This is a genomic window from Arthrobacter sp. MAHUQ-56 (assembly GCF_019710585.1).
In the GTDB taxonomy this organism is placed as follows: domain Bacteria; phylum Actinomycetota; class Actinomycetes; order Actinomycetales; family Micrococcaceae; genus Arthrobacter.
The window spans coordinates 1,045,705-1,103,375 of record NZ_JAIFZQ010000020.1 but is presented as its reverse complement, the minus strand read 5'-3'; the positions used below and the strand labels follow the sequence as shown (position 1 = coordinate 1,103,375).

Sequence of the window (57,671 nt, the reverse complement as noted above, 5' to 3'; positions counted from 1 at the left end):
GAGCATGGCTTTGACGTGCTCGGGGGTCCTGGTTCCCAGCACCTTGACCCGTTCCCGGAGGGCGTCCACGAGCTGCATGGTGGGCTCGGTGCCCAGGTCGGCGAGGAGCAGGGTTTCCTCCACCTCGTCCCAGACGCTCTCGTCGATCTTGTCGCTGGACAACAGGGCCAGCAGCCCCTTGCCCATGATGTTGTTGGAGCGGACCAGCCGCTCGCGAAGGCGCGTAAGCCGCCCGGCGACGGGCAGCGGGGTTTCAACGGGGATGACTTCCAGCCCGGCGGCGTTGTCCGGAACGGTTGTGGTGTCCAGCCCTTCGAGGTCGACGCCGGACGGGGCCGGGCGCTCGATGGTTCCTTCGCGGTCCAGAACTGCCGTGCTTCCGCCGGAGCGGATTTCGGGGTCGTTGGCGTCGCGGGTGCCGGGGTACCGGTTGATGTTCCTCCGCGTCTTGAGCAGGACCGGAATCAGCCCGCCAATAACCACCAGGGCAGCAAGGATGGACAGGATTATGGGAAGGATGTCATTCACTCCCCTAGCTTCTCACAAAGAATCCGCCCGGCTCCGGCGGGGTGAAGGCGCCGGCATCCGTTGTGCTGCCCCGCGCTAGACCCCGGCGCCGAGGCGCTGGCTGATGACGGTGGAAACGCCGTCGCCGCGCATGGTGACGCCGTAGAGTGCGTCGGCCACTTCCATGGTCCGTTTCTGGTGGGTGATGACGATGAGCTGGCTGGATTCCCGGAGTTCTTCGAAGATGGTGATCAGGCGGCCCAGGTTGGTGTCGTCCAGGGCGGCCTCCACTTCGTCCATCACATAGAAGGGTGAGGGCCGCGCCTTGAAGATGGCCACCAGCAGGGCCACGGCGGTCAGGGACCGTTCACCGCCGGACAGCAGGGACAACCTCTTGATCTTCTTGCCGGCGGGCCGGGCCTCCACTTCGATGCCGGTGGTGAGCATGTCGCCGGGGTCGGTGAGGACCAGTCGTCCTTCGCCGCCGGGGAAAAGGCGTTCGAAGACCCGGACAAACTGGGCCTGGGTGTCTTCGAATGCTTCGGTGAACACGCGCTGCACCCTGTCATCAACCTCTTTGATGATGTCCAGCAGGTCCCGCCGGCTGGCCTTCAGGTCCTCCAGCTGCGTGCTGAGGAACTGGTGGCGTTCTTCGAGCGCGGCGAACTCCTCAAGCGCCAGGGGGTTCACCTTGCCCAGGCTCGCCAGGTCGCGTTCGGCCTTGCGCAGCCGTTTCTCCTGTTCCTCCCGGACGAAGGGCTTGCCTTCCCGGATCTCGTGGCCGGCATCATCGACCGGGGCACGGAGCGCCGCCCACTTATCGCCGGACTCCTCCGCCGGCACGGGCACCGGAACGTGCGGCCCGAATTCGCTGACCAGCGCTTCAGGGCCAATGCCCAGTTCATCCACGGAACGGGTTTCCACCGCTTCGATCCGCGCCCGCTGCTGGGCGCGGGCCAGTTCGTCGCGGTGCACGTTGTCGGTGAGGTCGGCCAGTTCGCGGGCCAGGGCATCGTTGGCCTGCCGGACGTCGCGCAGGGCGCGGTCGCGGAGTTCGCGGTTCTCCTCGGCCTGGTCCCGTTCGTGCCGGGCAAGGTCCACCGATATGTCGACGTAACGGAGGGCACGGTCGACGGCGGCGGAAACGGCCGCGGCCCGCCGCGCCTGGATGCGCCGGCGCCGGGCGCGTTCGGCTGCCTCCTCCCGGGCACGGCGTTCGGTGGCAGCGGCGCGCTCAAGGGACACCACCCTGTTTCGGGTGGCCGCGAGCTGTTCTTCGGCGCTGCGCAGGGAAAGTCGCGCTTCCACCTCTGCAGCCCGTGCGGTGGAGGCGGCACGGGCCAGGGCGTCGCGCTGGTCGGTGGAGGGTTCCTGCTCCACGGGGACCTCCTGGGCGGCAGCCAACCGTGCGGTGATGGCTGCCAGCGCTTCCTCCTCGGCCGCGACGTTTTCCTCGGCCCGGGCCAGGGACGCGGCGAGCCGGTCGCTCTCCCCGACGGCGCTGCGCAGGACGGAGTTCAGATGGCCCAGCCGTTCCGCCACGGCGGCCAGTCGTGCATCCGATTCATGCAGCTTGTCCAGCGCGGTGTCCGCCGCCTCCTGCGCCGCGGCGCGCCGTGCCTCGGCAGCTGCCAGGGCGAACCGGTTGCGTTCCAGGCCGGCGGTGACGGCGGACAATGACCGCCCGGCGTCGTCCACTGCTGCCTGGACCTCCAGGAGGGACGGTGCCGTGGCCGATCCGCCCGTCACGGTGACGGCAGTGAAGACGTCACCGTCGCGGGTGACTGCCGTCAGGCCGGGCCTGGCTGCCACGAGTGCGGCCGCTGTCTCCACGTCGTCGACGACGGCGGTCGCGGCCAGCAATTGCCTGACCGGCGGGAGGTGGCTGGCCGGACCCTCCAGCAGGTCCGCTGCCCACCTCGCCCCATTCGGGAGGGGCCCGCTGCCGGCGTCCCCTTGGTGATCCGCGGCGGCGGACGCAAGGAGCAGCGACGCCCGCCCGGCGTCGTCGTCCTTCAACAGCTGCAGCACCTCCGCCGCGGTGGCCCGGTCCCGCACCAGGACGGCCTCGGACACTTCCCCGAGGGCTGCGGCAATAGCAGTCTCGAAACCTCCTTCGACGGTCAGGGCGGCGGCGAGGCTCCCGTCCACCCCGGCGAGCCCTGCCTCGAGTGCGTGCCGGGCGCCGTCCTTGCGGTCGAGGCCGAGCTTCAGCGCCTCCAGGCGTGCTGCCAGCGCATCGCGCTTCCGGATCCCCTCGTTCACCGCGGCCTTGAGGTTGGCGATTTCCTCCAGTACGGCGTCCAGGACTTCGCTGGCGGCCTCGTACTCGGCGTCGAGGGACTCCTCCCCCTCTTCAACGCCTGCCACCTGGTTTTCCAGTGCGGTGAACTCTGCCTGGGCACGGGCGCGGCGCTCCGTTCCGGCAGCGAGCGATTCCCTCAGCCTCCCCAGTTCGGCCTGCGCGGACTCCACCCGCGACCTGGCTGCGGCGACCTGCCCGGCCAGACGCGCAAGCCCTTCCCTGCGGTCCGCCAGCGCCCGCAGTTCAGCCGTGAGCCGCCGGTCCTCCGCCAGGGACGCCTGCTCAGCGTCAGCCTTCGCAGCAGTAGCTGCTTCCAGGGCGCTCCGCCTGCCGGCGATGTCCTGTTCCAGTTCTGCGAGCTCCTGCCGGACCCTGGCTGCCTGCCGTTCCAGTTGTTCCGGGTCGCGGCCGGAAGCCGGGGCCGCGTCGTCGGATCCCAGCAGGCGGCTGCGTTCGGTGGCCAGGGAACCGAGCGAACGCAGCCGCTCGCGGGCGGTGGACAGCCGGTACCAGGTATCCCTGGCGGCATTCAGCCGGGGGGTTGCCTCGGCGGCGAGTTGTTCCAGGGCGGCCTGTTGCCTGCGGCCGGCCTCGAGTTCCTGCTCGACGGCGGTCCGGCGGGACTTCAGCGCTGCCTCGTCCGCCACGTCTTTCTCCAGCGCCAGCTGCAGCTGGACGAGGTCGTCGGCGAGCAGGCGGGCGCGGGCGTCGCGGACGTCGAACTGGACGCGCTGGGCGCGCCGGGCCACCTCTGCCTGCTTGCCCAGGGGCGTGAGCTGACGGCGGATCTCGCCGGTGAGGTCGGTGAGGCGCTGGAGGTTGGCCTGCATGGCCTCCAGCTTGCGGACAGTGCGTTCCTTGCGCCGGCGGTGCTTGAGGATCCCCGCCGCCTCCTCAATGAAGCCGCGCCGGTCCTCGGGGGTGGCGTGCAGGACCCGGTCCAGCTGGCCCTGGCCGACGATGACGTGCATCTCCCGACCGAGCCCCGAATCGCTGAGCAGTTCCTGGATGTCCAGCAGCCGGCAGGCGGCGCCGTTGATCGCATACTCCGAGCCGCCGGTACGGAACAGTGTCCGGGAGATGGTGACTTCGCTGTACTCGATGGGCAGTGCACCGTCGGTGTTGTCGATGGTCAGCGAAACGTGGGCGCGCCCCAGGGGCGGGCGGCCGGACGTGCCCGCGAAGATGACGTCCTCCATCTTGCCGCCGCGAAGGGTTTTCGCGCCCTGCTCCCCCATGACCCAGGCCAGGGCGTCCACGACGTTCGACTTGCCGGACCCGTTCGGGCCCACGACGGCGGTGACGCCGGGTTCGAACTCGAACGTGGTGGCGGACGCAAAGGACTTAAACCCCCGGACGGTGAGGCTTTTGAGGTGCAAGGCTTTTCGGATCTCCTGAGTGGCTGAAGCGGCTGCTCGGCTCCCCTCAATCTACTGCCTGGCCGCGGAAGTTCGCGGGATATCGCGGGGGAAGGGCGCAGCGGCGGGGCTACCAGCGCCCGTTGCGGGGACGCGGCTGGCAGACGTGGCAGGTGTGCGAGGAGCGGTTCATGAACTGCTCGCGGCGGATGGTCGCGTGGATTCCCGCTGCGGCACACCGCTTGCACGGTTCGCCTTCGCGGCCGTAGGCATTGAGGGACCGGTCGAAGTATCCGGACGCACCGTTGACGTTCACGTACAGGGAGTCGAAGCTGGTGCCGCCGGCTGCCAGGGCGTCGAGCATTACCTCGCGTGCACTGTCGATGACACGCTGGGCCTCGGCACGGCGGAGCGTGTCCGTGGGGCGGGCGAAATGGAGCCGGGCCCGCCACAGCGCTTCGTCGGCGTAGATGTTTCCGATGCCGGAGACGAGGCCCTGGTCCAGCAAGGCCCGCTTCAGCCCGGTCTTCCGCTTCCTCAGGCGCCGGTAGAAGAGTTCGAACGAGAAAGCGGGATCCAGGGGATCGCGCGCAATGTGCGCCGCTTCCCCGGCAATCAGCGGAAGGGGGGATTCGGCGAGCCCGCCCGGCCCGGCGTCGTCCGTGGGAACCAGCGAGGTGACGAACAGCCCGCCGAAAATGCGCTGGTCCACGAACCTCAACTGCCCGGGCATGCCCTCCTGGGGACTGAGGCGGAACCTGACCTTGAGGTGCTTCTCGTCCGGCACACCGGAATCCTGCATCAGCAGCTGGCCGCTCATGCCCAGGTGGGCCATGAGTGCCACATGCGGCTGCGCCACGCGGGTGGCGCCTTCGCCGGCGGCGTCAACACCGTCCAGCAGCGGCAGCCAGAGGAACTTGCCGCGCCGCACGACGTCGGCCACCACGGCGCCTTCGAGGTTGCCGGCGAAATCGTCGGCGCCAAGGGCGTGGCGCCGGATGGAGCGCGGGTCGAGGACCTCGACGGCTTCGATGGTCCTGCCCCGCACCCAGCTCACCAGGCCGCGGCGCACCACTTCCACCTCGGGCAGTTCCGGCATGGCGGTGCTACTTCGCGGCTACGGAGCCTGCGGCTTTGCCGGTGCCGTCCAGGCTTTCCGCCCCAGTGAGCACGCGCCAGCCGTCAGCTGCCGCTTCCTGCTCGGCTTCCTTTTTCGAGTGCCCGGTGCCCTTGCCGTAGGCGGTTCCACCAATGCTCAGCACGGCAGTGAACGTCCTGGCGTGGTCCGGACCGGCACCGTCCACTGCGTAATGGATGGTGCCCAGCTGGCGGCTGGCCGCGAGCTCCTGGATGCTGGTCTTCCAGTCGGTGCCGGCACCCAGGACAGCCGCATCCTTGAGCAACGGGCCGACCAGGCGCATGACCAGCTGGCGTGCCGTCTCGATGTCATTGGAGACATAGGTGGCCCCGATCAGGGCCTCCATGGTGTCCGCGAGGATGGACGCCTTATTCTTCCCCTGGGTGAGCTTTTCGCCCTGCCCCAGGTAGATGTACTCGCCGATGCCCAGGCTGCGTCCGATGTTGGCCAGCGCCCGGGTGCTGACGACCGCCGAGCGGCGTTTGGCGAGGTCACCTTCGGGCAGCTCCGGGTTGTCCCGGTAGAGGGCATCGGTCACGGAGAAGCCCAGGATGGAGTCGCCCAGGAATTCCAGGCGCTCGTTGGTGGGTATGCCGCCGTTTTCATATGCGTACGAGCGGTGGGTGAGCGCAAGACGAAGCGTCCCGGCGTCAATATTGACACCGAGACGCTTCAGAAGCTCTTCAGTTGAAGACATCCTTCCAGCCTGTCGGCCGATTAGACGTCAGCGACCTTGCGGCCCTTGTACTCAAGGAACAGCGCGGTGCCAGCAGAGTCGGTGACGACCTTTGCCTGGTGCGGCAGGCTGTAGGTGACCTGGCCGTTTTCAACGGTCTTCACCAGGTGGGGGGCGGTCGCCTTCCACTGCGAGCGGCGGGCGCGGGTATTCGAGCGAGACATTTTCCGCTTGGGAACAGCCACGGCTAACTCATTTCTCTCTAGACAAACACGTACAAATCAATTTTGCCGGTCAGGCTTAGCCATATCAGCTAGGGCAGCCCAGCGAGGATCCAGGACCTCGTGGTGGTGCCCCGGCTCGTCTTCCAGGCGAACTCCGCATTCGGAGCAAAGGCCCTGGCAGTCTTCCCGGCACACCGGCTGGAACGGCAGATTGGTGACAACCGCGTCCCGCAACACCGGTTCAAGATCGATTACATCGTGCTCGACTCGACGTTGCTCTTCATCATCTTCTCCGTCCGAAAGCTCAGCGCCCTCGTAGAAGAAAAGTTCTTGCACATTGACCTCAAGGTCATACGCAAGGGGATCCAGGCATCGGCCGCATTCGCCGGTTACACCGACGACAACGGTTCCAGATACCAGAATTCCTTCGTGTACGGCCTCAAGCCTCAGGTCGAGCTCGACATCCGAGCCTTCCTGAACACCAATGAGCGCCACACCAAGATCACCCGGTGCGGGTACATGTTCCTTCAGCGTCCGCATGCTTCCCGGGCTGCGCCCGAGGTCCTTGACGTCGAACGCCAGGGGCGAACCAGCATCTCTTTTAATGAGAACTCCTGTTGAACATATGACCGACGTACCATCTTAGCCCGAAGAGCCATAACGACTCAAACTGGCCGGCGGCGGCGCCGAAGTACCGGACAAGCTTACCGTCTTGGCTGCTGGTCGGCCGAAGACTCGCCGGTCAGCATCCGGCGGTGCACGGACCTCGGCACGTAATCGGTGATGTTCCCGCCCAGGGATGCCACCTCCTTGATCAACGTGGAGGACAGGTGCACGTAGCTTGCCTCGGCCGGAAGGAATACCGTCTCCACTCCGCTCAGCTGCCGGTTCATGGTGGCCATGGGGTGCTCGTAGTCGAAGTCCGACGACGACCGGAGCCCCTTGACGATGGCGGACACGCCGCGCTGGCGGCAATACTCGGCCAAAAGCCCCTCGCCCACCGGTTCCACGACGATGCCCTTGAGGGAGGCGAGGGTCTCACGTGCCATCTCGAGCCGCTCGTCGAGGGTGAACATGTACTTCTTCGCGAAGTTCGTGGAAATGGCCACGATGACCTCGTCGAAGAGCCCGGCGGCACGTGCGATGACTTCGAGATGGCCGTTGTGGATGGGGTCGAAGGATCCGGGGCAAACAGCGCGTCTCATGCTCCGAACCTACCCCATGGCAAGGCCGGGATACCATGACTGGATGCATCCTGCACGGGAACTTTCCACGCCCCTGGCACCTGCCCCTTGGCAGCGCACCGCACTTGGTGCCAACCTCCTTTCACCCGATGGCAGCCTTGGCGTGACCATCTTCGAGGAGATGACAACCCTGGCCCTGCAGACCGGCGCCATCAACCTCGGCCAGGGCTTTCCGGACGAGGACGGCCCGGCCGATATCCGGGAAGCCGCCCGAGCGGCCATCGCTGCCGGAGCCAACCAGTACGCGCCGGGGAAGGGGATCCCCGAACTCCGGGAAGCCGTTTCCGCACACCAGGAACGCTTCTACGGGCTGTCAGTGGATCCTGCCTCGGAGGTCATCATCACCACGGGCGCCACGGAAGGCATCGCGGCCGCCCTCCTGGCGTACGCCCGGCCGGGCGACGAGGTGCTGACGTTCGAGCCGTTCTACGACTCGTACGGGGCAATCATTGGACTGTCCGGCGCCACCCACGTGACGGTGCCGCTGGCGGCCCCGGACTTCATGCCCGACCTGGACGCCCTGGAGGCCGCCTTCAACGAGCGGACGCGGGTGGTGCTGCTGAACAACCCGCACAACCCCACGGGGGCGGTGTTCCCCCGGAACGTCCTGCAGCGCGTCGTGGACCTTGCGGCCCGGCACGGCAGCATCATCATCACCGATGAGGTGTACGAGCACCTCACGTTCGGCGTCGCCCACACGCCGGTGGCTTCGCTGCCGGGAGCTGGGGAACGCACCATCACCATTTCCTCGGCAGGAAAGACCTTTTCCCTGACAGGTTGGAAGGTGGGTTGGCTCAGCGGGCCCGCGGAACTCGTTTCCGCGGTGCGCACCGTGAAGCAGTTCCTCACCTACAGCTCGGGCACCCCCTTCCAGTTGGCAATCGCCCAGGGCCTGGCCCTGCCGGACACTTTCTATGACGGCGTTGCCACAGCCTTGGAGCAGAAGCGCGACATCCTCAGCCAAGGGCTGCGCGCCGCCGGTTTCGACGTCTTCACCCCGCAGGGCACCTACTTCGTCAACGTCGACACCGCCCCGCTCGGCATCACCGACGCGCTGGACCTCGCCAGGCGGCTGCCGGCGCTGGTGGGCGTGGCCGCCATCCCGGTCCCCGTGTTCTGCCATGAGGAAGGTGCCCAGCGCACCCGAAGCCTGCTCCGGTTCGCCTTCTGCAAAAAGAATGCCGTCCTGGAGGAAGCCGCGGAGCGGCTTGCCACGCTGCGTGGCAAGCTCTGATGTCTTCGCGGTTCCTGCGGACCACCGGCCAGCATGCCACCATCGAACCGGACGCTTTCACCGAAGGCAGCTTCGTCCTGAGCATCGGCGGCGCTGAACAGTCGCACGTCAACCTCGAGCGGCCCGCCGAGATCTTCTACGAGTACCTGCGCAGGATCGGGCACCTGGTGGATCTTGCCGCTCCGGAAGGTGCGCCGGTCCGGGCGCTGCACCTGGGAGCGGGCGCCCTGACGCTGGCCCGGTACATCCAGGCCACCCGCCCAGGCTCGGTCCAGTACGCGGTGGAACTCGAGCGTGAGCTGCTGGACTTTGTCCTGAAATACCTGCCCCTTCCCGAGGGCACGGACCTGACCACCATCATCGGCGACGCCAGGGATGCACTCGGCGCGCTGGACCCCGACCTCAGGTTCGACGTCGTAATCCTGGATATTTTCTCCGGACCCGAGGCACCCGCCCACATCGCCTCCAGCGGGTTCTACCGGGAGGCGAAAGCACACCTGGGTCCGGACGGACTGCTGATCGTCAACGTCGGTGACGAACCGGGGCTCACCCTGGTACGGAGCCAGGTGGTGGCGCTGCGTGAGGTCATGGGGGACGTGGCCGCCTTCGCGGAGGCCGGGATGTTCGAAGGCCGGTACCCCGGCAACATCATCCTTGCCGGAACTCCGGGAAAGTGGCCGGAGCAGTGGACCGCCGAGCTGGTTGCCCGGGGCCCACATCCGGCCAGAGTCCTGGCGGGAGTCGACCTGGACGCGATGGCAGACTGACCCGCCTTACCACTCCGTGCCGGGCTCCCGTTCGGGCTCCCCCACGCTGTCCCGCGCGCCGTCCTGTGTCATCCGCCGTCCTGTGTCACGCGCCGTCCTGGGTCAGGGGAACATCCTCGGCGTCGATGGCGTCCGGGACGAACGGCTCTGCGAACCACAGCCTGGTTTCACCGTATTTCTTCTCCGCGAACCGCGTCATCGCTTCGGGCCAGCCAGGCTCCGGGGAACGGGAGGACCGCTCCACCACGACGACTGCCCCCGGAGACAGGTGGCCGCTCAGCTTTTGCAGCACCGATGTCACGGCCGCCTCCTCCAGTGGATAGGGCGGATCCAGGAAGACGAGGTCCCACGCCGCGGCTTCGGCGGCACGTTCCAGGAAGGGCTCGACCTTGGAGCGGTGCACGGTGACCGCCTTGCGGCCCAGGACACCATTAATAAGGTCGGCATTGCGCTGGCACACGGCGCTGGCCTTGGCATCCGATTCCACCAGGTCCACGGACGCCGCACCCCTGCTGCCGCTCTCCACGCCCAGGGACCCGGAGCCGGCATAAAGGTCCAGCACCCGGGCGCCGGCGATGGCCTCGAAAGCATCAAGCCGGGAAAACAGTGCTTCCTTGACCCTGTCCGTGGTAGGCCGCGTCAACGATCCCGGGACGGCCGTCAGCGGTGTGCCGCCCGCGGCTCCCGCGATGATCCGGGTCATGCCGCCCACCGCGTCTTCCGGCCGCGAACGGCGCTTTCCTTGCTAGCCGCGTTCAAGGAACGCCTCCTTTTCGGGGTTGAGGTATTTGTCGATGGCATCAGCGAGTTCCGGATGACTGGACAGGAAGGGGTCGTCCCGGACAACGCCCTGCGCGTCTTCCCTCGCCCTGGCAATAACGTCTTCATGGTCCAGGACCCGCAGCAGCTTCAGGGTTGAGCGGCCGCCGGACTGGGAGGCGCCCAGGATGTCCCCCTCACGCCGCAGCTTCAGGTCTTCCTGCGACAGGACGAAGCCATCCGTGGTGGCGGCCACCGCCTCCAGCCGCCGCCGGCTGGGATGTCCGGGCTCGAGGGCAGTGACCAGCAGGCAGGTCCCGGGCAGGCCGCCGCGGCCCACACGGCCGCGGAGCTGGTGAAGCTGGGAGATCCCGAACCTGTCGGCGTCCAGGATGACCATGAGGGTGGCGTTGTGGACGTCCACGCCCACCTCGATCACGGTGGTGGACACGAGCAGTTTGATGCGGTTGGCGGTGAACCCGGCCATGGTGTCCGTCTTCAGGTCCGGGTCCTGGCGCCCGTGCAGCGGAGCCAGCGGCACCCCGGACATGGATGGCTCCCCCAGCAGATGCTCGACGACGGCTGTTACGGAGGCGGACTCCCGCGCGGTGTCGTCGGCGTCAAGCCCTGGCGGTTCGGCTTCACCCGGGGTGAAGTCGCCGTCGTCGTCGGTACCGATCTTGGGGCAGACCACGTACACCTGGTGGCCCGCGTCGATTTCCTCCCGGGCGCGTGCCCAGATCCGTGCCGCCCAGGCGGGGTTCTCCGCCAGGCCCACCAAATGGGTGGTGATCGGGGCCCTGCCCTGGGGCAGTTCGTCGAGGGTGGAGGTTTCCAGGTCACCGAAGACGGTCATCGCCACGGTGCGGGGAATGGGGGTGGCGGTCATGACCAGCAGGTGCGGGGGCTTGCGGGCCTTGGCCCGGAGCGCGTCGCGCTGCTCCACGCCGAAGCGGTGCTGCTCGTCCACCACAATCAGGCCAAGGTCGTAGAAGGACACGTTGTCGCTGAGCAATGCATGGGTTCCGATGATGATGCCCGCCGTGCCGGAAGCGGCGTCCAGCATGGCCTGTTTCCGTGCGGCCGTGGGCATGGAACCGGTCAGGAGCGTGACCTGGACGGACGGTCCGGCACTCCCGGCCAGCCCGCCCAGCAGCCCGTCCGCCGAAAGCCGGCCAAGGGTGCGGCGGATGGAGTCGTAGTGCTGGGCGGCGAGCACTTCGGTGGGGGCCAGGAGGGCAGCCTGTCCGCCGGCGTCGACCACCTGCAGCATGGCCCGCAGCGCCACAATGGTCTTGCCGGATCCCACTTCGCCCTGCAGCAGCCGGTTCATAGGGGTGTCGCGCGCAAGTTCGGCGGCGAGGGTCTTTCCGATGGCGGCCTGGCCGGCAGTGAGCGTGAAGGGCAGGTTGCTGTCGAAGGCGGACAGGATGCCGTCCTCTGCAGGGCGCCGGGCGGTGGCTTCCTCGGCGGCGAGCTGCGCCCTGCGCCGCGCCAGCGCTGACTGCAACACCAGGGCTTCCTGGTACCGGAAGCGGTCCCGGGCCCGCTTCCAGTCCGTGGCCGACTGGGGCGCGTGGATGAGCCGGTAGGCATCCGCCAGGGGCAGGAAAGCTTCCCGCGCCGCGACACCCGCGGGTACCGGATCAGGCAGGGAGCCGAGGTCCACGGTTTCCAGGAGGGCGGCGATGACCTGCTGGATCTTCCAGCTGGGCAGCTTGGCCGTCGCCGGGTACACGGGGATGGGCATGGCGGCGAGTTTCTCCGGATCTCCACTGCCCTGGCCGAAGGGGTCGTCGTCCAGGATGAGGAAGTCAGGGTTTGTCAGGCCCAGCTGGCCCTTGAAACTGCTGACTTTTCCTGAGAAGAGGGCGCGCCGGCCCTGCAGAAGCTCCGCCTTGGCCTTGTAGCCGTTGAAGAAGCTGATCTTGAGGGTTCCCGGCACTTTGCCGCGGAAGTCGCGGCCGCCCACCAGCCGAAGCCCCTGCTGCCCGTCGTCGTCGGAAACTATGACGTCGGTGATGGTCCCGCGGCGTGCCTGCATGCTCCGGGTGCTGCTGGAGAGCACCCTGGCAATAAGGGTGACTTCCTCATCGAGCGGGAGTTCACTGATGGGCGTCAGCTCACCCCTGGTGAGGTAGCGGCGGGGGAAATAGCTGAGGAGCCCTTCGACGGTGGTGATGCCGAGGTGCTTTTCAATGACCGCCGCGGAGCGTTTCCCGATCCGCCGCTCCAGGGCGAGGTCCAGTTCAGCGTTCATGCCCGCTGGTGTTCACTGCGTCCGCCTCAGGATCCCGCGGCAGTGCCAGTTCGCTGAAACTGATCTGCGACGGTTCGCCCAGGGACTTGATGATCTCCACCGCCGGGTCCGGGTCCGGGACATGGACGTGAACGCGCCAGCGGTAGTTTCCTTCGGCATCCGGGCCGCCGCCAACCTGGCTCATGATCACTGACTCGCCAATTTCGTCGAGCCGCTGCCGGAGCGTGGCCGCGTTCAACGGCGACAGGCTGATGGTGCACATGACTTCCACGCCGTCGTCGTCCGGCATGGAAGCGTGGATGTGGGGATCCGACACGTCGTAGCCATGCAGGCCGTCCAGGAGCTCGCTTTGCAGTTCCTGGCCCATGACCGCGGAGCGGAGGCAGTCCAGGATCAGCAGCATCCCCACGCCCCCGGCGTCCACCACATGGGCGGACTGCAGCGCGTCGAGCTGTTCCTCCGTGTGGATTACCGCCGCCAGGGCGCCCTCAACCGCGGCGTCGAGCGCCAGTCCCAACGCATGGTTGCTGTCGTCTCCGTTCTGCCCTGCGTCCACCGCGGCCGCGGCGCGGGCGGCCGCTTCCATGACCGACAGCATGGTCCCGGGTACGGGGTCGCTCAGGGCGGACCAGGCGCGGATCTGCGCCCGGTTCAGGGCTGCCGCCAGCAGGGTAGAGGTCAAGCGGGTGTGTCCGGCCAGCGGCTCGGCGGCGGCGCACAGGAAGACTGAAAAGAGTGTTCCGGAGTTCCCCCTGGCTTCCTCCATGGCCGCCTGCCCTGCGGTGGCAAGGATGGCCCCCACATCAACCGGGGCCGGCTGGTCTTCGCTGAGCACGAGGGAGCGGGCGGCGGCGCGCACCGTGAGGTAGAGGTTGGTGCCGGTATCACCGTCAGCCACCGGGAAGATGTTAATGGCATTGAGGCGGTCGCTGTGGTTGCCGAGGGCAGTTTCAGCCTTGCCCAGCCACCTCTTCATCGCCAGCCCGTTGGCGGCAACCTTAGTGTGCAAAGTGATCCCATCCCCCGGTGTCCGCGGCCCGGCCCGCAATCAGGACTCCCGGGCCTTCATCGGTTCCGAGTGCTTGTATCGAGCCTATCGCAGTGAATCCGGGAGGCAGCCGAACGCCGGCCGGGAATGTGGCCAGCAGGCCATGGTCCTCTCCGCCACCCAGCACCCACTTCGCGGCGTCCGTGGCCAGCAGCGCCGCGGCCGGCTGGAGGAGTCCGGCAAGGTGTTGCAGCACGGCGGGGTCGAGATGGACGGCGACATTGCTGGCAGCGGCTAAACGCTTGCCGTCGCGCAGCAGGCCGTCGGAGACGTCCAGCATCGCCGTGGCGCCGGCTGTACGGGCGGCCGGCCCTGCCGCCAGCGGCGGCCGGGGGCGGGACTGCAGGTCAAGGAAGACGCGTTCGGCAGGGCTGAGGCTGTCCACTGCAACGCTCGACTCCAGCAGGGCCAGGCCTGCCGCGGCGTGGCCGACCGTTCCGGCCAAAGCCAGGACGTCGCCTGGTTGCGCGCCGGAGCGCAGGACTGGCCTGCCGCCGTCGAGCGTGCCCGTGACGGCGACCGTCACGGAGATTTCGCGGCCACGGCCCAGGTCGCCGCCGGCCACTGAGCAGGCGTTGGCGCCCAGGGCGGTAATTCCCGCGGCAAGCCCGTCGGCGAGCTCCTCCACCCAGCTGACCGGCGTATCCACCGGAAGGGTGAGGCTTACCACCATGGCCGTGGCCCGTGCCCCCATGGCATTGATGTCGCTGAGGTTCTGTGCGGCCGCCTTCCAGCCGACGTCGAACCCGGTGGTCCGGTAGCCGTTCGGCCACAAAAGGCGGAAGTCCTGGTCCTGGACCTGCGTGTCGATGCTGATCACGGTCCTGCCGTCCGGGGCGGCCACGATGGCGGCGTCGTCCCCCGGCCCCAGCAGCGTGGCTGCTGCATGGGACTCCCCCATCCGCAGGCGCGGGAAGATCAGGGAAAGCAGGTCGGCTTCGGACAGGCCGGCGACAGTGGGCTGGCAGGCAATGCGGTCAGGGAGGTCTACAGGCACGCCACTACGCTACCGCGCCCCGCCGACATCGTGTCCCGGCGGGGCCAGTGGCGGCGATAGGCTGGAGGGATGCACCGTCCCCAGCCTTCCCTGTACGCCCGCGCCGCCGGGATGGCACTGATCGGGGGAATTGTTGCCCTTCCGCTGGCCGCGTGTTCCCCGGCCGTGGACGTCACGGCGGCCAGGGACGCGGCCAACCCGGCGTGTGCACCCATGATGGTGGCCCTGCCGGATGCGATCGGCGATTCGAAGCTGCGCAAGACCAACAGCCAGGCCACCGCCGCCTGGGGTGATCCCTCGCTGGTGATCCTGCGGTGCGGCGTCAACGTGCCGGGGCCGACGACGGACCGCTGCGTCACGGTCAACGGCGTCGACTGGGTGATCAAGGAGGGCGACCCGGTGTGGACCCTCACCACCTACGGCCGTGAGCCTGCCACGGAGATCCTGATGGACCCGGACAAGATCAGCTCCGCAACAGTACTGGCGGACCTGTCGGCCGCGGCAGCCAAGGTTCCGGCGGTGCGGAACTGCGTAGGCCAGGAGGAACTGAAGAACCTGCCGAAGAGCCAATAGGTTTTTACAGGCTCAATCCCCGTGGGCCCACGCCGGCAGGGTTCCCTGACCGACGCGAAGCGAGGTTAGGGCGCCGGTGGGGATCAGCGAAGGCCGGTCTTGCGGTTCAGGGCCAGGTAGATGAGCTCATCGATCAGGTCCGCGTAGTCCAGGCCGGAGGCGGCCCACATCTGCGGGTACATGCTCTTGGGAGTGAAGCCGGGCATGGTGTTGATCTCGTTGATGATCAACTCGCCCTCGGGAGTGTAAAAGAAGTCCACGCGGCTCAGGCCTTCGGCACCCACGGCGTCGAACGCGGCAGCGGCCAGTTCGCGGACCCGTGAAATGGCTTCCGCGGGGATGTCCGCCGGGCAGCTCAGCGCTGCGGCATCGTCCTCGACGTACTTGGCGTTGAAGTCATAGAACTCGTGCGTTCCGCCGGCCACGGAGATCTCACCAGGCATGGAAGTCCGTGGCGAGTCGGTACCCCGGCCTTCGAGGACGGCGCATTCGATCTCACGCCCGACGATTCCGGCCTCGATGACGAGCCGAAGGTCGTGCCGCCGGGCTTCTTCGATGGCCGCGTCCAGTTCCTCCAGTGAATCCACCTTGGAAATACCCATCGACGAACCCGCGCGCGCCGGTTTGACGAAGACGGGGAAGCCAAGCCGGTCCACCTGCTTGCGGACTGACTCCGGGTCCTTGAGCCACTGCCTGTCCGAGACCGACACATAGGGGCCAACCCTCAGGCCGGCGGCCTCGAAGACCACCTTCATGAAGTGCTTGTCCATGCCCACGGCCGAGGCCAGGACACCGGCGCCGACATAGCGGGTGTCGGACAGTTCCAGGAGGCCCTGGATGGTGCCGTCCTCACCGAACGGTCCGTGGAGCAGCGGAAAAACGACGTCGACGGCACCGAGCTCCTGCGGCACCTCATTGGGTGCCGCGACGATCAGCTGGTGCTCCCCGCCGATTTCGGCCAGGGTAACCGTCCGGGCGGAAGGCACCACTTCCGGGAGCGACGACGCCGCGAGGGACCACTGGGCGGTATCGGCGGGGGCCAGGACCCACTGTCCCGTCTTGGCGATCCCGATGGGGATCACCTCGTACTTGTCCTTGTTGATGGCGCCCAGCACTCCCGCCGCCGTCACACAGCTGACGGCGTGCTCGCTGGAGCGGCCGCCGAAAAGCACCGCTACCCGCGGCTTTCGCGTGCTCGCCGTTTCCCCCGTGGTGGATATGTCTTGGGACATGGTCAGTAATCGCCTTCAGGTTTCAATTCCCGGGACAGCAGGACCGGCCCCAGTTGGTCAACGGACAGCTTGCCTGCCAGCACCGCAACGACAGCGGCAGTGATGGGCATTTCGACGCCGAGCTTGCCGGCAAGTTCGTGGACGGCCTGGCCGGATTTGATGCCTTCGGCGGTCTGGGTCATTTTCCGGCCCACCTCGTCCAGCGTCAGCCCCTGGCCCAGGAGCCGGCCGGCGGTGTGGTTCCGGGAGAGCGGGGAGGAACAGGTGGCCACGAGGTCCCCGAGCCCAGCCAGCCCCGCCATGGTCTTCGCGTCTCCGCCCAGGGCCAGCGCCAGGCGGGACGTTTCCGCCAGCCCGCGGGTAATGACGGAAGCCTTGGTGTTGTCGCCCATCTCCTTGCCTTCGCAGATCCCCACCGCCAGCGCAATCACGTTCTTTACGATGCCGCCGATTTCGACGCCCACGACGTCGGCCGTGGTGTACGGCCGGAAATAGGGGGCCGTGCAGGTCCTCGCAATCCAGCCCGCGGTGGCCGAATCAGTGCAGGCAACCACGGAGGCGGTCGGCTCCTCGCGGGCGATCTCCATGGCGAGGTTGGGTCCGGAAACCACCGCGATGCGCTCCAGCGGCAGGTCCAGCTCCTGGGCAATGACCTCGCTCATCCGGGCGTCGGTTCCCAGTTCCAGGCCCTTCATCAGCGACACGACCACCGCGCCCGGCGCGATCATGTCCTTCCATTCGCGAAGCTGCGGACGCAGGGACTGGGCCGGAACGGCCACCACCACGAGGTCGGCCCCCGCCAGCACCTCCCGTACGTCCGTCGAAGCGGTGATGCTGCCGGGCAGGACGATGTCCTTGAGGTACTCGGAGTTGCGGTGGCCGGTATTGATCTCGTCCACGATTTCCGCGCGCCGGCCCCAGATCCTGATGGAACGGGGAGTCCCGGCGGCGGTGGCGGCATCGCCGAGGATTTTCGCGAACGTCGTACCCCAGGAACCCGCGCCCAGGACGGCGACGCTGCGGGCCGAACCCGCGAGCTTTCCTTCAGCGGTCACCGAGCATCCGTTCCGGCCTCGGGCTGCTGTCCGCGCTCCACGAAGCGGCCATGCTTGGACTGCTGCTGCTTGGCCGGATCCCAGCGCTCAGCGGGAGGCTGCTCGCCGCGGAGCCCGGCAAGGAGTTCCGTAATGGCGTCCATGATGGCGTCGGTGGCTTCCGTCAGGGTCGCCTTGTCGAGGGGACGGCCGGCGAAGGCGCTGAGGTCCACCGGGTCTCCCACCACCACCCGCGAAAGCTTGCGGGGGAAGATGTGGAACGTCTTGCCGTACCGGGGGAAGACCTCGTGCGCACCCCAGTGCGCGATGGGAACCACGGGGATGCCGCCCTCCAGGGCCAGTCTCGCCGCGCCGGTGTGTCCCTTCATGGGCCAGAGCCCGGGATCGCGGGTGAGGGTGCCCTCCGGGTAGATGATGATCGCCCCTCCCTCGGCCACGATCTCCTGGGCGACCTGCAGCGAGCGGTTCGCTCCCGCCGTCGAACGTTCCACGGGCACCTGCTTGGTGGCCCGCAGGAGCCAGCCGAGGCCGGGAACCTTGAACAGGGCCGCCTTGGCCAGGAAGTGGGGTGCGCGCTTGTTGTTGTAGAGCATGTGGCCCACCACCAGGGGGTCAATTTCCGTGCAGTGGTTGGGGGCGGCGATGAACCCTCCGGCGGGAAGTTTTTCGGTTCCCTCCCATTTCTTGCTCATCATCGCGGTCATCAGGGGCCGGACAATCCCGGCAATGAAAACGAAAGTGGCCTTGCTCTTGGCCGATTCCTTCACGGTCCCGCTCTACTTCGTAGTGGTGATGTCGAAGTCGGCGCCGAGTCCCGCGAGCTTCTCGGTGAAGCGTTCATAGCCGCGGTTAATGATGTCGATGCCGGTGACGCGCGAGGTGCCGGTGGCAGCCAGGGCGGCGATCAGGTGGCTGAACCCGCCGCGGAGGTCAGGGACGTCGATATCGGTGCCCTTGAGCTGCGTGGGTCCGGAGATCACGGCGGAGTGCAGGAAGTTGCGCTGGCCGAACCGGCAGGGCACACTGCCCAGGCACTCGCGGTGGACCTGGATGCTGGCACCCATGCGGATCAGGGCGTCGGTGAAGCCGAAGCGGTTCTCGTACACCGTCTCGTGGACGATGGACACGCCTTCAGCCTGCGTCAGCGCGACGACGAGCGGCTGCTGCCAGTCCGTCATGAAGCCGGGGTGGACGTCGGTTTCGAGGACCAGCGGGTTCAGCTTTCCGCCGCGGTGGTAGAAGCGGATGCCGTCCTCGCCGATGTCCATGCCGCCGCCCACCTTGCGGTAGGTGTTCAGGAAGGTCATCATGTCGCGCTGGGAGGCGCCTTCAACGAAGATGTCGCCGCGGGTCACCAGGGCTGCCGATGCCCAGGAGGCCGATTCGTTGCGGTCCGACAGGGCGCGGTGGTTGTAGCCGCCCAGGTCGCGGACGCCCTCGATGCGGATAGTCCGGTCGGTCTGGACGCTGATGATGGCGCCCATCTTCTGCAGCACGGCGATGAGGTCGATGATCTCCGGCTCGGTGGCGGCACCGGAGAGCTCGGTGATGCCTTCGGCCCGGGTGGCGCTGAGAAGGACCTGTTCGGTGGCACCAACGGACGGGTAGGGCAGGGAGATCTTGGCCCCGTGGAGTCCCTTGGGCGCGGAGATGTGGATGCCGCCCGGGCGCTTTTCCACCACTGCCCCGAACTGGCGCAGCACGTCGAGGTGGTAGTCGATGGGCCGGTCGCCAATCTTGCAGCCGCCAAGGTCGGGAATGAAAGCCTCGCCGATGGCGTGGATCAGGGGTCCGCAGAGCAGGATGGGGATGCGGGAGTCACCTGCGTGGGCGTCGATGGCGGTGCTGGGCGCGGTCTTGGCGGCCTTGGGATCCAGGGTGAGATCACCGTTGACGGGGTCTTTCTCAACCGTCACGCCATGCAGCTGCAGCAGGGAGGTGACGACCTCCACGTCCTTGATTTCCGGAACGTTCCGCAACACCGAGGGTTCGTTGCCGAGCAGTGCCGCCACCATTGCCTTGGGGACGAGGTTCTTTGCCCCCCGGACGCTGACGCGGCCTGTAAGCGGGACTCCGCCGCGGATTGTCAGAACACTACTCATATACCGGTTTCCTCACGATCACTAGCCCACAAATCCTTGCGAAGGCTCCAACCAAGCATAGGAGGTCGCGTTACCGAACCGAAATAAGGGGCTGCCGAAGGCGGGGCGTGGCGGCCGCCAAACAGCTCCGGCCCCGGCCCCGCGCCTGCGGGAAAGGGGCCGGAGGGAAAGCCCGGCCTAGGAAACCCGGGCCGGCAGCGTTTTCGGCTTGAAGCTGGGGCGGGTGGCTTCATACGCGGTGATGTCCGCCTCGTGCTGAAGCGTCAACCCGATGTCGTCCAGGCCTTCCAGCAGCCGCCAGCGGGTGTAGTCGTCGATCTCGAACGGCGCCACGATGTTGCCGCACACCACGGTCTTGGATTCGAGGTCCACGGTGACCTCGGTTCCCGGCGCGTTTTCGAGCTCTTTCCAGATGAGTTCGATGTCGTCCTGCGCCACCTGCGCCGCCAGCAGCCCCTGCTTGCCGGAGTTGCCGCGGAAGATGTCGGCAAAGCGGGAAGACAGCACGGCCTTGAACCCGTAGTCCTTCAGGGCCCAGACCGCGTGTTCGCGGGAGGATCCGGTGCCGAAGTCCGGGCCGGCCACCAGCACCGAACCGGCGCTGTAGGGCTCCTGGTTCAGGATGAAGGAGGGGTCCTTGCGCCAGGCGGAGAACAGGGCGTCCTCGAAGCCGGTGCGGGTGATGCGCTTGAGGTAAACGGCGGGGATGATCTGGTCGGTATCGACGTTGCTCTGGCGCAGCGGGACGCCGATGCCGGTGTGCTTGGTGAACTTTTCCATGGTCTTGTCCTAGGCTGCGTCGATGCGGATGGCGGCGGGTTCGGGGGCCGGTTCAAGGTCCGACGGCGAGCTCAGGGTGCCGCGCACGGCAGTGGCTGCCGCGACCACCGGTGACACCAGGTGGGTGCGCCCACCCTTGCCCTGGCGTCCTTCGAAGTTGCGGTTGGAGGTGGAGGCGCAGCGCTCCCCCGGTTCCAGCTGGTCCGGGTTCATGCCCAGGCACATCGAGCAGCCGGCGAAGCGCCATTCGGCGCCGAAGTCCTTGAACACGCGGTCCAGTCCTTCGGCCTCGGCTTCGAGCCGGACGCGGGCGGATCCGGGAACCACGAGCATGCGGACGTTCGGATCCTTCTCGCGGCCGCGGATGATGTCGGCAGCCGCCCGCAGGTCCTCGATCCGCGAGTTGGTGCAGGAGCCCAGGAAGACGGTGTCCACGCGGATGTCCTTCATGGGGGTGCCGGCTTCCAGTCCCATGTACTGCAGGGCGCGCTCGGCGGCAGCCTTGGCATTTTCGTCGCCGAAGTCCGCCGGGGACGGCACGGACTCGGACAGGGACACGCCCTGGCCCGGGTTGGTGCCCCAGGTGACGAACGGCTCCAGCGTGTCGGCGTCCAGGTCCACCTGGGCGTCGAAGGTGGCGTCGTCGTCGGTCTTGAGCGTGTTCCAGTACTCGACGGCGGCGTCCCAGTCCGCGCCTTCCGGCGCGTGCGGGCGGCCCTTCATGTACTCGTACGTGGTTTCGTCAGGCGCCACCATGCCGGCACGGGCACCGGCTTCGATGGACATGTTGCAGATGGTCATGCGGGCGTCCATGGACAGTGCCCGGATGGCCGAGCCGCGGTATTCCAGGACGTAGCCCTGGCCGCCGCCGGTGCCGATCTTGGCGATGACTGCCAGAATGATGTCCTTGGCGGTGACGCCCTGACGGAGGGTGCCCTCAACGTTGATGGCCATGGTCTTGAATGGCTTCAGGGACAGTGTCTGGGTGGCCATGACGTGCTCCACCTCGGACGTGCCGATTCCCATCGCCAGGGCGCCGAACGCGCCGTGCGTGGAGGTGTGCGAATCGCCGCAGACCACCGTCATGCCGGGCTGCGTGAGGCCCAGCTGCGGCCCCACCACGTGCACGATGCCCTGCTCGGCGTCGCCAAGGCTGTGCAGGCGGACGCCGAACTCCGCGCAGTTGTTGCGCAGCGTCTGGATCTGGGTGCGGCTGGTGAGATCGGCAATAGGCTTGTCGATGTCCAGCGTGGGGGTGTTGTGGTCCTCGGTGGCAATGGTCAGGTCCGGGCGGCGCAGTTTCCGGCCGGCCAGGCGGAGGCCTTCGAAGGCCTGCGGGGACGTGACTTCGTGGACCAGGTGGAGGTCGATGAACAGAAGGTCGGGCTGGGCGTTGGCACCGTCGCCGTCACCTTTGCGCACCACATGGGCGTCCCAGACTTTCTCGGCCAATGTCTTTGCCATGGCCATCTCCCTTCACTGCTGTTTGGCTGATAAGTCCAACTGAATCAGGACGGCTCCGCGCTGCGCCAGCCGAAAGATTTGCATCTCAGATATTGAGACGGCAATATCATTACATGGACAATTCTAGTGGAGTCGGTGTCATTGATAAAGCGGCCCAGGTGCTCGACGCACTCGAGGCCGGCCCCACCACCCTGGCCCAGCTCGTGGCTGCTACCGGCCTGGCCCGGCCCACCGTCCACCGCCTCGCTTTGGCGCTCGTCCACCACCGCCTTGTCAGCCGCGACATCCAGGGCCGGTTCGTCCTTGGCAGCCGCCTCGTGGAGCTCGCCTCGGCCGCCGGCGAGGACCGCCTGATCGCCTCCGCGGGTCCCGTGCTGATGCAGCTCCGCGATGCCACGGGCGAAAGCGCCCAGATCTTCCGCCGCCAGGGAGACTGGCGCGTGTGTGTCGCCTCCGCCGAACGTCCCATTGGACTGCGCGACACCATCCCCGTCGGCACGCAGCTGTCCATGAAGGCAGGCTCCGCCGCCCAGGTGCTGCTTGCCTGGGAGGACCACGACCGGCTCCTTGAGGGCCTGCAGTCAGCCCGCTTCACGCCCACCGTCCTGGCAGGCGTACGACGGCGGGGCTGGGGACAGAGCCTGGGCGAACGCGAGCCGGGGGTCGCCTCCGTCTCGGCCCCGGTGCGGGGCCCCTCCGGCAGGGTGATCGCCGCCGTCTCCATTTCCGGCCCGATTGAGCGGCTGACCCGCCAGCCGGGGCGCCTGCATGCGGAAGTAGTCTGCAATGCCGGCCGGATCCTGACCGAGGCCCTCCGCAAGAACAACGACTGAGGCAAGAACAACGCCTGACGCCCGGGGACCTGCCGCTAGGCTGTGGCCATGGGCAGCTATGCAGTGTTCCTCCGCGGCATCAACGTGGGTGGCATCAACATCAAAATGGCGGACCTTCGGGAGGCACTGAAGAACTGCGGGTTCGCGGACGCCAAGACGTTGCTGGCGAGTGGAAACGTGGTGCTCTCCAGCAGCCTGGATGCAGCTGGCGTCAAGCGGCAGTGCGAAAAGTGCCTCCGTGCGGCGTTCGGCTACGAAGCGTGGGTGGTGGTTCTGGACGCCCGGAGGGTGGCCGGGCTGGTGGCGGCCTGCCCCTACCCCGACGACGACAAGTCCACCCACAGCTACATCACCCTGTCATCGGACACGGCTGTCCTTGATGAGCTGGAAGCGGCCGGGTCAGCGCTGGAGAGCCATGACCAGCACCGCCTGGGTCCAGAGGCCCTGGCCTGGCTCGCCCCAGTCGGCGGAACCCTGGACAGTCCCTTCAGCAAAATCAGCGCCAAGGCCAAATTCAAGGCCGCCACCACCACCCGCAACCTGCGCACCATGATCAAAGTCAGGGACGCAGCCGCCGGCCTCGCGGGCGGCGGCTGACCGGCGCTGCCAACTTCGGGGCTGCCAACTGAGGGACGCCTACGCCGCCGTCTTCAGCGCCGCATTGAACGCGGACAGCCGGGCGATCTCCGCCTCCACCGGATCAACCACCATCTCCTGCGCCACGGCAGCAACGGCAGCGTTGAGCCGCCTCCGTGCCCGCGCGGCCCGGGCCCTGGCCGCAGCGGCAGCGATGAAGCGGCCCGTAATGGCGAGGAAAATCCCTAACACAACACCAAAAGCGATCATGAGGGTGGGCACGGGCCAGCCCTCCACCCGCGGCACCTCCGGTACCGGCATCTGGAAATAGCCCAGGGCGGCCAGGACGCCAAGCCAGCCCAGGCCGCCCAGCACCGTCAGCAGCGCCAGCCACTGCACCACGTTGAAGACGCCCCACCACCACGCCCTGCGGTTGACGCCGAGGTCCGCGCCGGCAATCGCCTGGTCGAGGGCATCCGGCAGCCGGTCCCTTCCTTCCCTGGCGGCACCCCTGATTGCTGCGCGCCAGGGGCCGGGAGCCCCGGCGCTGGCGGCGTCGGCGAACTCCCTGACGGCTGCGTCCGTCCGGGCCCGTTCCGGCGCTCCGGCCGGCGGCAGCGAGGTCCGGTTGAGGCCGGCGGGCGCGTTGCTGCGGAGGTTGAGCCGCCTCAAGGGGTCCGGCCGGAACCTGGAGAGCCAGCGGGTGACCGGCCAGCCCGTGCGGCGCACCGACTCGAGCCGGTATGACTGGGACACGGCCTGCACCACTGCGGGAACGTTTGCGGCCACGGCGAGTTCCTCGGCGAGCCGGGCTTTTGCCGCGGACCGCACGCCTGCGGCTTCGCCGTCCCCCGAAGCGTTGTGGAGTCCGCCAGCTGCACGGGATACGTCGGCTTCCAGCCGCCGTGACTGGGCCTGGCGCTCGAAGGCGACCTTCCGAATGGCGTCACGCACCCCGCCTACGCCTGCTCCGGTGACGGCGGACGACGCGAGCACGCGCACCTTGCCCAGGCCTTCCCCTGCGAGGATCCCGCGCAGGGAGTCGAGCACGGGCTCCACGTCGCGCTCCGGCAGCCTGTCCACCTGGTTCAGGACCACAAGGGTGACGGCGCCGTGGGAGGCGTGCGGCGCCAGGAAGCCGTTGTGGACCGCCGCGTCTGCATACTTCTGGGGATCGAGCACCCATACGAGGACATCCACCATGCCCACCATCCGCTGCACGATTTCACGGTTGGCGGCACGGGTGGAGTCGAAGTCGGGAAGGTCCAGCAGGATCAGGCCGCTTTCCTCGTCGGCAAAGCCCTTCACCGGCGCCGCGTGGTGCCGGTGCCCCACCTCCAGCCAGTCAAGCAGGGCGTCGCTGCCCGCTGTTCCCCAGACCCCTGCCAAAGGCTCGGACGTCGTCGGCCGGCGGGCCGCCGCCGTCGCGATTTCCGCCCCGCTGACGGCGTTGAAAAGGGAGGACTTGCCGCTGCCCGTCGCCCCGAAGAACCCCACCACAGTGTGGTCAGCGGACAATGAGCGGCGGGAGCTGGCCCGTTCCAGGACGCGGAGGGCCTCCTGCAGCGGTTCGTCGGGAAGGACTCCCTCGCCGAGGCTGCACGCGTCCTGGAGCGCCTGCAGCTGGCGGTCCAGGGAGGACTGCTTCCTGGCTCCACTGTGCCGGCTCATGCGGTGTCCGCCAGCCGGGCCAGGGCACGGGACTGCGCCGCGAGCGTTTCCGCTGCGGCCGGGTTCTCCTCCGGCAGGCGTTCGAGGAACTTTTGCTGTTCCTCCTGCAGCAGCCTGTGGCAGCGTCCGGCCAGGTCCGTGCGCGCTTTCTCCGCCATGCGCCGGACGGCGTCCTCGCCGAACACCGCCTCCAGCAGCCGCTGGCCCACGACGGCGGTACCGCCGGCTACCCCGATCTCCAGGCCCGTCAGGCCCGCGGTCATCGAGAAAACCACGATCATCAGCGCGGCCCCCAGGCCGTTTATGCCGAAGGACAGCCAGCGCGCCTGGGTCCGGCGCCCCTGGCCTTCCGTGCGGATCAGCTCCATCAGCCCTTCCTGCCAGGCGCGGATTTCCGCTGCCGCCCGCCCGGCGAAGCCCGCAGACGTTCCTGAGAGGTCATCCGTACCCAGCAGCTGCCGGCCCGCGGGGTCGGAGCGCCACCGCTGGTCGGTATCCTCGGCGGCATTGGCCGCCTCATCGAGGATCACCGCCTGCAACCCGGTTTCGATGGCGGCCTCAACCTTCACTGCCGGCGCCGGCTCACCCCGGAAGAAGGCACCCAGCCGGTCACGGAAGCGGCCCACGTTCTGCTCAAGCGCGCGGAAGAACTCACCGGTGCCCACAAAGTCCTGCCAGCGCGCCAGCACCTCGCCGCGCAGCAGGGCGCCGTCGCGGGTGGCGTCCAGAATGCGTCCGGCCGCGTCCTCGTAAGCGGCGACGGCGTCCGCTTCGAGGCGGGCCGCTGCGCGCTCCTGCTCCCGCGCAGCCTGCCCGAGCGTTTCGATGCGGGTGGCCAGCATGCGCACAGTTCCGTTCAGGGTACGGCGGGCCACGGCGGAGCGGCCGGCCGCATCGGCAGCCAGCCGGCCAAGCCACTCCCCCAGCTCGGTGACGGCACCCGCCGGCAGCATGCCCTGCGGATCCAGGGCCGTCTCCGGAATGATGAACAGCGGGCTCCCGCCGAGCCCTTCCCGGTCCAGGAGGGCCCGAAGGTCCTGGCTCACCTCGGCCTCCGCGCCGGGAGGCACCCCGTCCAGCACCACGGCCACGGTTATGTCCCGCCCGGCGGCATCCAGGAGCAGCGTCCACGGGACGGCGTCCGCGTAACGGTTTGCGGTGGTGACAAACACCCACAGGTCGGCGGCGGCCAGCAGCTGGCCCGCGAGCAGCCGGTTGTGGTCGGAAATGGAGTCAACGTCAGGTGCGTCCAGGAGTGCGACGCCGGCAGGCACCGCGGCGTCGGCAAGCAGGACAAGGGACGTTGCAGAGTCAGGGTCCGTCCGCGATGTTCCCCCGCCCGCGACGACAGCTCCACCGGCAAGGGCACCGCGGATGCGGCTGAACCCGGGCAGGACGCGCTGCCCTTCGAACCAGGCGGCTTCGTCTGGATGGTGCAGCAGGATGGGCTGGCGGGTAGTGGGACGGATTGCGCCCGCGCGGGTCACCGGATGCCCCACGAGGCCGTTCACCAGCGTAGATTTGCCGGCGCCCGTGGAACCTCCGACGACGGCGAGCAGCGGAGCATCCAGGCTCCGGTACCGCGGAAGGATGTAATCGTCGAGCTGCGCTGCTGCTGCGGCAACTTCGCGGCAGGCCTGCTCAGCGCCCGGCAACGCCAGCGGCAACGTGACCCCGGCCAGGCCCGCACGGATCTCCTCCAGCAGCGCCACCGCCTCTGCGGTGCGTGCTTCCAGCCGTGCGGCGCCTGCATGCTCGTTCCGGGAGGTCACACCAACATCATGCCAGTTCAGGCCCGGCCGGCGGCTGCCGCGGCGCGTCGCCCCCTCCAACCCGCCATCACGTTTCGCCGCTCCCCCGGCAACGCCACGTCATGTTGCACGGATTCGTGCAGGACGTGATGGGGCGTTGCACGGGAAAGGATAAACGGGAAATAAAAAATGGCCCCGGGCGTTTGCCCGGGACCATTTCGGTGGTGACCCCAGCGGGATTCGAACCCGCGTTACCGCCGTGAGAGGGCGGCGTACTAGGCCGCTATACGATGGGGCCGCGTACTTTTTTCAGCGTTTCCGCTGTTCAAGCTCAGTGAGTATTTCACACACTTTGCTTTGGTTTCAAATCGGCGGACCGACTGGAAACCTTCCGATTTGCGGGCTGAAACAGCCTGCAATCCAGAGCTGGGATACCAGGACTCGAACCTAGAATGACGGTACCAGAAACCGTAGTGTTGCCAATTACACCATATCCCAATGGCACTTTCGGGCCGGTTTTCAGGGCTTTTCCCTGCTCCGTGCGCCTCAGCACGAGAAATTACTTTACCCGAGACTTTCGGCTCGCACAAATCGACGTCCGCCATGCTTCCCGGATGCCGCCCTAACCAATCCGGCAAAACCCTTGCCCACCCTCCCACCCTGTGGTTACTCTCGAGTAAGTTACTCATCAGTAACAATCTCCCTCCCCAGTTTTCAGGGAACCCACGAGGAAACGGGAACGCCTTACCAACAACGGTCCACACCGCCGGGCAGCGTCGTCCGGCGGAGAGTTAGGAAGTGTCAGCGTTGACAACCCGCACAGCAACCATCGCATCAGCCAGACCCAAGGTCCGTTCGCAGTCCGTCGCCATCATCGCCCTGTCCCTGTTACTGGTTCTGTTCCTTGCCTTCTACACCTACCTCACAGGCCAGATCTCCAACGGCGCTGCGCGGCTGATGGACGGAGCCGAACAGGCCGCGGCCGGAGCCGCCCAGCTCAAGGACGGTTCGGGCCAGCTGGCCACGGGCGCAGGAGCCGCCAACAAGGGCGCGGTGCAGGTGAAGGACGGTGCGGGCAAGGTTAAGGACGGCAGTACGGAACTCAATGCCGGTGCGGCGGCCCTGGAGTCGGGCGCCGGCAGGATCTTCACTGGTGTCCGCGACCAGTTGGCGCCGGGGGTGGACAGGCTTCATGCCGGTACCACCAAGCTCCAGAACGATGTCCTGAACAAACTTGTCCCGGGCGTGTACCAGGTGGATGACGGCGCCCGAAAGCTTAAGGCCGGCGCCGTCGCGCTTTCCGCGGCACTGACCCCCACGGCATCCGGAAACGCGCCAAACAATCTGGCGGACGGCGCGGGGCAGCTGGCAGCGGGGACCAACCAGCTTGCGGCGGGAGCCGGACAATTGGATGCCGGGGCTGGCAGCCTCAACGCCGGAACTGCGGCGCTGAAGAACGGAACAGCCCAGCTGAAGGGATACCCGGGGGCGGGAAGTGATCCCACCAAGGGCGACGGGCTCGCCGCCCTCAGCCAGGGACTGGACCAACTCGAAGCGGCTGCCAACGGGCCCCAGGGCCTGGTGCCCCTTGCGGTGATAAAGGACCAGATCGCCAAACTGGCCGACGGCGGCCGGCGGGCCTATGCAGGGGCGGGCCAGCTCGACGCGGGCGCCGCAAAGCTGAACGACGGCGCCGGGCAGCTGAAGGCGGGAACGGTCAGGTTGAGCACGGGGGCCAGCCAGTTGGACGACGGCGCGGGGCGGCTGAAGGCAGGCTTCGCCACCTTGGCGGAAAAGCTCAACGCCACGGACCCCCAGAATCCCGGGGTAGTCCTGGGCACTTCGATGCTGGCCGACGGCACGGCCAAAATCAGGGTGGGAATGGACGGCGTTCCCGGTAACCCGGACAGCCCCGGCCTGATTTACGCCGCCACCAACCTGCAGGACGGCACCACCAAACTCAGCGCCGGAATCAACGGGGATGGCGACCCGGCAAAGCCCGGGCTGCTGGCTGGAACCCAAGCCCTCTCCGACGGCACAACCACGCTGAGCCGGGGAACAGGCCAGCTGCAGTCGGGCTCAACCCGGCTGGCTGACGGAACCGGACAGCTCGCCGAGGGAAATGGCAAGTTGGACGACGGTTCGGGCAAACTCGCCGAGGGTGCCGGCAAGCTGGCCGACGGCAATTCACGGATCGCGGCCGGAACCCAGGAGCTGCACACGAAGGTTGCGGCTGTGTCGCCATCGTCGTGGCTCAACGACCCTGCAACCGCGCTGTTGCTGGCGGCACTCCTGGTGGCTGCCGCCGTCGCCGCCTACCTGGTCCTCCGCAGGCGTGCCCTGCGTTTCAAGGCCGCCTGACGGCCGAGGGCAATTCGCTGGCGCGACGGCCGCGGTCCTTTCGGCCGCGGCCGTCGCATTCTGCGCCTATTGCAGCAGCTGGGGCCTATGGCAGCAGCTGGTTCAGGGAAGCCACCATGCCGCCCTCGAAACCCCCCACGACCTCGCCCGAGCGGTTAAGCCACACACCCAGCAGCCCTGCCGCCGTGGAACCCTCCGCGTCCAGCAGCCGGTTGTCGCCGACATAGAGGGTTTCCCCCGGCGCGGTGCCCAAAAGCCTCACGCCCTCGAGGTACATGGCCGGATCAGGCTTTGCCACGCCCAGGGTGTCTGTGCCCACCAGGTGGGTGACCCGTTCCAGACCGGCGCCGTCCAGCTTGGCCCGCTGGTAGTCATGGACATTGTTGCTGACCGCCCCGTAGGGGATGCCAACACGGTCCAGGACGTCCAGCAGGGGAAGCACATCCGGAAACGGCTTCACATAGGACGGCTGCTTCTCCATGTACGCCGAGAGCCAGCGGTGCGATTCCTCCCCCTCGGCCAGTTCGACACCGAAGTGCCCCAGCGCGGCGCGGCCCCGGAGCAGGCGCTGTTCGTTGAAGGTCAGCTCACCCGCCAGATACCGGTCGTAGTAATGCGTGGTCTCGTGCGTGAAGATCCGGCCGAACCGCTCCCACCCGGCCTGGTCGAGTCCGGGCAGGAGATGTTCGCTGACCTCCCGCAGCGCGGTGGTCATCGAGTACTCGAGGTCCACCAGGGTGTCATCGATGTCGAAAAGGACGCCCCGGACCGTCCCGAAACGGGTTTCGAGGACGCCCGCGCGAGCCTTGCTGGGAGCCGACATCAGCCGCGGAAAGCCTGGAGCCTGCGCAGGGATGACTCCTTGCCCAGGATCACCATCGACTCGAACAGCGGCGGGGAAATGCGGCGGCCGGAAACAGCCGTGCGCACGGGCCCGAACGCCAGCCGGGGCTTAATGCCCAGGTCCTCCACGAGCGCCTGCTTCAGTGCGGTCTGGATGTCCTCCGCCGTCCAGTCCTCCACGGCGTCCAGCGCGGCGATGGCGGCGTCCAGCACCTCGGTGAGGTTGGCGGGCAGTCCCTTGCGGGCGTCGTCGGCAATGTCGATGGCGTCGTCCGCCTTGAACAGGAACGCCAGCATGTCCGGCGCCTCGCCCAGCAGGGTGATGCGCTCCTGGATCAGGGGTGCGGCTTCAGTGACGATTTCCTCTTCGCGGTCGGTCAGGATCTCCCCCACCAGGCCCGCTTCGCGCAGGTAGTGCACCACCCGGTCCCGGAACACCCCGGGGGCGAGCATCCGTACATGGGTGCCGTTGATGGCCTCGGCCTTCTTCAGGTCGAAGCGTGCCGGGTTGGCGAGGACGTCGTGGATATCGAAGTGCTCAACGAGCTGTTCGACGGTGAAGATGTCCTCGTCGGCGCTGAGCGACCAGCCCAGCAGGGACAGATAGTTCAGCAGGCCCTCCGGAATAAAGCCCCGCTCGCGGTGCAGGAAGAGGCTGGACTCGGGGTCCCGCTTGGAGAGCTTCTTGTTGCCCTGCCCCATCACGTAGGGCAGGTGGCCGAATTCCGGCATGTATTCGGCAACGCCGATCGCGTACAGCGCCCGGTACAGGGCGATCTGGCGGGGCGTGGAGCTGAGCAGGTCCTCGCCGCGGAGCACATGGGTGATGCCCATGAGGGCGTCGTCCACGGGGTTTACCAGCGTATACAGGGGCGCGCCGTTGGCCCGCACCACCGCGAAGTCGGGGACGGATCCGGCCTTGAAGGTGATGTCGCCGCGGACCAGGTCGGTGAAGGTGATGTCCTCGTCCGGCATGCGCAGGCGGAGGACCGCCTGGCGGCCTTCAGCCTTGTACTGGGCGAGCTGCTCCTCGGTCAGGTGGCGGTCGAAGCCGTCGTAGCCCAGCTTCGGGTCCCGGCCTGCCGCGCGGTGGCGCGCCTCGATTTCCTCCGGGGTGGAGAAGGACTCGTAGATGAATCCGCCGTCGTGCAGCCGCTTGATGACATCCTGGTAGATGTCGCTGCGCTGGGACTGCCGGTAGGGCTCGTGCGGGCCGCCCACCTCAACGCCCTCGTCCCAGTCGATACCCAGCCACTTCAGCGCATCCAGCAGCTGGTGGTAGCTTTCCTCGCTGTCCCGCGCCGAATCCGTGTCCTCGATCCTGAACACCAGGGTGCCCTTGGTGTGCCGGGCGTAGGCCCAGTTGAAGAGGGCGGTCCGGATCAGGCCGACGTGCGGGGTGCCCGTGGGCGAGGGGCAGAACCGGACCCGGACCGGGGTCTCGGCAGTGACAGGCGGAATGGAGGCGGCAGGCGACGAGGAAGCGATAGTCATAGTGGCTTCAACTTTACCGCCTCGGCCAGGGCCCGGTTCTTTGCCCTCCGGGTGGGATCAGCGGCGCACGATCGGGTTGGCAAGCCGGCCGATGCCCTCGATCTCCACTTCGAAGCGGTCACCCTCCTTGACCAGGCCGACGCCGGCCGGCGTGCCTGTCATGATCACATCGCCGGGCAGCAGGGTGAACGCCTGCGAGACCACGGACACCAGTTCCCGGACGCCGCGGATCATCTGGCTGGTGCTTCCGTCCTGGCGCACCTCACCGTTCAGCCGGCCTATGATCTGGAGGTCTTCGGTGTCGAGGTCGGTCTCGATCCAGGGGCCCAGCGGGGCGGAGGTGTCGAAGCCCTTGGCGCGGGTCCACTGCAGGTCGGTCTTCTGGACGTCGCGGGCGGTGAGGTCGTTGCCGCAGGTGTACCCGAAGATGACGTCGTCCACGCGGTCTTCCGGCACGTCCTTGCAGATCCGCCCGATCACCACGCAGAGTTCGGCCTCGAAGGAGACTTCTTCGGAGAATTCCGGCAGCACCACGGGATCGTTGGGACCCACGACGGCGGTGTTGGGCTTGAGGAAGAGCAGCGGCGAGGCGGGTACCTCGTTGCCCAGTTCATGGGCGTGCTCCACGAAGTTCCGGCCGACGCCGATGACCTTGCTGCGAGGGATGATCGGTGCCAGCAGCCGGACGTCTTCGAGCTTGTGGCGGACGGAGGTGCGCTCCACGCCGTTGAAGAAGGGGTCGCCATGGATGACAGTGATCTCCTCACTGCCGGGCTCACCGTCCACCACGCCGTAGAGGGGATCGGAATCGACAACAAATCGGGCAATACGCATGGCTCCTACCCTACCGTTACGCCGGTGGCCTCCCGCCGCCTGCAGCGCCCGCGCCGCGCAGGTAGGAAAGCTGAGCGGCGACGGACATTTCGGCAGCGCGCCGGACTGAACGGTCGACGTCGGAATAGACCTCGTCGGCCACCTCGCCTACGGATGCGTCCTGCCCCAGCCGTCCCAGCGCGGCGCGGATCTGCGCCAGGCGTTCCTCCCGGTGCCGGCGGTAGTCCCGGACGACACCTTCCAGTGAGGGCAGCACCGGGCCATGCGCCGGGAGGACGGTGGCCGGTCCCAGCGCCTCCAGCCGGTCGAGGGATGAAAGATAGTCGCCCAGGGTTCCGTCCGGGTAGTCCAACATGGTGGTACCCCGGCCCAGGACGGTATCGCCCGTCAGGACCGAACCGTGCGCCCCGTCCCCTGGCAGGTGGAAGCAAACGGAGTCGGAGGTGTGGCCCGGCGTGGCCAGCACCGCGATGTCCAGGCCGGCTGCGTGGATGGTTTCGCCCGGGAGCAGCGGCGCTCCCCCGCCGTGGCAGTGGGCAGGGTCCGCCGCCCGGACCGGCGCCCCGGTGAGTTCGTGCAGGCGGGCGGACCCTGCCGTGTGGTCCGCGTGGCGGTGGGTCACCAGGACGAGTTCGACGGCGCCCGCCCGGGCAAGTGCGTTGAGGTGGCTTTCGTCGTGCGGGCCGGGGTCGACGACCACCAGGGTGGGGTGGCCAGGGGCACGCAACAGATAGGAGTTGGTGCCGTCCAGGCTCATGGGCCCCGGATTGGGAGCGAGGACGAACTGCGTCAGGGCGGAGCTGCGCTGCAGGACGGAACCGGAAGGTGGAGTCACCCACCCATCCTTGCATCCGGAGCCGTCCCTCCCCCAGCTGACGCGGCGCAGCGCTGACCCCGGCCGTCGGCGCTTTCGGAACCGCCGGCGAATCCTAAGCCTGTTCGCAAAACCCTGCCTTCAAGGCTCTGCTCTGCGCACAACCCCAGGACGGGCCGCTTCCGTGCCTGAACCAACGGCGGGTGCCCGGCTCTCAGCCGGGCACCCGCCGTCGTACTTTTACAAGTGGACTACGCCAGGCGGGTCAGCCAGCCGTGGGTGTCGGGTTCGGCGCCGGTCTGGATGCCAAGGAGCTTTTGGCGGATGGCCATGGTGGTCTCCCCCGCCTTGGCGTCCTCGGAGCCGATGAACTCTGTGGCGTCCTTCAGCACGCCGATCGGGGTGATCACGGCGGCGGTACCGCAGGCGAACACCTCGGTGATCTCGCCGGAGGCAACGCCGTCGCGCCATTCGTCGAGGGTGATCTTGCGCTCGGCCACCTCCCGGCCCATGTCCTTGGCGACCTGGATCACGGACATCCGGGTGACGCCTTCCAGGATGGTGCCGGTGAGCGCGGGCGTAACCAGCGAGCCGTCCTTCATGACGAAGAACACGTTCATGCCGCCCAGTTCTTCCACGGCGTCGTCGTTGAAGTGGTCCAGGAAGAGGACCTGCTTGCAGCCATTGGCCTCCGCCTCCTGCTGGGCGATAAGCGAGGCAGCGTAGTTGCCGCCGCACTTGGCATCGCCGGTGCCGCCGCGGCCGGCGCGGGCGTACTGGCGGGAGATCCAGATGGAAACGGGCTTGAGCTCGCCGCCGAAGTAGTTCCCGGCCGGCGAGGCGATCACCCGGAAGGACACCTCACGCGCGGCGCGGACGCCGAGGAACGCTTCGGTGGCAATCATGAACGGCCGCAGGTACAGGGCCTCGCCGTCGCCGGTGGGGACCCATTCCTTGTCAGCGGCCACCAGTTCGCGGATGGCGCCAAGGAAGTATTCGGCAGGAAGCTCCGGAAGCGCCAGCCGGCGTGCGGACTTGTTCAGGCGCGCGGCGTTGGCCTCGGGCCGGAAGGTCCAGACGGAGCCGTCGGCGTGGCGGTAGGCCTTGAGCCCTTCGAAGATCTCCTGGCCGTAGTGGAAGACAGCGGCTGAGGGGTCGAGGACGATCGGCCCGTAGGCTTCGATCCGGGCATCGTGCCAGCCGCCGTTGCCGTCCGCGTCGACACTGTAGTCGACAATGGCGGTGTGGTCGGTGAAGTAGTTGCCGAATCCCGGGTTTGCCAGGATGGCTGCACGCTCTTCAGCAGACTTCGGGTTGGCCGAGGGCTGCCGGGTGAATTCGACGCCATGGGCGGTCTGAGTCATGGTTCCTCCACGATCGGCCGCCCGGTGGTTCAGCGCTGAACAACAAGGCGGCATTTGGTGATTCGAGACAAGCTTACGCCCGAAGCCGGCGGCAACCCGCCGGGGCAGTACAGCTAGAGGCCGGCGGCGATGGCGTCGCCGATGGCACTGGTGCTGCGTGCGGTGCCGTCGCGCTTTTCGACGTCGGCGGCCACGGCGGCCTCGATCCTGCGGGCTGCTTCCGCGTAGCCCAGGTGGTCCAGCAGGAGGGCGGCGGAGAGGATGGCTGCCGAGGGGTCTGCCTTGCCCTGGCCGGCAATATCCGGAGCGGAGCCGTGGACCGGTTCGAACATGGACGGGGCGGTGCGGTCCATGTTGATGTTGCCCGATGCGGCCAGGCCGATGCCGCCGGTGACGGCAGCGGCGAGGTCGGTGAGGATGTCGCCGAAGAGGTTGTCCGTGACGATCACATCAAAGCGGGAGGGGTCGGTGACCATGAAGATGGTGGCGGCGTCCACGTGCAGGTAGTCGTGGGTGACCTCCGGGAATTCCTGGGCGACGGCCTCGACGGTGCGCTTCCAGAGGTGCCCTGCGTAGACCAGGACGTTGTGCTTGTGGACGAGGGTGACGTGCTTGCGTTCACGGGCGCCGGCACGGCGGAAGGCATCACGGACCACGCGCTCCACGCCGTGGGCGGTGTTCAGGGACACCTCGGTTGCCACCTCGTGCGGTGTTCCTGCCCGCAGCGTACCGCCGTTGCCAACGTAGGGGCCCTCGGTACCTTCGCGGACCACGATGAAGTCGATAGTGCCGGGGTTGGCCAGCGGGCTGCCCACTGTTCCGTACAGCCGGGACGGCCGCAGGTTGACGTAGTGGTCCAGGCTGAACCGCAGCTTCAGCAGCATCTCGCGCTCGATGAGCCCGGACGGGATCCGGGTGTCGCCGGGTGCAGCGCCGACAGCGCCGAACAGGATGGCATCGCGCGTTTTGAGGTCCTCCAGGACATGGTCCGGCAGGGTTTCCCCCGTGGCCAGCCAGTGCCCGGCGCCGAGGTCGTAGTGTGTCTGCTTGAGTTCGACACCCTCAGCGGCCACAGCCTTTTCCAGGACTTTGACTGCCTCGGCAATGACTTCGGGGCCGATGCCGTCGCCGGGAATTACTGCAAGATCAATGGAGGATGCGCTCATGCTTTCAGGGTAGCCAAGACATCCATATGCTGGTCAAGCCGTCTCAGCTTTTGGACATGGGCGCATCCGCCAGGGTGTGGGGGTTCCTTACGCCGCGGGTTCCTCGAATTTGGGGAACACGGGACTGGGAGCGGGCAGGGCAGTGCCGGCCGCGATGGGCGTTCCAATCGCGGAGAACTGGCGGGCGTCGCCTTCCGGCTGTCCCAGCGCGTCCAGCAGCTTCGCCGTGGCGTTCGGCATCACGGGCTGGGCCAGGATCGCCACGATCCGCAGCACCTCCAGTGTCACGTACAGCACGGTGTTCATGCGTTCGACGTCGGTCTTCCGCAGCACCCACGGGGCCTGCTCGGCGAAGTACGCGTTGGTATCGCCGAGGACGTGCCAGATGGCTTCCAGCGCCCGGCTGAACTCCTGCTTGTCGAAGGCGGCACGTGCGGCGTCGAGCAGTCCGTTGGCCTTGGCCAGGATGGCGTTGTCCGCCTCGGTGAACTCCCCAGGAGTGGGCACTGCCGCCCCGCAGTTCTTGGCCACCATGGACAGGGAGCGCTGGGCGAGGTTGCCGAAGTTGTTCGCCAGGTCGGAGTTCATCCGCCCTACGATCGCCTCGTGGTTGTAGCTGCCGTCCGCACCGAACGGCACCTCGCGCAGGAAGAAGTAGCGCACCTGGTCCAGGCCGTACTGCGCCACGAAGTCCGCGGGGGCCACCACGTTGCCCAGCGACTTGGACATCTTGACCCCGTTGTTGTGCAGGAACCCGTGGATCATGACCCGCTTGGGCAGCTCCAGCCCGGCGCTCATCAGGAAGGCCGGCCAGTAGATCGCGTGGAAGCGGGAAATATCCTTGCCGATGATGTGGACGTCGGCGGGCCAGAACTTCCGGAATTTCTCTGAATCGACGTCCGGGTAGCCAACACCCGTGAGGTAGTTGGTCAGCGCGTCCACCCAGACGTACATCACGTGCTTGTCGTTTCCGGGGACGGGGACACCCCAGTCGAAGGTGGTGCGGCTGATGGACAGGTCCTCGAGGCCGCGCTTGACGAAGCTGATGACCTCGTTGAACCGGTACTGGGGGGCGCCGAATTCCGGCTGCGCCTCGTACAGTGCCAGCAGCTTGTCCTGGTAGGCGGAGAGCCGGAAGAAGTAGCTCTCCTCGGCCGTCCACGTCACCTCCGTGTCCGTCTCCTTCGAGTACCGCACGCCGTCGTCCTTGACCACGGTGTCATCTTCGCCGTAAAAAGCCTCGTCCCGGACCGAATACCAGCCCTCGTACTTGGAGAGGTAGATATCGCCGTTGGCCTCCATCTTCTTCCAGAGCGCCTGCGAGGCCGTGTAGTGGTCCTCGTCGGTGGTCCGGATGAAGCGGTCGTAGCTGATCCCCAGGGCGGAGTGCGCAGCCTTGTAGATGTCCGCGTTCCGGTTGACCAGTTCCTTGGGAGTGATACCTTCCTTCTCCGCGGTCTGGGCGATCTTCATGCCGTGCTCATCCGTGCCGGTCAGGAACATCACGTCATAGCCGTCCAGGCGCTTGAAGCGGGCCATGGCGTCGGTGGCTATGTACTCATAGGCGTGGCCGATGTGCGGCACGCCGTTGGGGTAGGTGATGGCCGTGGTGATGTAGAACGGCGTTTTCTCTGGAGCAGTCACGGTTGGACGTTTACCTTCGGTGCGGAGGGGCAGGCTAGATCAGTTCTGTCAGCGTATCGCTCAGACGGACCAGTTCGTGGTCGTGCGAGGCGACCAGGACGGCGATACCGTCCGACGTGGTGTCCTTCAGGATGCTGATGATGCGGTTTGCCGAAGCACGGTCCAGGCTGGCGGTGGGTTCATCCACCACGAGGACCCGGGTCCCCAGGATCAGGGCGCGCGCGATGGCCACGCGCTGCCGTTCACCGCCGGAGAGCTGCGCGGGACGGTGCCGCATGCGGCGGCCCAGGCCCACCAGGTCCAGCAGGTCCTTGGCCATGTCCCGCCGCTGCTCCACCTCACCGTCGGGGACGGCGGGCAGCAGGACGTTTTCAAGCGCGCTCATGCCGTCAATCAGGGCACCGCCCTGGTCCACGTAACCGATCAGGGCACGACGGCGGTCGGCGATTTCGTCGTCGCCCATGCTTTCGAGGGAATCGCCTTCCCAGAAGACGCGGCCCGAAGTCGGCAGGGTGAGTCCCGCGCCGACGGTCAGGATGCTCGTCTTGCCGGAGCCGCTCCGGCCGGCGACGCAGTGCATCTCGCCGGCATGCAGGGTCAGGTCGAAACCTTCGACCACGCTCACGGCCTCGGCACCGCCCTTACCGCCGCCGTAGCGGATGGTGATGTCGCGCATTTCCAACGGGGTGGCATGGTCCGCGGACTTGACGATGGTGTTGGCCCGGGTCTGCAGGGGGACCTCGTTGGAGCCGCCCCTGCGGCTCCGCTGGAGGTTCGTCGGGTTTGTCATTGGACCACTTTCGTTGCAATCGGTATCCAGCAAAGTACAGCCACCAGCCCGGCCACGGCAGCCCAGAGGGCCGCGTAGGGGGCCAGCAGCAGGCCGATGCCGAGGGCGCCCAGCACGCCCAGCGGCAGGGCCACGGTTCCCACCAGCGCATTCTCGAACAACCGCACCTGCCGCAGCATGTCCGGGTTCCAGCCCATTGCCTGGAGGATGCCCAGGTACTGGCGCTTGGCGTTGAGCTCAAAGCGCCCGGTGACCAGGGTGAGGACAAGGCCCACGGCTACGCCTGCCAGTGCCAGCAGGATGCTCGGCAGGGTGACGCTGGCCGCGGCCAGCCCGCTCAGCGCGCTGGCACCCGCGGCGCGCGGGATGTCGATCAGCAGTGCGATCAGCCCGCCCACCGCGGCTCCGAAGACACCAACGGCGATGGCAAGGGACAAGGTGTTGAACTTGTTGGTGCTCAGCTGCCGGTTGGCAAAAGTCAGCGGGGAATCGACCGGGATGAGCCGCTCGTCGTGCTGCGGCTCCTGGTCGATCTCATCGCGGTGGCGGAGCTGCTGCGCGGCGAACAGCGCCGCACCCACGTACAGGGCCAGGACGGCGGCGCACACCAGAGCTGTGGCCAGGCTCCAGCTCACCAGGCCCAGCACGATGCCGACGGCGGCGAGCAGCACGGCTCCGACGCCGAATTCCTCCAGCACCCAGCTCCGGATCCGCCGCTGGGTCCAGCCCATGGCGCGCAGGGTTCCCGCCTCGCTGCGGCGCTTGCGGATGTAGCTGACCGTTGATGCCCCGGTCAGCAGGGCAGCCCCGCAGAGAGTCAGGAAGAGGAGGGTGACGTTGGTGCCGGACAGCGCTCCGGTCACGGCGTCGGCGGCGTTCTGCCGGACCCAGGACTGCTGGACGGTGCCCAGCGCCGATTCCTTGCCCGCTCCGTCCTTGGAGTAACCGGGCACGAAGATGCTGGTGTCCTCACGGGCAGAACCGGCCACCACCGTGGCGTCCAGGCCCATGTCGCGGATCTCGGAAGCAAGCTTTTCCACCTCCGGCTGGGCGTCCTTCCAGCTGCCCGGCGCCTTGGCGCGGACGCGCACGGCGTCGATGACTGCGGCGTTCTGCTTGTAGCCGCGGGCGGCCGCCAGTCCGTAGTAGTCGGTGATGGCGCCGGCGGACTGGCCTGCCAGCCCGGTGGCGCTCAAGGACGGCTTCAGTTCCGCCCCGGGAACGTCCTTGCCTGCGGCGTCCTTGACCAGGGTGAACGGGGTGGGGTCGTAGCCGCCCAGGGGAAGCTTGTTGACGTCGCCGGACGCGGCAGCCACCGTGGCCGGATCGAACGTGCCGTAGACCATGGGCATCGGCGTTGCCGCCTGCTGCTGGCCCGTGGACAGGTTGTCCCGGTAGGAACGCTCATCCACCGGCTCGCGCTGGGTCTGGTCGACGGGTGCGCCGTTGGCAGCCTTCTCCGGGAGCCGGTTGACCGTGACCCACTCGCCGGGAACCGCGGTCTTGTCAACGGCGCCGTTGGACGCGGTGTCGCCCTCCGTGTACTTGGGTGCGCCGGCGAAGTTGGTGCTCCACTTGGCGGGCGTGTACAGCCCCTGGTTGAAGTTCCCGTTGCTGCCCAGCAGCGAGGTGTGGTCGGTGGAACCGGGCCAGGACAGCGCGAAGGGGTCCTTGGACACGAAAGGCAGGTAATCCTTGCCCAGCGATTTCGAAACGGTACCGACGTCCTTGACTACCTTGCCGGCGTCGTCAATCTCTTCGATCTTGACGTTGTACTTGAGGTCCAGGGACGTGCCGGAGCGCACGATCAGCGGAACGGCCTGGGAACCCGTGGTCAGCTGTCCTGTGCGCTTGGCCTGCTGGTACTGGGTCATCAGGGGGGCCCAGTACTTGAGCTTGACGCCCAGGAAGTCAGGGCCCTCCTTCAGCTGGTCCATGCTGATGCCGCTGGTGAACAGCCCTTCCAGGTACCGGCCCACCGCACCGGCGTCCCGGGCGTCGGCGGGCGGCGCCTTTTCCAGCGGGGCCAGGAAGTCGCCGGCCGAACCCAGCAGCGCGCGCTCGGCGGCGGGGTCCACGGCCACTACCGACTCGGTGACTTCGGGTGCGAGCGGCAGGGCGACGGAGAGATTGAAGAGATTGTGTTCAGAACCGCCGGCGGGGGCGGGGAACTTAATGCCGGTCTCCCCCGCGGGCGGGGCGATGCGGATGCTGCTGCCGCCCTGTGTCTTCTCCTCGACGAGGCGGGCCTTGCCCAGGGTTCCCTCGGCGCTGGTCTTGAACAGGGTCTGCTCCGAGTTGCCGTCCGAGCTCACGGCACTGGCGGTCAGCCGGTACTTCTTGGCCTTATCGCTGAGGACGGACTCGGCGGCCGGCCACTTGTCCGGAGCCGTGGCGCCCGCGGCCTGGTCCGCAGTGGCGGTGCCGGCGAGCCCGGCGTTGTAGCCGAGGTAGTCCATGGCGTCGAGGCGCGGTGTCTCCAGGTTCTGCGTGACCCTTGAGACGAGGCTGATGGGCGCCGCCACGGATGTGCCGGACAGCTTCCTGATGGAGTCCAGCTGGTCGAAGCCGATGCCGCCGGCGCCGTTGGCGATCTCCGGCTGCAGGAGGGCCCCGGACGGCGCCTTGGCCTGGACCAGGATGTCGTAGAGCCCCCTCGAGTTTTCATCAACCGTCCGGTTGAGTGCGGCCTGTGACTGGCTTTGGACGAGGACCGACAAGCACATGGCTGCGATCAAGATGGCCGCGGTCAACAGCAGCACCCTGCTTCTGATGAACCTCTGGACGGCGTTCATGGAACTCCCTGAAACCTGGATTGCGTGCGCACACTTCCATCCGCCCGGGCAGACGTGGTCAATGACGGACGGATGTGCAAAAGGTATTGGCCGGTCTGCCGGCTACGGTCCTGAATCAGGACCATGCCATTGTAAGCAGACCGGCCAATCTTATGTATTTCCGCCCGGACACGCCGGGCGAAGGAGCCGCCGCGGTGTTTCCGCCGCGGGTGTCGGGACTAGTCCTCGAGGTCCACTTCCCGGACCATCTCGGCGCCGATTCCGGCCTTGATGGCGTCCAGCACCTGCTGGGGAACGGAGCTGTCGATAGTCAGCAGGGCGAGGACCTGGCCGCCCTCGTTGGAGCGGGCAACCTGCATGCCGGCGATGTTGATGTTGTTCATGCCCAGGATGTGGCCGATGGTTCCGATGACGCCGGGACGGTCGGTGTAGGCAACCACCACCAGGTGCTCGCTGATCGGGATCTCGACTTCGAAGCCGTTGATCCCCACGAGCTTTTCGATCTGCTTGGGACCGGTCAGGGTACCGGCCACGGAGATCTGGCTGCCGTCGCTCAGGGCGCCCCGCAGGGTCAGCACGTTGCGGTAGGACTCCGTCTCGGGCGTGGTGATGAGCCGGACGTTGATCCCGCGCTGTTCGGCGATGACGGGGGCGTTGACGTAGGAGACCTGCTCGGTCACGACGTCGGCGAAGATACCCTTCAGCGCCGCCAGTTCCAGGACCTTGACGTCCAGGGAGGAGATTTCACCGGCCACCTCGACGTCGAACTGGGTCAGCGACGCGTGGGTCAGCGCGGTGAAGATGCGGCCCAGCTTTTCGATCAGCGGGATGCCCGGGCGGACGTCGGGGGCGATGACGCCGCCGGCCACGTTGACGGCGTCGGGCACCAGCTCGCCCGCGAGGGCCAGGCGTACTGACTTGGCGACGGAAACGCCGGCCTTTTCCTGCGCTTCGTCAGTGGAGGCGCCCAGGTGCGGGGTGACCACGACGTTGTCGAGCTTGAAGAACGGGAGGTCCGTGCTGGGCTCCTTGGCGAAGACGTCCACGCCGGCGCCGGCGATTTCGCCGTCCTGCAGGGCGGTAAAGAGGGCTTCCTCGTCCACCAGGCCGCCGCGGGCGACGTTGACGACGTAGGCGGTGCTCTTCATCTTCTTGAAGGCGTCCGCGCCCAGCATGCCCACGGTTTCCGGTGTCTTGGGCATGTGGATCGTGATGAAGTCGGACTGGGCCAGGAGATCGTCCAGGGTGACCAGCTGCACCCCGAGCTGCGCGGCGCGGGCGGAGGTGATGTAGGGGTCGTAGGCGAGGATCTTGGTGTCGAAGCCCTTAAGGCGGGCTGCCACGAGGGCGCCGATCCTGCCCAGGCCAATGATGCCGATCTTCTTCTCGAACAGTTCGATGCCCGTGTACTTGGAGCGCTTCCATTCGCCGTCCTTGAGGGCGGCGCTGGCCTGCGGGATGTGGCGGGCAAGGCTGAGGATGTGCCCCACGGTGAGCTCAGCCGCCGAGACGATGTTGGACGTGGGCGCGTTGACTACCATCACGCCGGCCTGGGTGGCGGCCTTGATGTCCACATTGTCCAGCCCGACGCCGGCACGCGCGATCACCTTCAGGTTCTTGGCGGCGGCGATGGCTTCGGCGTCAACCTGGGTGGCGGAGCGGACCAGGATGGCGTCTACGTCACTGATCGCCGAGAGCAGCTGGGAACGGTCGGCGCCGTCGGTCTGGCGGATTTCAAAGTCCGGGCCGAGGGCCTCGACGGTGGCGGGGGAAAGTTCTTCGGCGAGCAGTACTACGGGTTTTGACACGGCTGATCCTCTGCGTTGCAGTCCTGGGGATGGAACAAGTCTAGGCCGACGGAAAGGCCGGGCTCACATTGTTAAGTGTGAACCCGGCCTCACCGTGGCACGCTATGCGGTTGGGCCTGCGGCCTTAGCGGGCTGCGGAGCCTTCCACGTAGTCAACGTCCTGCTGCTGCCAGGAGAACAGGGAGCGCAGCTCGCGGCCGACAGCCTCGATGGGGTGCTGCTCGGCCTTGGCGCGCAGCTCCTTGAACTCCACGGCGCCGTTGTCCTGGTCCTCGATGAAGCGCTTGGCGAATGCACCGGACTGGATGTCGGCCAGGACGGCCTTCATGTTTTCCTTCACCTCGGGGGTGATGACGCGCGGACCGGAGACGTAGTCACCGTATTCGGCGGTGTCGGAGACGCTCCAGCGCTGCTTGGCGATGCCGCCCTCCCACATGAGGTCGACGATGAGCTTGAGCTCGTGCAGCACCTCGAAGTAGGCGATCTGCGGCTGGTAGCCGGCCTCGGTCAGGGTTTCGAAGCCGTACTGGATCAGCTGGGACACGCCGCCGCAGAGGACAGCCTGCTCGCCGAACAGGTCGGTTTCGGTCTCTTCCGTGAAGGTGGTCTTGATGACGCCGGCGCGGGTGCCGCCGATGGCCTTGGCGTAGGACTTGGCCAGTTCCCAGGCGGATCCGGAGGCGTCCTGCTCGACGGCGATGATGTCCGGGATGCCGCGGCCGGCTTCGAATTCGCGGCGGACGGTGTGGCCCGGAGCCTTCGGGGCAACCAGGATGACGTCAACGCCCTCCGGTGCCTGGATGTAGCCGAAGCGGATGTTGAAGCCGTGCGCGAAGGCGAGGGCCTTCCCCGGGGTCAGCTTGTCCTTGATGGAGTCATTGAAGATCGAACGCTGGTGCTGGTCCGGCGCCAGGATCATGATGACGTCGGCCCATTCGGCGGCGTCGGCGACGTTCTTGACGGTGAAGCCCGCGTCCTCGGCCTTGGCCCTGGACTTGGAGCCTTCCTGCAGGGCGATGACGACCTCGACGCCGGAATCGCGCAGGTTCAGCGCGTGGGCGTGGCCCTGGGAGCCGTAGCCAACGATGGCTACCTTGCGGCCCTGGATGATCGCCAGGTCTGCGTCGTCGTCGTAGAACATTTCAGTCACTTGCGTAACTCCTCTTGAGTGGTTTCCAGATAGTGGTCTTGCGGTGCTGCGGTTACGGGCGCCAAGTCCCGCCAGGGCACGTGCGTGTCCTAGGCGGAGCGGAGCGCCCGGTCACTCATGGAGCGGGATCCCCGTCCAACGGCCAGGGTGCCGGACTGCACGATTTCGCGGATGCCGAACGGCTCCAGCACTGAGAGCAGGGCTGTGAGCTTTTCGGGGTGGCCGGTGGCTTCAATGACGACCGAATCGGTGGAGACGTCGACTACTGAGGCACGGAACAGGTCTGCGGCCTGGGTCACCTGCAGACGTGTCGCGGCATCCGCACGTACTTTGACCAGGATGTGGTCGCGCTGTACGGAAGATTCGGGGGTGAGCTCAACGATCTTGATCACGTTGACCAGCTTGTTGAGCTGCTTGGTGACCTGCTCGATGAGGTCGCCATCGGCGTCGACAACCACCGTCATGCGGGAAACACCCGGCACTTCGGTGGGGCCAACGGCCAGGGAATTGATGTTGAAGGCGCGGCGGGCAAAGAGGCTCGCAACACGGGTCAGGACGCCGGGCTTGTCTTCAACCAGAACGGAAAGTGTGTGGCGGCTCATGGTCAGTCTTCCTCTTCCCATTCCGGGGTCATGTTGCGGGCAACCTGGATCTGGTCGTTGCTCACGCCGGCGGGCACCATCGGCCACACCATGGAGTTGGGGCTCACCACGAAGTCGATGACCACGGGGCGGTCGTTGATTTCGAGGGCCTTCCGGATGGTGGCGTCGATGTCTTCTTCGCGTTCAACGCGGAACGAGGCGCAGCCGTAGGCCTCCCCCAGCTTGACGAAGTCCGGGATGCGGACGGTGTCGTGGCCGGTGTTGAGGTCGGTGTTGGAGTAGCGGCCCTCGTAGAAGAGGGTCTGCCACTGCCGCACCATGCCCAGCGACGAGTTGTTGATGACGGCAACCTTGATGGGGATGTTGTTGATGGCGCAGGTAGCCAGTTCCTGGTTGGTCATCTGGAAGCAGCCGTCGCCGTCGATGGCCCAGACCACGCGGTCCGGCTCGCCCACCTTGGCGCCCATGGCCGCCGGAACGGCGTACCCCATGGTGCCGGCGCCGCCGGAATTCAGCCAGGCGTGCGGGCGCTCGTACTTGATGAACTGCGCAGCCCACATCTGGTGCTGGCCCACGCCCGCCACATAGACGCCTTCGGGCCCCGTCAGCTCACCGATCCGCTTGATGACCTTCTGGGGTGCGATGAGGCCGTCGTCCGGTTCAGTCCAGCCCAGCGGGTAGGTTTCCTTGAGGTTGTTGAGGAATGCCCACCACGTGGTGAGATCCGGAGTGCCGGAAGCCTCGAACTGGCTGCGCACGGCCTCGGTCAGCTCCGGGATGATCTCCTTGACGGACCCGACGATGGGCACATCAGCGGTACGGTTCTTGGAAATTTCGGCAGGATCGATGTCCGCGTGGATGACCTTGGCGTTGGGTGCGAAGGTCTTCAGTACGCCGGTGACGCGGTCGTCGAAGCGGGCACCGAGGGTGATCAGCAGGTCGGACTGCTGCAGGGCGGTGACAGCGGAAACGCTGCCGTGCATGCCGGGCATGCCCACGTGCTGCGGGTGCGAATCCGGGAAAGCGCCCTTGGCCATCAGGGTGGTCACCACGGGAGCGCCGGTGGCCTCGGCGAGGGCGAACAGCTCTGCCGAGGCGTGCGCCTTCACCACACCGCCGCCCACGTACAGGACGGGTTTGGTGGAAGCGGCAATGAGCTTAGCGGCCTCCCGCACCTGCTTGTTGTGGCCGCGGGTGACCGGCCGGTAGCCGGGCAGGTCGATTTTCGGCGGCCAGGAAAAGGTCATCTGGCCCACCTGGGCGTCCTTGGCGACGTCCACCAGGACGGGGCCAGGGCGGCCGGTGGAGGCCAGGTGGAAGGCCTCGGCCATCACGTGCGGGATGTCGTTGGGGTCGGTCACCAGGAAGGAGTGCTTGGTGATGGGCATCGTAATGCCCACGATGTCGGCTTCCTGGAACGCGTCGGTGCCGATGACGCCGCTGGACACCTGGCCGGTGATGGCCACCATCGGCACGGAGTCCATATGGGCATCCATGATCGCGGTAACGAGGTTGGTGGCACCGGGGCCGGAGGTGGCGATGCAGACGCCCACCTTCCCCGTTACCATGGCGTAGCCTTGCGCGGCGTGGCCGGCTCCCTGTTCGTGACGGACCAGCACGTGATTCATGGTGGAGGCCATCAAGGGGTCGTAGGTGGGCAGGATCGCGCCACCGGGCAAACCGAAAATGTCGTCGACGCCGAGTTCCTCGAGCGAGCGGACGATCGCTTGCGAGCCGGTCATCACCGTCGGGGGTACGACGTTGTTCGGCCCAAGGACAGGAGAGACGGCAGCAAGATCGGCGACGACGGCGGCATGGTCAGCCGTCCGGTCGGCACGTTCCGGAGCCTTGGGGGCTCCAGGGGACTTGGTGGCCATCAGCGAGGGGCTGATGGGCGATCCTTTGCTCATCGGACTCTTCCTTGTGGATCTTCTCTGGTTATGGGACTGCGGGAAATAAAAAAACCCCTCAGCCTGGTAGCTCTGTGAGGGGTTCGCGCGTGACGGTTCGTTACCAGGGGGCTGTTATGCCACGCGCTTGGTAAGGACGACGACGGTGCCGACGGTAACGAAAGTCATGCGTTCAGTCTTCCCTCTTGGCAAGATGAGTGTCAACGAGCAACAACCCTATCTCACCATGTGGACCACACTGTCCACGGAATGACCCTACCCCAAACTTCCGGCGCGAGCGCCGTCAGCCCGGGGCCCCTCGGGTCACCCCTCATTAAGCCCTGCCGCCTAAAGTGGGCAAGGTCCCGGGACGGCCGTCCCAGGCGACTCAACATCAGCCGGTCCAGGCTCCCTGGCTCGCGCTGTGCACCAGCTTGGCGTACTTGGCGAGCACTCCCTTGGTGTACCTGGCAGGCAGCGGCTCCCAGCCCACCTTGCGTGCCTCAAGCTCGGCGTCGTCCACCAGCAGGTCGAAGGTGCGGGCGGCGATGTCGACCCGGATCCTGTCCCCGTCCTTCACGAAGGCGATGGGGCCGCCGTCGACCGCTTCCGGGGCAACGTGGCCGATGCACAGGCCGGTAGTGCCGCCGGAGAACCGGCCGTCGGTGAGGAGCAGGACGTCCTTGCCTAGGCCCGCACCCTTGATGGCGCCGGTAATGGCGAGCATTTCGCGCATGCCGGGCCCGCCCTTGGGGCCTTCGTAGCGGATGACTACGACGTCGCCGGCCTTGATCTCACCGTTGTCGAGTGCATCCAGGGCACCCTGCTCACGCTCGAAGACGCGGGCCGAGCCCTCGAAGACGTCGGCATCGAACCCGGCACTCTTGACCACGGCTCCCTCCGGAGCCATGGAACCGTGCAGGATGGTGATGCCGCCGGTCTTGTGGATCGGGTTGTCCAGTGCACGCAGGATCTTGCCGTCGACGTCGGGCGGATTGATGGCCGCAAGGTTTTCCGCAACCGTCTTGCCAGTGACGGTGAGGCAGTCGCCGTGCAGCAGGCCGGCGTCGAGCAGTGCCTTCATGATGACCGGCACGCCGCCGATCCTGTCGACGTCGGTCATGACGTAGCGGCCGAAGGGCTTGAGGTCGCCCAGGTGCGGGATCTTGTCGCCAATGCGGTTGAAGTCGTCGAGGGTCAGCTCAACTCCGGCCTCACGCGCGATGGCCAGCAAGTGCAGCACGGCGTTGGTGGAGCCACCGAACGCCATCGTGACGGCAATGGCGTTCTCGAAGGCCTTCCTGGTCATGATGTCGCGGGCGGTGATGCCCAGGCGCAGCAGGTTGACCACCGCCTCGCCGGACTTCCGGGCGAATTCATCACGACGGCGGTCTGCCGAAGGCGGGGCGGCGGAGCCTGGGAGGGACATGCCGAGGGCCTCGCCGATGCAGGCCATGGTGTTGGCCGTGTACATGCCGCCGCAGGCGCCTTCGCCCGGGCAGATGGCCTTTTCAATGCGGGTGAGGTCCTCCATGCTCATCTTGCCGGCGGCGCAGGCACCCACGGCCTCGAAGGCGTCGATCAGGGTGACTTCCTTCTCCGAGCCATCCTCGAGCTTGACCCAGCCGGGCATGATGGAGCCGGCGTAGAGGAAGACGCTGGCGAGGTCCAGGCGGGCTGCGGCCATGAGCATGCCCGGCAGGGATTTGTCGCAACCGGCCAGCAGGACCGAGCCGTCGATCCGCTCGGCCTGCATGACGGTCTCGACGGAGTCGGCGATGACTTCGCGGGAAACCAGGGAGAAGTGCATGCCTTCGTGGCCCATGGAAATACCGTCCGAGACGGAGATGGTGCCGAACTGCATCGGGAACCCGCCGCCGGCGTGGACGCCTTCCTTGGCGCCCTGGGCAAGACGGTTCAGGGACAGGTTGCAGGGGGTGATTTCGTTCCACGAGCTCGCGACGCCGATCTGCGGCTTGGCGAAGTCGTCGTCGCCCATGCCGACGGCCCGGAACATGCCGCGCGCAGGGGCTGCGTGGATGCCATCGGTCACCACCCGGCTGCGGGGCTTGATGTCGGGCTTGCTCACAGTCTCGGTCCGGGCGTCGCTCATAGGGGAAAGTCTAGGGCGCGGCATAGCGGCGAAACGACCATCAGCTCCCCTTTTCTGACAAATGCCGGGATTTCTCAGCCAGATGGTGGACTTCCGTCTCATATTCTGAGATCGGACGCCTCGCTTCAGGGCTGTGCAAGCCTCTCACCTGCGCCTTCTCCTCGCCCTTCCCCGCGCCCGCGTCTCTGGACAGAGGTGGTGACCCGACGTAGCGTCGGGGCAGGACACCAACCCATCCGTAACCGAAGGGCTTGCCATGGACATTGTCTTCTGGATCATTCTTCTCGTCGTCATCGCCGTCGTCGTCTGGTGGCTGCTGAACCGCAACAAGTCCGGCAACCCGCCTGGCCCCGGGCAGTCGCGTGCCGACGGCGCCCTGGGGGGCGGAAGCGCTGCGGCGTCCGCAGAGGCAGCCGGGACCTCCGGAATTCCCTCCGCTGCCGGGTTCGGCAAACCAGCTGAACCCGCCGCACCTGCAGCGGCGGAAGAACCGGTGGACGCAGCCGGTCCGGCTTCCCCATCCGCCGGCGCCGGTGTGCCGCAGGCTGCGCCAGGTAACGCCGGCACGGGCGAGACCGGCACTGGCGAGGCAAGCACAGGCGAGGCAACGCACGAGGAACGCCGGCGCCAGGACGAGGCCGAATGGGAAACCCAGTGGTCCGAAGCTGCTTCTCCAGCACCCCGTGCTGGATCCTCCGCAACCGGCACCGGCGCCGCGTTGCATCCGGTAGCTGCGGACACACCGGAGCCGGCACCAGCGCCGGCGCCGTCGGCGGCTGCGCACCCTGCCGGCGAAGCAGAATCCCCGGCCGGGCCGCCGGTCCACCATGACGAGTACACGGGGCCGCATGCCCCCACCCTGCCGGGCGCGGAAACTGCCGCCGTGGAAGAAACGGACGACGCCGGGACACCACTGGGTGCCGTACAGGAAGCGGGCACTCCGGTACAGCAGGAGCCGGCAGGCACGGCGGCAACCAGCGCCGGCGCGTCCGCTGCCCCGTCCACCGCCGCCCCGTCCACCGCTACTCCCCCCACCACTGCACCGTCGGGACCTGCTCCTTCCAGTGCCGAAGGTGCCTCCGGTGATGCCGCCACGGCGGAGACGCTCGACCGTGCGCAGTCTTCGGCCGTCGTTGAAAACGGGGCCGACCATCATGCCAGTGTCCCGGCCGGGCAGGGCGCAGCACTCGCCGAACCCGCGGGGCATCTGGCCGCCGACGAACCCTACGGCGCAGGCTCGGCCGCGCCGGGCCCCGATGGAAGCGGGCCTGCCGAATTCACCGTGAAGGGCGACGCCGGCGCCATGGTGTACTACGAAGAAGGACACCCCGACTATGAGCAGACCCGGGCAGAGGTGTGGTTTGAGTCTGCCGCGCACGCCGAGGCCGCCGGCTTCCGGGCGCCGCGCCGGAAGCGCCTCTAGCGGCCCAGGCGCCCGCCCGGCGACCCGCTTCTGTACGATCGCCTGCCTGGTTTTATTCCTGGCGGCATGCACCGGAAGCCCCGCGCCCGCGCCAACGGGAAGCGGGGGGACGGCTGCAGGCACCGCTCCGGAGCTGCAGGTGGCGGAACGGCTGGACCTGCAACTGGATATCCCCTGGGCCGCGGTCTTCCTGCCCGACGGCACGGGCATTATTTCTGAGCGGGACAGTGCCCGCCTGAAGGCGGTCCGCGACGGAAAAGCCACGGACCTCGGCAAGGTTCCAGGCGTCGTGCCCGGCGGGGAGGGAGGCCTGCTTGGCCTGGCGCCCTCCCCGCAGTTCGCCGCCGACCGCTACCTCTACGCCTACCTGACCGCCAAGGACGACAACAGGGTGGTGCGGCTGGTTGTCGAGGACAACGGCAGCGGTCCCTTCAGGCTGGGTGAGCCCGAGGCTGTCTTCACCGGAATTCCAAAAGCCGGAACCCACAACGGCGGCAGGATCCGTTTTGGCCCCGACGGATTCCTCTACGTTGGAACCGGCGATGCCCAGCGCCGGGAACAAGCCCAGGACCCGAACGCCTTGGGCGGCAAGATTCTCCGGCTCACCGCCGACGGCCGCCCGGCGCCGGGCAACCCGTTTGGCAATGCCGTGTACAGCCTCGGCCACCGCAACGTGCAGGGGCTGGCCTGGGACCGTTCCGGAAGGCTGTGGGCGAGCGAGTTCGGGCCGGATGTCAATGATGAGCTGAACCTGATCCAACCAGGGGCCAATTACGGGTGGCCGGCAGTCACGGGCGCTCCGCACCGCGCGGAGTTCCAGGATGCCAAGGTGGTCTGGCCCGCTACGGGCGAGTCATCGCCGAGCGGCCTGGAAATAGTCGGGGACACCGCCTACCTGGGAGCGCTCCGGGGCCAGCGCCTGTGGGCCGTCCCGTTGGCCGGGACGGAGGCGGGCAATCCTGTGGCCTATTTCACAGGCGAGTATGGGCGGATCAGGGACGTAATCCGGGCCCCCACCGGACGCCTTTGGCTCCTGACCAACAACGAAAACCCTGATTTCGTGCTGGTTTTGCGGCTGTTCGAGTGATGGGGAGCCCGCTGTACGAGCCGATTTCACTTGCACCAAAAGTTCGTGTAGAGTTTCATGTCGTTGCGGAGATCAACGGGAAAGAAAAAGCCCGGAGATGAACGCAAAGAAGATGCACCTCTAGCTCAATTGGCAGAGCAATTGACTCTTAATCAATGGGTTCCGGGTTCAAGTCCCGGGGGGTGCACCACTCGGAAAACAGCCTCCGGCCCGCGGAAACGCGGACCGGGGGCTGTTTTGTTTTGCCGCGGAATCATCACTGTCCCCGCCCCGCACGCAGGGTCGGGGGAACCCGCCTTAATTTCTGAACCTCCCATCACCTCCCGCCCCACATACCCGGAGCCCCCATCACTGATGGAGTCGTCCTAACGGCGCGGCAGGCACTTTGCGGCGGCAGCACCGCCGTCGAACTATATTCCGCCCTGATAGGTCGTTGGCGGGAAGACTGCCAGGTGTGATGGCGCCTCCTCAGAAAAGCGGCAGGAAGTGATGGCGCGTCGAACGGAGCATAAAAAGTGGCCCCGGTCCTTCAGGGACCAGGGCCACTTCTGCAGTTTGCTGCGGTGTGCTTATTTTGCCGCGTTGTCCATCAGGGCCCCGGCATTGTTGGGCGTGGTGGCGAACTGGCTTGCCAGCTCGCGGACCACGGCCTGGAGTTCCTGGCGCAGGACCTCGGGATCAATGGATGCGGACGCCAGGACCGAGCGTTCCATCTCCACGGCGGCCGCAACGGCTTCCTTGCCCCGCTCGGTGAGAGACACCACGTGGCTCCTGCGGTCCGAGGTGCTCCGGACGCGGGCGATGTGGCCATGGGACTCCAGACGGCTCAGGGTCTTGCCCATGGTCTGCGCCTGAACGCGGACGTACTGGGCAAGCTGGGCCTGGGTCATGGGACCCTGCGCATCCAGCACTTCAATGGCTATGACGCCGGCGTGGGTAAGGCCTATGGCGCCAAGTTTTTCATTCCAGGAATGTTCGACGAGGCGGGCGGCAGTGGACAAGAGCCGCCCCGTGGGCCAGTGATCCATATCAGGCATAGCAGCAAGTATAGCCAAATGCCGATTAGCACTGGGCCCTGGTGCTTACTAGGCTGTTGTGTCCCGCCTGCAACAAGGAGAAAAACAATGGCTGAAAGACTCGTTATCGGCGACAAGGCACCGGCTTTCACGCTGCAGGATTCGACCGGCAAGGACGTCAGCCTCGCCCCCCGGCCCGGCCGCTCCACCATCGTCTACTTCTACCCGGCCGCCTCCACTCCCGGCTGCACCAAGGAAGCGTGCGATTTCCGCGACAGCCTTGCTTCCCTGCAGGCGTCCGGCTACGACGTCCTGGGCATCTCCCCCGACCCGGTGGCGAAACTCGCGAAGTTCGCTGCCAACGAATCGCTGACATTCCCCCTGCTCTCCGACGCAGACCACGCGGTGGCCGAGGCCTACGGCGCCTGGGGCGAGAAGAAGAATTACGGCAAGACCTACGAGGGCCTGATCCGCTCCACCATTGTGGTGGACCCGGCAGGCAACGTGTCCCTGGCCCAGTACAACGTCAGGGCCACCGGGCACGTCGCCAAACTCCGCCGGGACCTGCAGCTGGACGCCTGACCCGCTTCCCTCCTGCCCGCGCCCTGCGGACGCGACGCTACAATGGAACCTGGCATCCGCCGTCGTACGCTTTTGCGTTCACGAACGGAAGCCTTGGCGCGAGTGGTGAAATTGGCAGACACGCAGGATTTAGGTTCCTGTGCCTTCGGGCGTGGGGGTTCAAGTCCCCCCTTGCGCACCAACATCAAGGATCCCCCGGCTCAGGCCGGGGGACTCTTGCGTTAAGGGGTCGACGGCGGGGGCGCACTTTTCGTGCCGCGCCGAAAAACTTCCCGGGTCCACCCATCCGCCCCGGTCCTCCAACCGAATTGCCAGTGAGACACCAGCCAAGGGTTGGTGCTTACCGAAAAGGCAGACTGCACAGCCCGCACATAAAGTCCGGGCGGCAGGCAAACCATCCAAGGAGAACCGAAAATGCAGACCATCAAGCGCACCACTTTCACCGTCGCAGGCGTTGCAGCGGCCGCTCTGCTCAGCCTCACCGCCTGCGGTGGTTCAGGCAGCACCTCCGGGTCGGCAGCTTCATCGGCGCCGATGTCCCAGGCCCCCAGCTCCAGCATGGCGTCGCCGTCCGCCAGCGCCTCCGCCAGCGCGTCGGCAGGCATGATGGATCCCGCAGCCAACCTGGTGGGCCCGGGCTGCGCAGCCTACGCCCAGCAGGTTCCCACCGGCGCCGGATCGGTCGAAGGCATGGCACTGGATCCCGTCGCCGTCGCAGCCTCCAACAACCCGATCCTGACCACCCTGACCGCGGCCGTCTCCGGCAAGCTGAACCCCAAGGTGGACCTGGTGGACACGCTCAACGGCGGCGAGTTCACGGTCTTCGCGCCCGTGGATGACGCCTTCAAGAAGATCGATCCCGCCACCATCGAAACCCTCAAGACGGACGACGCCCTGCTGAGCAAGATCCTGACCTACCACGTGGTGCCCGGCCAGATCACCCCGGACAAGATCGCCGGCACGCACGCCACCGTCCAGGGCGGCTCCGTCACCGTGACCGGCAGCGGAGACTCCCTCAAGGTGGACAACGCCAACGTGGTCTGCGGCGGCGTCAAGACCAAGAACGCAACTGTCTACCTGATCGACTCGGTCCTGATGCCGAAGTAATCCTTACCCCCGCCTCAACACCAGGCCGGGCCCGCTGGCAGCCAGCGGACCCGGCCTTGGCGCGTCACGCGCCAGCCTGGGGACCGTCCCAATCCGCGTCCTTTAGACTGGACCCCGGCCCGCAAGAGGCGGAGCCGCCGGGATCCAGGGGTGGTAGACGAGTGTCCAGCAGTACATCGCGGCGGACGGTCATCAAGGCCGGAGCCGTCCTCATGGCGCTGGGCGTAACCTCCTGCACCGGCACGCCAGCGCCATCGCCGACCTCCGGATCCCCCAGCTCCACCCCCGCAGCCGAGCCGGACGCCACCTTCAATTTCGGCACCGCCGCCCAGCCCCTGGGCCTGGACCCGGCCCTGTCCAACGACGTCGAGTCCCAGCGCATCACCCGGCAGATCCTCGAAGGGCTGGTGGGCGTTGACCAGACCACCGGCAAGCCCACACCCCTGCTGGCCACGGAATGGAACGAGTCCAACGAGGGCAGGACCTACACCTTCAAGCTCCGGACCGGCATCTCGTTCCAGGACGGCACCCCGTTCAATGCCGACGCCGTCTGCGCAAACTTCAACCGCTGGTTCGCCTTCCCCGCTGAGCTGCGGCGGCAGGCCCCCGGCAGCTCCTTCAAGAGCGTGTTCAAGGCACACTCGGACGAGCCCGGGCTGTCGATCTTCAAAAGCTGCACCGCTGTCTCTGCCGACACCGTGCAGATCGACCTGACGCAGCGGTTCACCGCCTTCCTCCAGGCACTGACCCTGCCGGCGTTCGCCATCGCATCCCCCGCGGCCCTTGCCGCCGGCAAGGCCGACGTCCTGGACCAGAACCGCGGCGGCCAGCCCTTGTCGGCCTTCGCCACGAACCCCGTGGGGACAGGCCCCTTCACCCTGACCGCCTGGGGCACGGACAGCGTCACCCTGACCACCAACAAGGCGTACTGGGGGAACCGCGGCCAAATCGCCACCATCAACTTCCTCGCCTACAACCATCCCCAAACCCGCCTCCAGGCCCTGCTGGACGGCAAGATCGACGGCTATGACTCGGTGACCGTGGGGAATTTCGACCAGCTCGTCAAGCGCGGAAAGCAGATCGTCCAGCGCGATCCCTTCTCGGTGATGTACGTGGGCATGAACCAGGACGTGCCGGTGCTGCAGAACCAAAAGATCCGGCAGGCGGTGGAACTGGCCATCGACAAGGAAACCCTGATCCGGAAATTCTTCATCGACAACACCGCCAAGGCGACGCAGTTCGTCCCGCCAAAGATCAGCGGCTTCAACAACGATGCCCCGGAGCTCGGCCACGACCCGGCCAAGGCCAAGGCCTACCTCAAGGAGGCCGGCTACACCGGCGAAGAGCTCAAGTTCTACTATCCGCTCAACGTCACCCGGCCCTACCTGCCGACGCCCGAGAAGGTGTACGCCGAGCTCAGCCGGCAGCTGACCGCGGTGGGCTTCAACATCCGGCCGGTCCCGGTGGACTGGTCGGACGGCTACCTCCAAAAGGTCCAGTCCCCCGGCGACCATGCGCTTCACATCCTGGGCTGGAACGGCTCCTACTCCGACGCCGACAACTTCGTTGGCCCGCTCTTCGGGGAGAAGAACGGGGAGTTCGGGTACCAGGACCCCCAGGTATTCTCCAAGATCAACCGCGCCCGGGGTTTGCCCGAGGGCAAGGAACGTGATGAGCAGTATCACACCATCAACGCCCAGATCGCAGCGACGGTACCGGCCGTGCCGATTGCCTTCCCCATCTCCGCGCTGGCCCTTTCCGACCGGGTCCTGGGCTACCCGGCGTCACCGGTCTTAAATGAAGTTTTCACGAAGGTCCAACTAAAGCCTTGACGGGCCGGTCCAATTTCAGTATGCGGGCAGGGCGGGGATATTCTGTGACAGCCAGAGCCGCTGCAATCGGAGACTGATCGTGACCTTCATTTCCAAGACCCCACATGCCGACGTCGTCCTGATTGGCGGCGGCATCATGAGCGCAACGCTGGGGGCATTCCTCAAGCAGCTGGAGCCGGACTGGACCATCTCGCTGTTCGAACGGCTGGACCAGCCCGGCCTTGAAAGCTCCGGCCCCTGGAACAACGCCGGAACGGGCCATGCCGCGCTCTGCGAGCTCAACTACTCCCCTGCAGCCAAAGACGGCTCAGTCAACCCGGCAAAGGCGCTGCTCATCAATGAACAGTTCCAGCTGTCCCGCCAGTTCTGGTCCCACCTGGTGGACCGAAACCTGATCGGCTCTCCCAAGGGCTTCATCAACACCGTCCCGCACATGAGCTTTGTCATCGGCGAAGACCACGCCCGGTTCCTGAAGACCCGCTACGAGGCGCTGAAGCCCCACACCCTCTTCCGGAGCATGGAATACTCCGAGGACCACGCACAGATCGCCAAGTGGGCGCCGCTGATCGTCAAGGGCCGCGACCCCAAGCAGCGCATCGCCGCCACCCGCGCCGCCGAGGGCACCGACGTCGACTTCGGGGCCCTGACCCGCGAGCTGACCACGTACTTGGGGAACAACGGCGTCGAGATCAACTACGGCCACGACGTCACCGGAATCTCCCGGGCGTCCGACGGCGGTTGGGACCTGTCGCTGAAGTACCCCAAGTCGGGCGAGCACGGCAAGATCCACGCCAAGTTCGTCTTCGTCGGCGCCGGCGGCGGCGCACTGCACCTGCTCCAGGCCTCCGGTATCCCGGAAAGCAAGGGCTACGGCGGGTTCCCCGTCTCCGGGCAGTTCTTCCGCTGCACCGACGAGACCATCGCCGCCCAGCACAGCGCCAAGGTCTACGGCCAGGCGTCCGTGGGCGCTCCCCCCATGTCGGTACCGCACCTGGACACCCGCTACGTCGACGGGAAGCGCTCGCTGCTGTTCGGACCGTACGCCGGCTTCTCCACCAACTTCCTGAAGAACGGTTCCTACCTGGACCTTCCACTGTCCATCCGCCCGGGCAACATCATCCCGATGCTGGCCGTGGCCAAGGACAACATGGACCTCACCGCCTACTTGGTCAAGGAAGTGGTCAAGAAGCACGACCAGAAGGTCGAGGCGCTGCGCGAGTACTACCCGGAAGCCAAGAGCGGGGACTGGGAACTGATCACCGCCGGCCAGCGTGTACAGATCATCAAGAAAGATCCGCAAAAGGGCGGCATCCTTCAGTTTGGAACCGAAGTGATTGCCGGCCGCGACGGCTCCATCGGCGCGCTCCTGGGCGCGTCCCCCGGGGCCTCCACCGCTGTCCCCATCATGATCGAACTGCTGCAGAAGACGTTCCCCAAGAACTTCAAGGGCTGGCAGTCAAAGCTCAAGGACATGATGCCCGGCTACGGGGTCAAGCTCGACGAAAACCCGGAGCTTGCCGCCGAGCTGGAACGGGCCACGGCCAAATCCCTCCAGCTGGAGAGCGTTTCCGCCAGCCGCTGACCCTGCAGGGGCCAGCGGCTGGCACCCCAGGGCCTGTACCAGTCACTTAACCCCTCAGGAGACCAACAATGTTCCGGCTGGCACACCTGTCACTGGGAAACCGGGCCCTGATCGCGCTGATCACCGTTTTCGCTTCGGTCTTTGGCGTGATCACCATGTCCTCGTTGAAGCAGGAGCTCATCCCCTCGATCGAGTTCCCGCAGATCACGGTGCTGACCGCCATGCCGGGCGCCTCGCCCGAGGTGGTGGACAAGCAGGTCAGCGGGCCGCTGGAAAAGGCACTGAACGGCGTGGAGGGGCTGGAATCCACCTCCTCCACGTCGCGCAACGGCGTCTCGCAGATCACGATGGTCTTCACCTACGGCTCCAACCTGGACCGGGCGAGGAACCAGATCGACAGGGCAATTTCCAACGCCAAGAGGACACTTCCCAGTGACGTCCAGCCACAGGCGATCGCCGGGAGCATCAGCGACTTCCCCATCGTGTTCCTCGCGGTATCCTCCGACAAGCCGCTCAGCGACCTCAACGCCGACCTGCAGCGCCTGAGCGTTCCCCGGCTGCAGAAGATCGACGGCGTCCGGAGCGCCGACGTGACGGGCGGCGCCTCCCAGCACATCGAAATCCTCCCCCGCCCAGATGCCATGGCAGCATCGGGCGCCGGCGTGACCGCCATCAGGGACGCCCTCTCCAACAACGGCGCCCTGGTTCCCGCCGGCACACTGGAGGACCAGGGCAGGACGCTGTCCCTGCAGATCGGCAGCCCGGTCGATTCCCTCGACGCCATCAAGGCACTTCCGCTGGCCGGCGCGAAAAACGGCGCG

47 protein-coding genes and 4 tRNA genes (2 of these 51 only partly in view) are annotated in these 57,671 nt (G+C 67.0%); 15 read left to right on the top strand and 36 right to left on the bottom strand.

Annotated features, from left to right (window positions below; translation table 11 throughout):
* From ftsY to coaD, 7 genes are all read right to left on the bottom strand, one after another.
* On the bottom strand, positions 1–528 hold the beginning of the coding sequence (gene ftsY, locus K4G53_RS17485; protein WP_221386868.1) for a signal recognition particle-docking protein FtsY. 678 nt of this gene lie to the left of the window's left edge; the window shows 528 of its 1,206 coding nt (coding positions 1–528); it begins with the start codon at positions 526–528; its stop codon lies off the left edge, out of view.
* Positions 529–603: 75 nt separating this feature from the next.
* On the bottom strand, positions 604–4,191 hold the full coding sequence (smc, locus tag K4G53_RS17480; RefSeq protein WP_221386867.1) for a chromosome segregation protein SMC: 3,588 nt from the start codon (positions 4,189–4,191) through the stop codon (positions 604–606).
* A gap of 109 nt (positions 4,192–4,300) precedes the next feature.
* Positions 4,301–5,269, bottom strand: coding sequence for a bifunctional DNA-formamidopyrimidine glycosylase/DNA-(apurinic or apyrimidinic site) lyase (mutM, locus tag K4G53_RS17475; RefSeq protein WP_221386866.1), 969 nt, complete (start codon positions 5,267–5,269; stop codon positions 4,301–4,303).
* A gap of 7 nt (positions 5,270–5,276) precedes the next feature.
* Complete coding sequence (gene rnc / locus K4G53_RS17470; protein WP_221386865.1) at positions 5,277–6,005, bottom strand: ribonuclease III; 729 nt, start codon at positions 6,003–6,005, stop codon at positions 5,277–5,279.
* A gap of 20 nt (positions 6,006–6,025) precedes the next feature.
* Positions 6,026–6,229, bottom strand: coding sequence for a 50S ribosomal protein L32 (gene rpmF, locus K4G53_RS17465; protein WP_009356569.1), 204 nt, complete (start codon positions 6,227–6,229; stop codon positions 6,026–6,028).
* Positions 6,230–6,265: 36 nt separating this feature from the next.
* A complete protein-coding gene (locus K4G53_RS17460; protein ID WP_221386980.1) occupies positions 6,266–6,790 on the bottom strand; it encodes a DUF177 domain-containing protein in 525 nt (174 codons plus the stop codon).
* 122 nt (positions 6,791–6,912) lie between these two features.
* The gene (gene coaD, locus K4G53_RS17455; RefSeq protein WP_221386864.1) at positions 6,913–7,413 is read right to left on the bottom strand and encodes a pantetheine-phosphate adenylyltransferase; all 501 of its coding nucleotides are present in this window, start codon (positions 7,411–7,413) and stop codon (positions 6,913–6,915) included.
* Between the two features lie 43 nt (positions 7,414–7,456).
* Here coaD and K4G53_RS17450 point away from each other — a divergent pair, with 43 nt between their 5' ends.
* Together K4G53_RS17450 and K4G53_RS17445 are read left to right on the top strand one after the other, a co-directional pair.
* Positions 7,457–8,686 (top strand): aminotransferase class I/II-fold pyridoxal phosphate-dependent enzyme, encoded by a 1,230-nt coding sequence (locus tag K4G53_RS17450; protein ID WP_260323647.1) that lies wholly within the window; start codon positions 7,457–7,459, stop codon positions 8,684–8,686.
* Positions 8,686–9,453, top strand: a complete 768-nt coding sequence (locus tag K4G53_RS17445) for a spermidine synthase (protein WP_221386862.1) — start codon at positions 8,686–8,688, stop codon at positions 9,451–9,453. Before K4G53_RS17450 ends, K4G53_RS17445 begins: the two co-directional genes overlap by 1 nt.
* An 85-nt stretch (positions 9,454–9,538) precedes the next feature.
* On the opposite strand, the gene rsmD is transcribed toward K4G53_RS17445, so the two are convergent.
* The 4 genes from rsmD to thiL are packed head-to-tail and all read right to left on the bottom strand — an operon-like array spanning position 9,539 to position 14,517.
* Complete coding sequence (gene rsmD / locus K4G53_RS17440; protein ID WP_221386861.1) at positions 9,539–10,156, bottom strand: 16S rRNA (guanine(966)-N(2))-methyltransferase RsmD; 618 nt, start codon at positions 10,154–10,156, stop codon at positions 9,539–9,541.
* 42 nt (positions 10,157–10,198) lie between these two features.
* Positions 10,199–12,472 carry an ATP-dependent DNA helicase RecG gene (locus tag K4G53_RS17435; RefSeq protein WP_221386860.1) on the bottom strand — a complete coding sequence of 758 codons (2,274 nt, stop codon included), beginning with the start codon at positions 12,470–12,472 and terminating at the stop codon, positions 10,199–10,201.
* Positions 12,462–13,448, bottom strand: a complete 987-nt coding sequence (locus K4G53_RS17430; protein ID WP_221386979.1) for a DAK2 domain-containing protein — start codon at positions 13,446–13,448, stop codon at positions 12,462–12,464. The genes K4G53_RS17435 and K4G53_RS17430 overlap by 11 nt, the downstream gene beginning before the upstream one ends.
* Before the next feature lie 22 nt (positions 13,449–13,470).
* Complete coding sequence (gene thiL, locus K4G53_RS17425; RefSeq protein ID WP_221386859.1) at positions 13,471–14,517, bottom strand: thiamine-phosphate kinase; 1,047 nt, start codon at positions 14,515–14,517, stop codon at positions 13,471–13,473.
* A gap of 69 nt (positions 14,518–14,586) precedes the next feature.
* Between thiL and K4G53_RS17420 the strand changes: the two genes are divergently transcribed.
* The gene (locus tag K4G53_RS17420) at positions 14,587–15,090 is read left to right on the top strand and encodes a DUF3515 domain-containing protein (RefSeq protein ID WP_221386858.1); all 504 of its coding nucleotides are present in this window, start codon (positions 14,587–14,589) and stop codon (positions 15,088–15,090) included.
* Positions 15,091–15,173: 83 nt separating this feature from the next.
* Here the strand turns inward: K4G53_RS17420 and K4G53_RS17415 are convergent, their stop codons facing one another.
* The 6 genes from K4G53_RS17415 to leuC all read right to left on the bottom strand — a co-directional run bounded on the left by K4G53_RS17415 (position 15,174) and on the right by leuC (position 21,723).
* The gene (locus tag K4G53_RS17415; RefSeq protein WP_221386857.1) at positions 15,174–16,322 is read right to left on the bottom strand and encodes a D-alanine--D-alanine ligase family protein; all 1,149 of its coding nucleotides are present in this window, start codon (positions 16,320–16,322) and stop codon (positions 15,174–15,176) included.
* 2 nt (positions 16,323–16,324) lie between these two features.
* Positions 16,325–17,377, bottom strand: a complete 1,053-nt coding sequence (locus tag K4G53_RS17410) for an NAD(P)H-dependent glycerol-3-phosphate dehydrogenase (RefSeq protein WP_221386856.1) — start codon at positions 17,375–17,377, stop codon at positions 16,325–16,327.
* A complete protein-coding gene (locus K4G53_RS17405; protein WP_221386855.1) occupies positions 17,374–18,144 on the bottom strand; it encodes a 1-acyl-sn-glycerol-3-phosphate acyltransferase in 771 nt (256 codons plus the stop codon). Before K4G53_RS17405 ends, K4G53_RS17410 begins: the two co-directional genes overlap by 4 nt.
* Before the next feature lie 9 nt (positions 18,145–18,153).
* Positions 18,154–19,479, bottom strand: a complete 1,326-nt coding sequence (gene murA / locus K4G53_RS17400; protein WP_079598938.1) for a UDP-N-acetylglucosamine 1-carboxyvinyltransferase — start codon at positions 19,477–19,479, stop codon at positions 18,154–18,156.
* A gap of 177 nt (positions 19,480–19,656) precedes the next feature.
* Positions 19,657–20,259, bottom strand: a complete 603-nt coding sequence (leuD, locus tag K4G53_RS17395) for a 3-isopropylmalate dehydratase small subunit (RefSeq protein WP_221386854.1) — start codon at positions 20,257–20,259, stop codon at positions 19,657–19,659.
* Between the two features lie 9 nt (positions 20,260–20,268).
* The gene (leuC, locus tag K4G53_RS17390) at positions 20,269–21,723 is read right to left on the bottom strand and encodes a 3-isopropylmalate dehydratase large subunit (protein ID WP_221386853.1); all 1,455 of its coding nucleotides are present in this window, start codon (positions 21,721–21,723) and stop codon (positions 20,269–20,271) included.
* 113 nt (positions 21,724–21,836) lie between these two features.
* Here leuC and K4G53_RS17385 point away from each other — a divergent pair, with 113 nt between their 5' ends.
* Positions 21,837–22,556, top strand: a complete 720-nt coding sequence (locus K4G53_RS17385) for an IclR family transcriptional regulator (protein ID WP_009356552.1) — start codon at positions 21,837–21,839, stop codon at positions 22,554–22,556.
* A gap of 48 nt (positions 22,557–22,604) precedes the next feature.
* A complete protein-coding gene (locus K4G53_RS17380) occupies positions 22,605–23,153 on the top strand; it encodes a DUF1697 domain-containing protein (protein ID WP_221386852.1) in 549 nt (182 codons plus the stop codon).
* Positions 23,154–23,192: 39 nt separating this feature from the next.
* Here the strand turns inward: K4G53_RS17380 and K4G53_RS17375 are convergent, their stop codons facing one another.
* From K4G53_RS17375 to K4G53_RS17360, 4 genes are all read right to left on the bottom strand, one after another.
* A complete protein-coding gene (locus K4G53_RS17375) occupies positions 23,193–24,803 on the bottom strand; it encodes a GTPase (RefSeq protein WP_221386851.1) in 1,611 nt (536 codons plus the stop codon).
* Positions 24,800–26,575 (bottom strand): dynamin family protein, encoded by a 1,776-nt coding sequence (locus tag K4G53_RS17370; RefSeq protein WP_221386850.1) that lies wholly within the window; start codon positions 26,573–26,575, stop codon positions 24,800–24,802. Before K4G53_RS17370 ends, K4G53_RS17375 begins: the two co-directional genes overlap by 4 nt.
* A gap of 201 nt (positions 26,576–26,776) precedes the next feature.
* Positions 26,777–26,852: transfer RNA gene (locus tag K4G53_RS17365), tRNA-Glu, on the bottom strand.
* 128 nt (positions 26,853–26,980) lie between these two features.
* Positions 26,981–27,052: transfer RNA gene (locus K4G53_RS17360), tRNA-Gln, on the bottom strand.
* A gap of 300 nt (positions 27,053–27,352) precedes the next feature.
* Between K4G53_RS17360 and K4G53_RS17355 the strand changes: the two genes are divergently transcribed.
* Complete coding sequence (locus K4G53_RS17355) at positions 27,353–28,915, top strand: hypothetical protein (RefSeq protein ID WP_308287911.1); 1,563 nt, start codon at positions 27,353–27,355, stop codon at positions 28,913–28,915.
* An 85-nt stretch (positions 28,916–29,000) separates the two neighbouring features.
* Here K4G53_RS17355 and K4G53_RS17350 read toward each other — a convergent pair whose 3' ends face one another.
* The 14 genes from K4G53_RS17350 to ilvD all read right to left on the bottom strand — a co-directional run bounded on the left by K4G53_RS17350 (position 29,001) and on the right by ilvD (position 48,221).
* Positions 29,001–29,738, bottom strand: coding sequence for an HAD family hydrolase (locus K4G53_RS17350; RefSeq protein WP_221386849.1), 738 nt, complete (start codon positions 29,736–29,738; stop codon positions 29,001–29,003).
* Positions 29,738–31,252, bottom strand: a complete 1,515-nt coding sequence (gltX, locus tag K4G53_RS17345; protein WP_221386848.1) for a glutamate--tRNA ligase — start codon at positions 31,250–31,252, stop codon at positions 29,738–29,740. Before gltX ends, K4G53_RS17350 begins: the two co-directional genes overlap by 1 nt.
* Before the next feature lie 57 nt (positions 31,253–31,309).
* Positions 31,310–32,086 carry a fumarylacetoacetate hydrolase family protein gene (locus K4G53_RS17340; RefSeq protein ID WP_221386847.1) on the bottom strand — a complete coding sequence of 259 codons (777 nt, stop codon included), beginning with the start codon at positions 32,084–32,086 and terminating at the stop codon, positions 31,310–31,312.
* A 16-nt stretch (positions 32,087–32,102) separates the two neighbouring features.
* A complete protein-coding gene (locus K4G53_RS17335) occupies positions 32,103–32,921 on the bottom strand; it encodes an MBL fold metallo-hydrolase (protein WP_221386846.1) in 819 nt (272 codons plus the stop codon).
* 230 nt (positions 32,922–33,151) lie between these two features.
* Positions 33,152–34,264, bottom strand: coding sequence for a branched-chain amino acid aminotransferase (locus tag K4G53_RS17330; RefSeq protein ID WP_221386845.1), 1,113 nt, complete (start codon positions 34,262–34,264; stop codon positions 33,152–33,154).
* A 113-nt stretch (positions 34,265–34,377) separates the two neighbouring features.
* Positions 34,378–35,430 carry a 3-isopropylmalate dehydrogenase gene (locus tag K4G53_RS17325; protein ID WP_221386844.1) on the bottom strand — a complete coding sequence of 351 codons (1,053 nt, stop codon included), beginning with the start codon at positions 35,428–35,430 and terminating at the stop codon, positions 34,378–34,380.
* 87 nt (positions 35,431–35,517) lie between these two features.
* The gene (gene metG / locus K4G53_RS17320) at positions 35,518–37,074 is read right to left on the bottom strand and encodes a methionine--tRNA ligase (RefSeq protein WP_221386843.1); all 1,557 of its coding nucleotides are present in this window, start codon (positions 37,072–37,074) and stop codon (positions 35,518–35,520) included.
* A 34-nt stretch (positions 37,075–37,108) separates the two neighbouring features.
* Positions 37,109–37,864 (bottom strand): ABC transporter ATP-binding protein, encoded by a 756-nt coding sequence (locus K4G53_RS17315; RefSeq protein ID WP_221386842.1) that lies wholly within the window; start codon positions 37,862–37,864, stop codon positions 37,109–37,111.
* Positions 37,861–40,659 (bottom strand): ABC transporter permease, encoded by a 2,799-nt coding sequence (locus K4G53_RS17310; RefSeq protein ID WP_221386841.1) that lies wholly within the window; start codon positions 40,657–40,659, stop codon positions 37,861–37,863. Before K4G53_RS17310 ends, K4G53_RS17315 begins: the two co-directional genes overlap by 4 nt.
* 218 nt (positions 40,660–40,877) lie before the next feature.
* A complete protein-coding gene (serA, locus tag K4G53_RS17305; protein ID WP_221386840.1) occupies positions 40,878–42,467 on the bottom strand; it encodes a phosphoglycerate dehydrogenase in 1,590 nt (529 codons plus the stop codon).
* A gap of 124 nt (positions 42,468–42,591) precedes the next feature.
* Positions 42,592–43,617, bottom strand: a complete 1,026-nt coding sequence (ilvC, locus tag K4G53_RS17300) for a ketol-acid reductoisomerase (protein WP_221386839.1) — start codon at positions 43,615–43,617, stop codon at positions 42,592–42,594.
* 89 nt (positions 43,618–43,706) lie between these two features.
* A complete protein-coding gene (gene ilvN / locus K4G53_RS17295; RefSeq protein ID WP_043453275.1) occupies positions 43,707–44,219 on the bottom strand; it encodes an acetolactate synthase small subunit in 513 nt (170 codons plus the stop codon).
* Between the two features lie 2 nt (positions 44,220–44,221).
* Positions 44,222–46,129: an acetolactate synthase large subunit gene (locus tag K4G53_RS17290; protein ID WP_221386838.1), complete on the bottom strand. Its 1,908-nt coding sequence runs from the start codon at positions 46,127–46,129 to the stop codon at positions 44,222–44,224.
* A gap of 373 nt (positions 46,130–46,502) precedes the next feature.
* A complete protein-coding gene (gene ilvD, locus K4G53_RS17285) occupies positions 46,503–48,221 on the bottom strand; it encodes a dihydroxy-acid dehydratase (protein WP_221386837.1) in 1,719 nt (572 codons plus the stop codon).
* 256 nt (positions 48,222–48,477) lie between these two features.
* Between ilvD and K4G53_RS17280 the strand changes: the two genes are divergently transcribed.
* From K4G53_RS17280 to K4G53_RS17270, 3 genes are all read left to right on the top strand, one after another.
* A complete protein-coding gene (locus tag K4G53_RS17280; RefSeq protein WP_221386836.1) occupies positions 48,478–49,644 on the top strand; it encodes a hypothetical protein in 1,167 nt (388 codons plus the stop codon).
* 139 nt (positions 49,645–49,783) lie between these two features.
* Positions 49,784–50,731, top strand: coding sequence for a sorbosone dehydrogenase family protein (locus K4G53_RS17275; RefSeq protein WP_374226171.1), 948 nt, complete (start codon positions 49,784–49,786; stop codon positions 50,729–50,731).
* 114 nt (positions 50,732–50,845) lie between these two features.
* A tRNA-Lys gene (locus K4G53_RS17270) sits at positions 50,846–50,921 on the top strand.
* A 379-nt stretch (positions 50,922–51,300) separates the two neighbouring features.
* On the opposite strand, the gene K4G53_RS17265 is transcribed toward K4G53_RS17270, so the two are convergent.
* Positions 51,301–51,759 (bottom strand): MarR family winged helix-turn-helix transcriptional regulator, encoded by a 459-nt coding sequence (locus tag K4G53_RS17265; protein WP_221386977.1) that lies wholly within the window; start codon positions 51,757–51,759, stop codon positions 51,301–51,303.
* A 96-nt stretch (positions 51,760–51,855) separates the two neighbouring features.
* On the opposite strand from K4G53_RS17265, the gene bcp reads away from it, so the two are divergent.
* The 6 genes from bcp to K4G53_RS17235 form a co-directional block, all read left to right on the top strand.
* Positions 51,856–52,329 carry a thioredoxin-dependent thiol peroxidase gene (gene bcp / locus K4G53_RS17260; RefSeq protein ID WP_221386834.1) on the top strand — a complete coding sequence of 158 codons (474 nt, stop codon included), beginning with the start codon at positions 51,856–51,858 and terminating at the stop codon, positions 52,327–52,329.
* Positions 52,330–52,425: 96 nt separating this feature from the next.
* Positions 52,426–52,510, top strand: a tRNA-Leu gene (locus tag K4G53_RS17255).
* A 233-nt stretch (positions 52,511–52,743) separates the two neighbouring features.
* Positions 52,744–53,436: a fasciclin domain-containing protein gene (locus K4G53_RS17250; protein ID WP_221386833.1), complete on the top strand. Its 693-nt coding sequence runs from the start codon at positions 52,744–52,746 to the stop codon at positions 53,434–53,436.
* 212 nt (positions 53,437–53,648) lie between these two features.
* Entirely contained in the window at positions 53,649–55,268 is a 1,620-nt protein-coding gene (locus tag K4G53_RS17245) for an ABC transporter substrate-binding protein (protein WP_221386976.1), read from the top strand.
* Positions 55,269–55,347: 79 nt separating this feature from the next.
* A complete protein-coding gene (locus K4G53_RS17240) occupies positions 55,348–56,850 on the top strand; it encodes a malate:quinone oxidoreductase (RefSeq protein WP_221386832.1) in 1,503 nt (500 codons plus the stop codon).
* Positions 56,851–56,918: 68 nt separating this feature from the next.
* A protein-coding gene (locus K4G53_RS17235) for an efflux RND transporter permease subunit (RefSeq protein WP_221386831.1) crosses the window boundary here: on the top strand, positions 56,919–57,671 show its 5' end (the start). Its footprint extends 2,481 nt past the window's final position; only the first 753 of its 3,234 coding nucleotides appear in the window; the start codon lies at positions 56,919–56,921; the stop codon falls past the right edge of the window.

What these genes read in the sequence shown, in the direction of transcription:
- mutM (WP_221386866.1), bottom strand. Translation starts at nt 5,269, where the DNA reads ATGCCGGAACTGCCCGAGGTGGAAGTGGTGCGCCGCGGCCTGGTGAGC.
- rnc (WP_221386865.1), bottom strand. Translation starts at nt 6,005, where the DNA reads ATGTCTTCAACTGAAGAGCTTCTGAAGCGTCTCGGTGTCAATATTGAC.
- coaD (WP_221386864.1), bottom strand. Translation starts at nt 7,413, where the DNA reads ATGAGACGCGCTGTTTGCCCCGGATCCTTCGACCCCATCCACAACGGC.
- K4G53_RS17450 (WP_260323647.1), top strand. Translation starts at nt 7,457, where the DNA reads ATGCATCCTGCACGGGAACTTTCCACGCCCCTGGCACCTGCCCCTTGG.
- K4G53_RS17445 (WP_221386862.1), top strand. Translation starts at nt 8,686, where the DNA reads ATGTCTTCGCGGTTCCTGCGGACCACCGGCCAGCATGCCACCATCGAA.
- rsmD (WP_221386861.1), bottom strand. Translation starts at nt 10,156, where the DNA reads ATGACCCGGATCATCGCGGGAGCCGCGGGCGGCACACCGCTGACGGCC.
- K4G53_RS17435 (WP_221386860.1), bottom strand. Translation starts at nt 12,472, where the DNA reads ATGAACGCTGAACTGGACCTCGCCCTGGAGCGGCGGATCGGGAAACGC.
- K4G53_RS17430 (WP_221386979.1), bottom strand. Translation starts at nt 13,448, where the DNA reads ATGAAGAGGTGGCTGGGCAAGGCTGAAACTGCCCTCGGCAACCACAGC.
- K4G53_RS17420 (WP_221386858.1), top strand. Translation starts at nt 14,587, where the DNA reads ATGCACCGTCCCCAGCCTTCCCTGTACGCCCGCGCCGCCGGGATGGCA.
- K4G53_RS17415 (WP_221386857.1), bottom strand. Translation starts at nt 16,322, where the DNA reads ATGTCCCAAGACATATCCACCACGGGGGAAACGGCGAGCACGCGAAAG.
- murA (WP_079598938.1), bottom strand. Translation starts at nt 19,479, where the DNA reads ATGAGTAGTGTTCTGACAATCCGCGGCGGAGTCCCGCTTACAGGCCGC.
- leuD (WP_221386854.1), bottom strand. Translation starts at nt 20,259, where the DNA reads ATGGAAAAGTTCACCAAGCACACCGGCATCGGCGTCCCGCTGCGCCAG.
- leuC (WP_221386853.1), bottom strand. Translation starts at nt 21,723, where the DNA reads ATGGCAAAGACATTGGCCGAGAAAGTCTGGGACGCCCATGTGGTGCGC.
- K4G53_RS17385 (WP_009356552.1), top strand. Translation starts at nt 21,837, where the DNA reads ATGGACAATTCTAGTGGAGTCGGTGTCATTGATAAAGCGGCCCAGGTG.
- K4G53_RS17380 (WP_221386852.1), top strand. Translation starts at nt 22,605, where the DNA reads ATGGGCAGCTATGCAGTGTTCCTCCGCGGCATCAACGTGGGTGGCATC.
- K4G53_RS17375 (WP_221386851.1), bottom strand. Translation starts at nt 24,803, where the DNA reads ATGAGCCGGCACAGTGGAGCCAGGAAGCAGTCCTCCCTGGACCGCCAG.
- K4G53_RS17350 (WP_221386849.1), bottom strand. Translation starts at nt 29,738, where the DNA reads ATGTCGGCTCCCAGCAAGGCTCGCGCGGGCGTCCTCGAAACCCGTTTC.
- gltX (WP_221386848.1), bottom strand. Translation starts at nt 31,252, where the DNA reads ATGACTATCGCTTCCTCGTCGCCTGCCGCCTCCATTCCGCCTGTCACT.
- K4G53_RS17340 (WP_221386847.1), bottom strand. Translation starts at nt 32,086, where the DNA reads ATGCGTATTGCCCGATTTGTTGTCGATTCCGATCCCCTCTACGGCGTG.
- K4G53_RS17330 (WP_221386845.1), bottom strand. Translation starts at nt 34,264, where the DNA reads ATGACTCAGACCGCCCATGGCGTCGAATTCACCCGGCAGCCCTCGGCC.
- K4G53_RS17325 (WP_221386844.1), bottom strand. Translation starts at nt 35,430, where the DNA reads ATGAGCGCATCCTCCATTGATCTTGCAGTAATTCCCGGCGACGGCATC.
- K4G53_RS17315 (WP_221386842.1), bottom strand. Translation starts at nt 37,864, where the DNA reads ATGACAAACCCGACGAACCTCCAGCGGAGCCGCAGGGGCGGCTCCAAC.
- K4G53_RS17310 (WP_221386841.1), bottom strand. Translation starts at nt 40,659, where the DNA reads ATGAACGCCGTCCAGAGGTTCATCAGAAGCAGGGTGCTGCTGTTGACC.
- ilvN (WP_043453275.1), bottom strand. Translation starts at nt 44,219, where the DNA reads ATGAGCCGCCACACACTTTCCGTTCTGGTTGAAGACAAGCCCGGCGTC.
- K4G53_RS17290 (WP_221386838.1), bottom strand. Translation starts at nt 46,129, where the DNA reads ATGAGCAAAGGATCGCCCATCAGCCCCTCGCTGATGGCCACCAAGTCC.
- ilvD (WP_221386837.1), bottom strand. Translation starts at nt 48,221, where the DNA reads ATGAGCGACGCCCGGACCGAGACTGTGAGCAAGCCCGACATCAAGCCC.
- K4G53_RS17280 (WP_221386836.1), top strand. Translation starts at nt 48,478, where the DNA reads ATGGACATTGTCTTCTGGATCATTCTTCTCGTCGTCATCGCCGTCGTC.
- K4G53_RS17265 (WP_221386977.1), bottom strand. Translation starts at nt 51,759, where the DNA reads ATGGATCACTGGCCCACGGGGCGGCTCTTGTCCACTGCCGCCCGCCTC.
- bcp (WP_221386834.1), top strand. Translation starts at nt 51,856, where the DNA reads ATGGCTGAAAGACTCGTTATCGGCGACAAGGCACCGGCTTTCACGCTG.
- K4G53_RS17250 (WP_221386833.1), top strand. Translation starts at nt 52,744, where the DNA reads ATGCAGACCATCAAGCGCACCACTTTCACCGTCGCAGGCGTTGCAGCG.
- K4G53_RS17245 (WP_221386976.1), top strand. Translation starts at nt 53,649, where the DNA reads ATGGCGCTGGGCGTAACCTCCTGCACCGGCACGCCAGCGCCATCGCCG.